This window comes from Streptomyces sp. NPDC005898 (assembly GCF_040629635.1).
Lineage (GTDB): Bacteria > Actinomycetota > Actinomycetes > Streptomycetales > Streptomycetaceae > Streptomyces.
Window position 1 is genome coordinate 55,337 of sequence record NZ_JBEXWC010000002.1, and the last position, 57,671, is coordinate 113,007.

The window sequence follows — 57,671 nt, forward strand, 5'->3', positions numbered from 1 at the left end:
CACGGTTCGGCGCCGAGGTCGCGCAGGAGCGAGGTGAGGGCCTGGCCGGGGGTGAGCGGGGTCATGCCCGGCGTCGCGCCGTGCAGATTGACGTGGAGCTGGCCGTCCGGGAACTGCTCGCGCAGGTCGTGCGCCACGTGCAGCGCGAGGGCGCTCTTGCCGACGCCGGCCATCCCGGAGACGACGGCGACGCGGGGTCCCGCGTGCAGGGCGTCCCGCAGGGCCCGCACGGTTGCCTCCCGGCCGGTGAAGTGGGCGGGGGCGGGGGGCAATTGGGCGGGCGGGACGCCTCGCGGTCCCTTCACGGGGGCATCGTGTCCCGCGTCGCCGCAGCCACGGTCGGGGTCGGCGCCGCGGTGGCGGTCCTGGGCGCCGGCTCCCTCGCTGCCGTCGCCGTCGCGGTGCCGGTCCTGGGCGCCGCTCCCCTCGCTGCCCTCGCCGTCACGGTGCCGATCCTGGGCGCCGGCCCCCTCGCTACCGACGCCCTCGCGGCGCCGACCCTGGCCGCCGGCCACCTCGCTGCCCTCGCCCTCGCCGTGCCGATCCCGGCCGCCGGCCACCTCGCTGCCGACGCCCTCGCCGGCGCCGTACCCGTTCCGGTCCACGTCCCCGTCCCGGGCGCCGGTCCCCTCGCTGACCGGGTGGCGCTCGCTGACCCGGCGTACGTCATCGCGCCCGGCGGCCCCCGTGCCGTGAGGCTTCCGTATGGCCCCGGGACGGGCCTTGGGGCGGGCCTCGGCCTCCGGAGCCCGGAGTACTTCCTGGTGCGCATGCCGGATGGCCGTCCCCGGTTCCACGCCCAGTTCCTCGACCAGCCTGCGCCGCAGTTCCCGGTGGAGGGCGAGGGCCTCCGCCTGACGGCCCGTGCGGTGGAGCACGAGCATCAGCTGCCGGTGGAACGCCTCGCGCAGCGGATGCTCGGCGACCAGCGCCGCCAGTTCGGGGGCGAGCGCGGCGAGATCGGTGCCGAGTTCCAGTTCGGCGTCGTACCGCCACTCCAGGGCGAGCAGCCGGGCCTCTTCCAGGCGCGGTACGAGGAAATGGTCCGCCAGCGGCTCCGGAAGGCCGCTCAACGGCCTCCCGCGCCACAGCGCGAGCGCCTGCGAGGCGCAGTGGACGACCCGCGGCCAGTCCCGCTCGGCGTGCGCCGCCCGCGCCCGCGCCACCCGGCGTTCGAAGACACGGACGTCCACCTCGTCCTCGCGGGCCCGCAGCCGGTACCCCGGCGGCACCGCCCGCAGCCGCTCGGGGTCGTCGAGCAGCCGGCGCAACCGGGTCACATGGTTCTGGAGGGACGCCCGCGCCGACGGGGGCGCGGTGTCACCCCACAGCGCGTCCTGGAGGGCGTCGAGCGAGACGACCCCGTCCGGTTCCAGGAGGAGCGCGGCCAGCAGCGCACGCCCCTTGGCGCCGCGCACGGGACGCGGCTCGCCCGTGGCGTCGTACAGCGCGGGCGCCCCCAACAGCCCGAACCGCAGGCCGCCGCACGCCTCGGACCGCGGCCCCGTTCGCCGCTCGTCCCGCTCACTCAACGCCGTCTCCCCGTGCCGACCGTCGCTTATCAGCCGACCGTTGGCCATATGTTAGCGATCTGTTGGCAACGCCTGATGTGATCACTACATCGGACCTGACCCGCCGGTACTCGCGCACAGCGCGTAGCTCGGGGGAGTGTCGCCGCCGCGGTCGGGTCCGGGGGCAAAGAGAGAGCCCCGGTCGGCCGAGGTGACCGACCGGGGCTTTTGTCCTGCCCGCGCCCCTCAGACCGCGGGCAGGCCCTGCCACGGCGCCAGCTTCTCGGGGTTCCGTACCGCCCAGAGGCGAGTGATCCGGCCGCCGACGACGTGGAACGCCAGCACCGTCCGGATGACACCGCCCTGCCGCACCACCAGCCCCGGCCGGCCGTTGACCGTACGCTCCAGGATCGTCATGCCGGCCACCCTGCTCGCGACGGCGACCAGGTGGCGCGCGATCTCCTCGCTCCCGCCGGTCGGCGGACCGGCGTTGACCAGGCCGCCGCCGTCGGCGAGCCCCCTGGCGTCCGGGTCGAGGATGCCCACCAGGGCGTCGATGTCCATGGCCTCCCACGCCTGCTTGAAGTCCCGGACGGCCTCGGCCCGTTGAGCGGCGGCCGATCCGTCCGTCGTACGCGTGTCCGCGCTCGTCCCCCGTCCCGCCCCCGGCCCGGGAACGTGCGACGCCCGGACCCGACGGCGGCCCGAGGAGGCGAGCTGGCGGCACGCCCCCTGGCTGCGGCCGACGACCTCGGCCACTTCCGCGAAGGAGTACCGGAAGACGTCGTGCAGGATGAACGCGACGCGCTCGGCCGGGGTCATCGACTCCAGGACGACGAGGAAGGCCATGTCGACCGACTCGTCCAGCGTGATCTGGTCGGCCGGGTCGGCCGTCTCGCCGCCCGTCCGCCCGCTCACCCATTCCGTGCGGTCGGGCAGCGGCTCCGGGAGCCACTGACCCACGTAACTCTCCCTGCGGGCCCGCGCCGAGCGGAGCAGGTCGAGGCAGATGCGGCCGGCGACGGTCGTCAGCCAGGCGCCGGGTGACGCGACGGCCCGCCGCCGCTGCGGGGACATGGCGTACCAGCGCGTGTACGTCTCCTGCACGACGTCCTCGGCGTCGGTGAGGGAGCCCATGAGCCGGTAGGCGACATTGATCAGTTGCCGCCGCTCACGCGTGATCGCACCCGGGTCCGACCCGGCGTCCAGCCCGGCGTCCGGCCCCCGCCCCCGCCCCGACTCCGGCTCCGGTTCCGGTCGCCCGTCCTCCTCCGCCGCCGCCGCGCAGTGGGTGTTCATGGATTCGCTGCTCCCCCTTGGCCGTCGGCCGTCGGCCGTGTCCGACGTCACCCGTACGACGAGACGGGCCGGCCGGGATGTGACATGAGCGGCGCCACCCCTCCGGTACCGGGCCTTGTCCGGGCCCTCCCCCGGTCCCTTCGCCGCCCGGAGTCCGGCCGCCGCCTGACATTCCGGCGGCCCGTCTCGTCGTACAGCTGGGAGGGACGCACTCGCTCTCCCACTCGAACACCGTCTGACCCAACGCTCGGACATCCGCTGATCCAACGAAGGGGACCGCCATGGAAACCCGTCTCGACTTCCACACCAACCCCGTCACCGCGAAGGTCGTGAAGGTCCTCGCCTCGGCGGCGAAGCCGATCGTGGAGTCGTCCCTCCCGGCGAAGACACGGGAGTTGGTGCTGCTCCGCTCGAGCCAGATCAACGGCTGCGGCTACTGCGTCGACATGCACACCAAGGAGGCCGTCCACGCGGGCGAGGACCAGGTCCGCCTCAACCTGGTGGCGGCCTGGCGCGAGGCCACCGTGTACACCGACGCCGAGCGGGCCGCCCTGGAGCTGGCGGAGCAGGGCGCCCGCATCGCCGACGCGGCCGGCGGCGTTCCCGACGACGTCTGGGCCAACGCGGCCAAGCACTTCGACGAGGACCAACTCGGCGCCCTGGTGGCCCTCATCGCCCTGATCAATGCCATGAACCGGCTGAACGTCATCACCCAGCGCCCGGCCGGCGACTACCAGCCCGGCCAGTTCGGGTGACGGCACCCGCCTCCTGCCAAGGACATCGCCACGGGAGCGCGCCGCGCCAGGTGCCTGCCCTGAGTGACCCGTCCCGGTGACCTCCTCCGGAGGGGCCGCCACGGGTCAGGCGCCCCGAAGCGGCCCCTCCGCAGCGATCGCGGCGAGCGTGTCCAGCGCCGCCGCGAGGACGTCCGGCGGCGGGGACGCGAGGCCGATCCGCACCGCGTCGGCCGCGCGGTACCCGCCGACGGCGAAGGCCGGGCCCGGCGTCACGGCGATGCCCCGAGCGGCGGCCGCCGCGACGAAGGTCTCGGCGCGCCAGGGCGGCGGCAGCTCCCACCAGCAGTAATAGGACCGGGGGTCGGTACGGATGCGCCCCTTGACCCCCGCCGAGGCGAGGCGCTCCCGCAGGGCCCGTACGAGCGCGTGCCGCGCGGTCGCGTCGGCCCGTTTGGCGGCGACCAGCGTCTCCACGGTCCCGTCGCCCGCCCACCGCACGGCCGCCTCCAGGCCGAAGGCCCCCGCCGCCCAGCCCCCCGACCGCAGGGCGCGCGCGAGGGCGTTCCGGTGCGCGGGCGGCACGGCGAGCATGCCGAGGGTCAGCCCCGGCGCGAGACGCTTGGAGAGGCTGTCGAGGAAGACGACGCGCTCGGGCAGCAGGGCGGCGAGCGGCGCGGGGGCGCAGTCGGCGAGAAACCCCCAGATGCCGTCCTCCACGGCCCAGCACCCCACTTCCCTGACGGCGTGCGCGAGTTGGGCCAGCCGCTCCGGGCCGGCCGTGACGGAGAGCGGGTTCTGCAGGGTCGGCTGTACGTAGACGGCGGCGAGGGAGGCGCGGCGGTGGGCGTCCGCCAGCGCGCCGGGCAGCATGCCCTCCTCGTCCATGGCGATCGGCACGAGCCGGATGCCGAGCTGCTCGGCGATGGCTCCCACCAGGGGGTACGTGACTTCCTCGACGCCGACGCGGCCGCCCGGGCGCACCAGCGAGGAGAGCGCGGCGGCGATGGCCTGCCGGCCGTTCCCGGCGAAGAGCAACCGGTCCGGGTCCGGGCGCCAGCCGCCGCGGGCGACGACCGAGGCGGCGGCTTCCCGCGCCGCGGCGGTACCGTCCGGTGCGGCCGCCCGGGTGGCTTCCAGCAACACGTCGGCCCGCGACAACGGCCCGAGCGCCCGCGCCATCAGCTCTGCCTGGCCGTCCACCACGGGGTAGTTGAGCTCAAGGTTGACGGCGGGCGACCGGGGGAGGTCGTGCCCCTCCTGCCCTCCCGCCTCTCGCCGCTCCGTCAGCGCCGCGCCGCCGGCGTGCGGCGGGGCCGCCCTGACGAAGGTGCCGCGCCCGACCTCGCCGACGACCAGACCCCGTCGCGCCAGCTCCCCGTACACACGGATGGCCGTGGAGTTGGCGATGCCCCGGCGCCGGGCGAAGGCACGCTGGGTGGGCAGCCGTTCGCCGCCCCGCAGGGTCCCCGCCTCGATCTCCCGGGCCACCGCGTCGGCCACCCGCCGATAGTCGGTCCGTTCCACCACGCCCCACCACCCCCGCCGCCCATTCCTCGGCATTGCACCGAGAGCAAAGATCTTATTGCACCGGGGAGTTGGCCCGGCCTAGCCTCCCCTCATGGCAACCGCACAGCTCAACGGCGTCACCATCGGCTACGACGACACGGGCGCGGCCGACGCCTCGTCCGCGCCCCGCCCCGTCCTCGTCCTGCTCCACGGCCACCCCTTCGACCGTTCCATGTGGGCCCCGCAGCGGGAGGCGTTCGCCGCGACGCACCGCGTCGTCACGCCCGACCTGCGCGGGTACGGCGCTTCGAGCGTCGTGCCCGGGACCACGGACTTCGCCACGTTCGCCGAGGATCTGGCAGCGCTCATGGGCCACTTGGGCGTGGAGCGCTTCGCGCTGGGCGGCCTCTCCATGGGCGGGCAGATCGTGATGGAGTGCTACCGCCTCTTCCCCGAACGCCTCACGGGACTCCTCCTCGCGGACACCTTCCCCGCGGCCGAGACCCCCGAGGGCAAGGCAGGGCGCAACGCCCTCGCGGACCGGCTCCTGGCCGAGGGCATGCGGGGGTACGCGGACGAGGTACAGGACAAGATGGTCGCCCCGTACAACAAGGAGGCGTCCGCCCAGGTGCACCGGATGATGCTCGCCGCCCCGCCCGAGGGCGCCGCGGCGGCACTGCGGGGGCGGGCCGAACGGCCCGACTACCGGGCCCTGTTGACCCGGGTCTCCGTGCCGGCCCTCGTCGTCGTGGGCCGCGACGACACGTACACGCCGGTCGCCGACGCGCAGGCCATGCACGCCGCGCTCCCCGACTCCACGCTGAGCGTCATCGAATCGGCGGCGCACCTGCCGAACGTGGAACGCCCGGCCGAGTTCAACGCGGCGCTGCGGAACTGGCTGACCCGGGTGGGCGCGGGACGGGCGTGAACGGCGCGCCGGCGCTTCTGCGCCCGGGGAAGGCAGTTCGGGCCCCGCCGGCGCCGGCACTCCTGCGCCCGGGGAAGGCAGTTCGGGCCCCGCCAGCGCTGGCGCTTCTGCGCCCGGGGAAGCCGTGCGGGCCACGCCCGCGCCGGCGCCGGCACTCCTGCGCCCGGGGGAGGCAGTTCGGGCCACGCCCCCGCCGACCCTGGCGCTTCTACGCCCGGGGAAGCCGTGCGAGCCGCGCCCCCGCCCCTCGGGGCCAACCGGCCACGCCCCCGCCGGCGCTACCGCTTCTGCGCCCGGGGAAGGCAGTTCGGACCACGCCCCCGCCGGCGCCGGCACTCCTGCGCCCGGGGAAGCCGTGCGAGCCACGCCCCCGCCCCTTGGGGCCAACCGGCCACGCCCCCGGCCCAGGCGGCTACCCCTGCCCCTGCCCCTGCCCCCGCCCCTACCAAGCCGGCCCCGCTCCTACCCCGCCGTCCACCACCAGATCGGTGCCGGTGATCCAGGACGCCGCGTCGGAGGCGAGGAACACGCAGGCGTCGCCGATGTCCTCGGGCCGGCCGAGCCGGCCGAGCGGCGCCGCGCCCTGCCACCGCGCCACGCCCTCGGGCCACTCCTCGGCCAACCCCGGCCGGTCGACGAGGCCGGGCGAGACGCTGTTGACGCGGATGCCGCGCGGCCCGTACTCCAGGGCGGCCGAGCGGGCGAACATGATCAGGGCGGCCTTGGACGCGCTGTAGTGGGCGTGACCGGCGGCGGGACGCGAGCCCTCGATGGACGCGATCTGCGTGATCGTGCCACCGCCCTCCTGCCGCGCCATGAGCGTCGCGGCGGCCTGCGTACAGCTGAACGCGCTCGTGACGTTCGCTTCGGAGAGCCGCCGCCAGTCGGCGGCCGTCATCTCCGCGAGGTCCTGCACCGGCTGGATCCCGGCGCTGTTGACGAGCGCGTCCAGGCGCCCCTTCCAGTCGTACGCGGCTTCGACCAGCCGATGGCACTGCTCCTCCCGGGACAGGTCCGCCGACAGGGCGACGGCCTCGCCGCCCGCCTCCTCGATCCCCGCGACCAGCTCCCGGGCCCGCGCCTCGCCCCGCCGGAAGTGCACGACGACCGCCGCACCGGCCCGCGCGAACCGCCGCACGACCCCGGCCCCGATCCCCCCGCTCCCCCCGACCACCAGCGCCACCCGCCCCCGCAGGGACAACACGTCCGCCCTCTCCCCGTCACACACTTCCGTCCCTCACTCCCGTCCCTCACTCCCATCCCTCACTCCCGTCGCCCTCGGCCGGCATCCGCACCGGCTCGCCCGGCCTGCACAGCCGGCGGATGAGCCGCGCTCGTGCCGGGTGGCGCGCGGCCAGTGCGTCCGGGTCGGCGCCCTCGTAGTCCTCGGGCAGGAAGCCCGGCGCCATCGTCGTGCCGAACAGCGACCACCCGTACCGGCCGCCGCTCGCGACCCGCGCGCCCATCCACGTCCCGGCGGGCACGACGAATTGGACGCACCCGGCCCGCCCGAGCGCGACCAGGCGGTCCGTGCCGTCGGGGGCGAGGAGGAGCAGGTCCAGGGCGTCACCCTCGTAGAAATGCCAGACCTCGTCCGTGGGCAGCCGGTGCAGGGCGGAGAAGTCCCCCGGGGCATCCGTGAGCAGCACGATGATCGCCGATCCGGCGGGGCGGCCGTCCGCGCCCGGCGGCCCCACCCACGTCCGCCGGAACAGTCCGCCCTCCACCGGCAGCGGCCGCAGCCCGTACCGCGCGGCCACGTCCTGCGCTGTCCCGCCCGTCTCGACCATGGTTCCAACGCTCCCCGGCAAAGCCGCGTCGTAACCGCGCCGCCCGCCATGCCACCCCCGTCAGGGCGTGAGCGACCGCCAGATCCGCTCCGGCAGCACGCGTGCCGCCCGGTCGAGGTCGACGTCGTCGATGCCGGACAGGCGGCGGCGCGCGGTCGCGACGATCGGCCCCATGACCAGCGCCTCGACCAGGGGCGCGTCCAGATCGGCGATCTCCCCGGACGCCACGTGCAGCCGCACCCAGGCGGTCAGCGGCGACAGCCTGGCCTCCTGCGTGTCACGCAGCTGCCTGCCGCGCGCCATGCCGAGGCGGTCGGCGTAGGAGGAGTGCAGGAGCCGGGAGGCGTCCGGGTGCTCCTGGATGAACGTGAGATACGTCCGTACGAGCGCGCGGACCCCGCCGCGCGCGGTGCGGGAACGCTCCACGGCGGCGGCCAGCTCACCCAGGAGGCGGTCGAGCCAGCGCAGCAGCAGCGCGCCCATGAGGCCGTCGACGCTGCCGAAGTGGTGGTAGAGACTGCCGAGGCTGACGCCGCTGCTCCGGGTGAGGGCGCTGACGGTGACGCCCTGCTCGCCGGACTCGGCGTACACCTGGAGGGCGGCGTCAAGAAGGCGCTCGACGGTTTCCGCGCCGCGTTGTTGCTTGGGGCTCATGGTGCCCACCAGCGTAAACCCACATCCGGAACCCGGGATTTCTGAAGAATGGAACGCTTTTCTAGAAAGATCTTCCAACCGGAAGGACCGATGGTCCACACTGGTCACCGGCCCGGCCGGGGCCGGTGACCGTCCGCGCGGACGGGGGTGCGCACGGAGCGGCACAGGTCCGGCCGGGAGGCCGGTGAACGGGGAGACGGTGAACGGGGCAGGCGGGCAGGGCGCGTTCGACCTCACGGGCAGCGGCGCCGAGCCGCTGCGCGAGCGGGACCCGCGGTGGATCGGGACGATCCCGCTGGTGGGCCGGCTCGGGGCGGGCGGCATGGGACGGGTGTACCTCGGCGTCGTCGAGGGGCGGTACGCCGCCGTCAAGCAGATGCTGGCGTCCGTCGTCGCCGAGGACGAGGGGTTCCTGCGCCGCTTCGGCCAGGAGATGGACAACCTCGCGCGGCTGCCGGCCGCGGCCACCGCACCGCTGCTCGCCAGCGACCGGGACGCCGAACCACCGTGGTTCGCCACGGCGTACGTCCCCGGCATCACGCTCGCCGAGGCCGTCGAGCCGCACGGCGGCCCGTTGCCCGCCGACGCCCTCTGGCGGCTCCTGCGGGGAGTTGCGGGCGGGCTCGTCCCGGTCCACGCCCTCGGCATGGTGCACCGGGACCTCAAACCGTCGAACGTCATGCTGACCCTCGACGGCGTCACCCTCATCGACTTCGGCATCGCGCGCGCCGCCGAGCAGAGCCATCTGACCCAGACCGGCCTGATCGTCGGCACGCCCGCGTACATGTCGCCCGAACAGGCCTCGGGCAAGCGGCGGTTGGGCAGCGCCTCCGACGTGTTCACGCTGGGGCTGCTGGTCGCCTACGGGGCGAGCGGCCGCTGGCCGTTCAAGGACGGCGCGGAGGGCAGCCCGCTCTACCGCATCGTCCACGACTTCCCCGACCTCGGCCCGCTGCGGGCCCTGGACCCGCGCCTCGCCGAGACCGTCACCGCCTGCCTGGACAAGGACCCCGAGGGCCGCCCGACGGCCGCGGAACTCTTCGACGCGGCGGCGGAGCACGCCCCCGCGCCTCCGACCGGCCGGCAGAGCGCGGGCTGGCCGCCCCACATCACGGACCGCCTGGCGGGCCGCGCGGCCTTCGCGGCGAAGACGCCCCCGACGTTCACCCCACCCGCACCGAACCAGGCGCCGACCGCGCCCGCCCCCGCGCCGGCGCCCGTACCGGCCACCCCCGAGACCAGCCCCGACGCGACGTCGCGCCACCCGGAGCGCCACCGCCGCACGCGCGTCCTGATGGCGGTGGTCCCGGTCGTCGTCATCGCCGCCGGAACGACGCTGGCCCTGCAGAACCTCCCGTACATCACCGACGCGGACCGCGCGACGGACACGCCCCCCTCCGTCTCGGCCCCGCTGGACCCCGCCGCGTCACCGGACGCGAAGGGCACGGCGGAGGCATCGGACAAAGCGAAGAAGAAGCGGAAGAAGCAGAACGACAAAGACGACGCGAAGCCGAACAAGGACCACGCCGCCGGGGACGACGCCAAGGACGGCTCCGGAACCAACGACGGCACAGTGGACGGGAATTCATCCGGTTCCGACACCGACACCGAGGCCGATTCCGGCAAAGGCACCGGCACGGGTACGGGTACGGGCTCCGGCTCGTCCGGCGACAAGGACGACGCCGGCCACGGCAACGGAGGCGGCGGAAGCGACGACAACACCGGCGACGACGACTCCCCGACGACCCCCACCACCGGCCCGTTCCGCCTGAAGAACGCCGACAACGGCTCCTGCCTGATCCAGGTCTACGGCTCCGCGGACGACGGCTCGTGCGGCGACCCCAGCGCCTCCTGGAAGACGGTGAGCGCCGAGAACAACAGCTTCAAGGTCGTCAACAAGCAGTCCGGCTCCTGCCTGGTCGCCAACATGCTCGGCCAGGCGGTCTTCGTGGGCGACTGCACCCAGGGCGCCGCCCGCCTCTGGCGCTGGGGCCCGAACGCCACCCTGAAGAGCACGTCGAACGGCGGCTGCCTGGACCTGGCCTACGGCGGAGGAGTGGCCGCCGCCACCTGCCAGCCCGGCAAGGCCTCCCAGAAGTGGACCCGATGAAAGGCTCGCCGCCTCACCCCGTGACGTCGCCCAGCAATGCGGCGATGTCTCGCGCCGACCAGTGGCCATCGGCCCCCGGACACGCGGCGACGTAGGACGAGACCGCTTCGGCATCCCACACCCCGGCGGAAAGCAGCCCGTTGGCCAGAAAGCGTACGTAGGCCGGGGACGGCGGAACCCAACGCACCTCGTGCATTCCCCAAGGGGCCGTGAAGGTGAGTACGGGCAAACCTTCGACGCGGCCGGCACAGATCAACGTCTCGTAGCGCCCTCTCCCCAGCACGGCCCGCCCGTGCGTGAGCACCTCGCTGAGGTCGAGGTCAGCGCCCGGCTCCTTGTACATCTCCTGAGCCGCGATGTCCGCGAACTGCTGCGCGGTCACCAGATGCGCCCTGGCCACGACGCGCCCCGGCGCCAGCGGATCGTAGAAGGCCCGGCCTCCTCCCCACACCGGCGACTCGGTCGCGAAGTACATCGCCCCCGCGAGCTCCACCGGAATGGACCGAGCCGGCATAGCGGTATCGCGACACCCCGGATACACCCTCGCCGCACCGGACGGACGCCCACCCCGGACATACGCGGCGAGCCGCTCCACATGCATGTTCGACCCGTACGACGTGTACCAAACCCGCTCGGGACGCATCTCATCCGGCAGAGACATGACGATCTCCCGGCACCAACACCATCCGGCAAAAGCAAAAGCCCCAGGTCACGGCGAGTGAGTCCTGAGGCTTCGGCAGAGCCGCCTTCGGGATTCAAACCCGAAACCTACCCATCACGAGTTGTTCGATCTTGGTCTGCGAGCGTCCACGGGCGTCCGCGGTGAGGCTCGCGTTCCTGGTCAGTAGGGTTGCCAGAGGTCGCCGGACCACCCCGTAATGAGCGGTGATTGAGACCGCGACTGAGACCACGACCGCTTGTACCAGGCGTCCACGTCTCTGATTCTACCGATCACCGTCTCAGTGCCGGTGCATATCGCAAGCCAGCCTGTCCCGTTGAAGTAGCGCATTCGGGCTTCGTCCATGACGGAGGTCGGCTGTCCCAGTCCACCCGTAGCTCTGGTGGGACTTCAACCTGGGAAGCTTGGGGCTTCGACAGGCGCTTGCTCAGCTGACCTGCGGGTGGGCGGCTACGACAGCTGCCTGACCGACGACCTGGTCCCCACCATTCCCCCGAGGCTCCCCACACGACCTGGCACGCTCCTGGCACGGCGATCATCTGAAATTGCTCTTCCTGAGGCCGCCGTGTCGTAGCCTCACCTCGTCGACTCATCGTGCGAGGGGGACACATGCCTGACCCGATCACAAGTGGTGTCGCGTCTTCTGCTGGGTCAGCAGCTGGACGCGTTGTCGCCCCTGCGCTCCTGCGAGGCGCTCGTGCCCAGTTGGAACGACGGGCAGTAAAAAAGCGTGCCGCCAACATTGACTTCGACGGAGCAGGCGAGATCCGAGCTGCTCTGGCAGATATCTCTGCAGCTGACCGAGCCAAGATCCTCGAATTCACGAAGTCGTCGGAATTCGAGAACATTTGCTACGAAGTAGCCGTCGTAGGATGTATGCCAAAGAAGCCCGCCGATCATCTCGCCGTACTGAAGGAGACGTTCGAGGTATCTCTTCGTCGGTATTCCCGCGTAGAGGATGCCAAAATTCGGACAGTAGCCAACGCTCTTTTCAATGAAGTTGTTGCTGTCTCATGGAAGGAAGTCGCACGTCACCAGGGAGACAGCAGTATTGCCAAGCGTGCACTAACTCCTGAACTCATTTCTTCACACATCTCTGCAGCTGCTCGTAACGCCGAAATCCATCAGAGGCTCTCAGATCTCTCTGTCATCGATCAGTATGCCAGTCGACTTGCTCAGCAGTGTGCAAGGATTCATGGGCGCTTGAGGCCAGCGCAAACCGAGTCGGGCACGCGAGTCCGATTCGAGAGTCTTTACGTTGAGCCCAGTCTGACTTTTGGCGATACGGAAATCGACGATACATCGGACGACGTCGAAGATTTCTCAGATGCGCGCACCCTGCTTAAGCAGGCGGGAAGGCTTGTCGTCCTTGGTGACCCAGGAGGCGGCAAGACAACGCTGGCTCTGAAACTTACCCTCGACGTCGCGCGAGGTCGTGGAATAGGCCCCGCCTCCCAGACACCTCTCCGTGTCGTGCTGCGAGATTACGCTAATCACTACAAGCACGCCCAAGAGTCAATTATTGAGTTTTTGGAAAAGAAATCAAAGGCTGACTATTCCACCCCGGCTCCTGAGGGGGCCATTGACTACTTGCTTTTGAATGGTCGAGCCGTCGTCATATTCGATGGCTTAGACGAGTTGACTGACACAAGTCTTCGCATGAGCATCGTTGATGCTGTCGAAGCTTTTGCACACGCCTACCCATCGGCGCCTATTCTTGTAACGTCGCGCAAAGTGGGCTACGAGATGGCGCCGCTTGATGACGGCCTTTTCGTGACCTCATATCTCGCACCGTTCACCCCAACGCAACAACAAAACTATGTTAATAAGTGGTTTTCTCAAGTGCGCGGTTCGATTGAAGAGCGCAAGATGGCGGATCGATTTCTTGTCGAATCTAGGCACGCTGCGGATCTTACTTCCAATCCCTTGATGCTTGGGCTCATGTGTGCACTGTACAGGGGAGAGGGATACATTCCTCGTAATCGACCTGACCTGTACCGTCGATGCTCTGAATTTCTTTTCGAGCGGTGGGATGCATCCCGAGGCATCTCGGTCCCTCAGCCCTTTGAAAGGGGGATTCAGTTTGCGATGTTCAGCCTTGCTCTGAGCATGCTGCGAAACTCGCATAAAGGCGGAATGACCGAACGCGAGCTTATTCGGTACACATCGAATTACCTCCTGGGTCAACAGTATGAAGACCATGACAGTGCAGATGCAGCTGCTGAAGCCTTCGTAAAGTACTGTCGCGGGCGGGCTTGGGTTCTGACTGATGTGGGCACGAACCCTGACGGAGAGCGCATTTATTCCTTCACGCACCGCACCTTCCTAGAGTACTTTTCCGCCCGGCAACTGGTACGCGACAGCGGAAATGCCGAAGGGCTATATCGCGAACTCCGAACTCAATTGATGGACGAATCGTGGGACGTTACTGCTCAACTGGCAGTACAGTTCCTTGACGAACGCCTGGTTGATGCTGCAAATGATTTCGTGAGATTGGCTCTATCAGAAGCCCGAGGAACTGCTGCCGCGATACAGCAAGCTGCACTCGTCTCCTTCTGCGCGCGGCTTCTGGAATACTTAGTGCTTCGCCCTGCCGTAGTGCGTGAAATCGTAGATGCGCTCTGTACGTTGACAGACACCCTGTCTACAAATGAGGGTAAACCTCAGATCAGCAACCCTCTATCGGGTGCGTGGTCGGGCGTGTGCATGTGCACCTCTGAAATTAGGTCCATTGTAAACGACGTTGCACTAAATTACGCGCGCAAAGCACCACTCAGCTTCGATAGGGTGAAATTCGCTGTTGGAATGAGTGAGCTTGTTCCACGCCACGCGAGCCCAGAGGTTCGGACTTATTGGTCAGAGCAAGATCGAGAAAATGCAAAAGCGCTCCCACTTTTGCAGTTTTCTCGCACTGACCCGAGAGCGGCAGTGTCAGCAGTTCTCTTCGGGATCCTCGGTATTTCCGACGCCCTGGATTGGCACGGGACGGAACTAGTGGCGGTGCAAGAGATTGTGCCAGATTTCGCATCCAGAGGACCGAGAAACCTAATTTACGAACTTGGCTATCCGAGGCTGCGCTGGAAGAGTGAGAATAGCGATCGAATCGCTTGTGAAGTTGTTGACGCTCTCATCGCTATGCGTACTCCCTGGATAAAAGGGAGACAGAACTTCATTACGTACTCAAATCTCCTGCCTGACAGCGGTAGTGTTGCTGCCTGTCGGCTGTTGAGTTGGATGCTGGGCGTGGAGATGGAAACGCCCTCTGATCCTGATGAGGATGATCCCGACGATGGGTTCGGGACACATGAATTGTTTGCTTGCGTGGCTGCGATGCGCCGCAATGGGGTCAAAGATGCCCGCTTCGTAAAGTATCGAAAAATGTTCAGCCGAGAATTTTACGATTTCGTTCTGAGGTGGTCCATGAGGGACATCTCCCTCTCGACAGGAGAGGGGTGGGAATAGGGCATAGCCCTCACCGTGCCGGAGGAAGTGTCCGAAGGTCGGTGGCGCTGCTTTGGCGCGAGTGATCATGGCCCCGTAAGCTTTCGGCGCTTCGGGCAGTCTATGGACCTGCCCGGTAAAGCGCGACGTTGGGGCCATGTTATTCGAGCCTCGCACCAAAGTGGCTCCGTAAAGCCGCGGAGCCGACCGCCCCAGCCACGGCATACCCCTTCTCTGGCGTCGGGGGGGGGGCTGATTGCGGCACGGACGCTGGCCGGGCTGGAACGGGGCGGAAGGTCCGCCACCTCAAGTGCGTCGTACAGGCTGGTGACGGCGTCTTGGTCGTCGAGCGGAGCGAGGACGTTGCCGCGCCAACGGGTGAGGTCTGCGCCGTTTTTGACGAAGATGCTCAACATATCCGGGTCGCGGTCCTCGGAGCCTGACGGAATGCTCGCCGTGGCTGCATCGAGAACGCGCCGGCAGCCATCCGGCATTCCGGCATGAGCGCACATCTCCGCTTCCGCCGCGAACAGCCATGCGCACAGACGGGGAGACCCTGCCTGCCCAAGGGTGCGTTCGCGTCGCGGACCAGGTCGACGCCGAGCGCCGGCCGACCTGCCTCGCAGAGGACGTACGCCTGTCTGCCATTGCATGCGCGAGGTACATCGGGGCTTCGGCGTCACGTGCCGCCCGCTTGGCGAGTTCGTAGTGTCGCCAAGCCCGTTCGACTGCTCCCGAGTCGATGGCCTGCCACGCCGCAAGGGTAGACGCTCCTGCGAGAGCAAGCGCTACGGGACGACGCGTGCCAGGGAGCACCGCGAAGTTCAGCGCGTCTTCGAGGGCACCGAGGTGCCCGGTCATCTGGTCTACGAGCCCGGACGCGCCCATCTGGCGGTCCATGGTGCGCAGTAGCTCAGTCTGATCATTGAACGTCTTCACCATGGATTCGCCGACGCTGCTGGCCGAGTCGATTCTGCTCAGCAGGTCGTCGTATCCATCGGCCATCGACGGGCTGGCCGCAGGTGAACGACCGCGCAGCTCTCCGTCCGTGACCCCGAGAAGTTGGCGCAGCATCGCTGCATAACGGTCCGAGATGGTGCGCTTGCCGTTCTCCCACTCGGACACGTACACCCGCAAGCTCGGCGACGTGCTCGGCGAGCTGGCGCCAAGGTGAAGGAGCTGGAACGGCAGCGCGACGAAGGCCGCGCCACCAAGGCCGGCCGGGCCCCGACCGTCGCCAAGTGGATGGAGACCTACCTCACCGACATCGCCAGCCTGAAGCTGAAGCCGCGCTCCCTCGATGACTACTGGTCCAGACCCGCAACGACATCATCCCGGGCGTCGACCAGCACCGGATCGACAAGCTGCAGCCCGAGCACCTGGAGCGCATGTACCGGGCCATGCTCGACGCCGGCCATGCCCCCTCGCACGTCGTGAAGGTGCACCGCATCCTCTCGCGCGCCCTGAAGATCGCCCACCGCCGCCGGATGATCAGCGAGAACGTCGCCACCCTCGTGGACCCGCCCAGCGTTGACGAAACCGAGGCGAACCCCTTCACCCAGGAGGAGTGCAAGGCGTTCCTCGAAGCCGCCGCAAAACGGCCCAACTACATGCGGTGGATCGTCGGCGTCGGCATGGGCTTCCGCCAAGGCGAAACACTCGGCCTGCGATGGTCATACGTCGACCTGGAAGCGGAGCTGTTCCACCCCAAGTGGCAGCTTCAGCGCCTCACATGGCGCCACGGCTGCACCGACCCGCACGTCTGCGGAGCACGCCTCCACCGCCTCACCCCGTGCCCGCCGAACTGCACGGCGCACAAGGGCTACAAGCGGGGGTGCCCGAAGCCCTGCACGAAGACGTGCACGAAGCACGCGAGTGCATGCCCCGAGCGCAAAGGGGGCGGCCTTGTCTTCACCCGACCCAAGACCAAGAAGAGCCAGAATCCCGTCCCGATCCCGGCCGCCTTCGTCCCGTTCCTGCACGACCACAAGGCCCGACAGGAGGAGACACGAGCAGCAGCCGGTGAGCTGTGGCAGGACCACGACGTGGTGTTCGCGCGGCCGGACGGGCGCCCGCTCGACCCCCGACAGGACTACGAGGAGTTCAAGGAACTCCTTGCCGAGGCCGGGATCGATGACCGCCGCCTCTACGACGGAAGCCGCCACACCGCCGGCACCATCCTGAACGAGCTGGGCGTCGACATGCCCACCATCATGGAGATCCTGCGGCACACCCAGATCAGCCAGACCCGCCGCTACGTGAAGGGCCGCTCCCACCTCTCCAAGGACGCCATGCGCCGCATGGGAGAGACCTTCATGCCGCCCATGTCCGTGATCTTGCCCCGCATGGGAGGAAACCCCGCGGAATCCGGCCCCACTGGGACCACAACTGAGACCACCGACACCCGCGCGGCCCGCTCCCGCCGCCGACGCCGTATCCGGTAAAAGCAAAAGCCCCAGGTCACGGCGAGTGAGTCCTGAGGCTTCGGCAGAGCCGCCTTCGGGATTCGAACCCGAGACCTACGCATTACGAGTGCGTTGCTCTGGCCATCTGAGCTAAGGCGGCGCGCTGTCCGCACCATCGTGCGATCAGCAACGCGGCCAAGTCTACACAGGTTCCGGGGGTGCTCCGCACACCCCTCCGGAGGCGGGGGTTCAGCCCTGCGAGCAGCGCTTTCCGTTCGGTGGGGCCTTGCCCTCCAGGAGGTAGGCGTTGATCGTCGCGTCGACGCAGCCGCTGCCCCTGCCGTACGCCGTGTGCCCGTCGCCCTCGTAGGTGAGGAGGCGGCCGGAGGTGAGCTGGGAGGCCAGGGCCCGCGCCCAGCGGTAGGGGGTGGCCGGGTCGCGGGTCGTGCCCACGACCACGATGGGCGCCGCGCCCCTCGCCTCGATGCGGTGCGGCCTCCCTGTGGCCTTCACCGGCCAGTACGCGCAGTTCAGCGAGGACCAGGCGAGGCCCTCGCCGAAGACGGGGGACGCCTTCTCGAAGTCCGGGACGGCCTTCTCGACCTCCGCCGGGGACGTGAAGGCGGGCGGCAGGTCCAGGCAGTTCACGGCGGTGTTGGCGAACATGAGGTTCGCGTACGAGCCGTCGGAGTCCCGCTCGTAGTAACTGTCGGAGAGCGCGAGCAGCGCCGAGCCGTCCTTGTTCCTCATCGCCGAGGTCAGCGCGTCCCGCAGCTGGGCCCAGGCCCCCTCGTCGTACATCGCGGCGATCACGCCGGTCGTCGCGAGGGCCTCGCCGAGTCTGCGGCCGGAGGTGTCGCCGGCCGGCAGCGGCGCGCGGTCCAGCTCCTCGAAGAACGCCTTCAGGCGCCTGCCCGCCGCGGCGGGGGTCCCGGAGCCGAGCGGGCACTCCGCCCCGAGCGCCACGCAGTCCTTCGCGAACGACTGGAACGCCGTCTCGAAGCCCGCCGTCTGGTCGCGGTTCATGCGGCGCGCCGGCAAGGAGGGGTCCATCGCGCCGTCCAGCACCAGGCGCCCCACGCGCTTCGGGTAGAGGTCGGCGTACGTCGCGCCGAGGAACGTCCCGTACGACGCGCCCACGTACGACAGCTTGTCGTCGCCCAGCGCGGCCCGCACGACGTCCATGTCGCGCGCCGCCTCCACGGTCGAGACATGCGGCAGGACGGCCGCCGACCGCTTCTCGCAGCCGGCCGCGAACTCCTGGAAGGAGGTGCGCAGCTCCTCGGTCTCCCGCCTGTCGTCGGGGGTGACGTCGGTCTGCGTGTACGCGTCCATGCTCTTGCCGTCGAGGCAGGTGACGGGCTCGCTGCGGGCCACGCCGCGCGGGTCGACGGCGACCATGTCGTAGTGGGCGCGGACCTCCTCGGGGTAGCCGAGCGCCGCGTACGACTGGAGATAGCCGATCGCCGAGCCGCCGGGCCCGCCCGGGTTCACCAGGAGGGAGCCGAGCCGTCCGCTCCTCTTGGTCGCCTTCTTGCGGGCCACCGCCAGCTTGATGTCACCCGCCGCGGGCTTGTCGTAGTCGAGCGGGACCTTCAGCGAGGCGCACTCGAAGCCGGCGACGCCGCACTCGCGCCAGCCGAGCTTCTGGTCGTAGTAGGGAGCCAGGCCCGCGGGCGTCGAACTGGCCAGCGCGGCCATGGAGGTGTCCGCCGTCGAACTTCCCGACGAGCACCCGGAGACGAGCAGCCCGGTGATCACGAGCAGCGTGCCGCACGTACGGAAGGGGAGCGGGCGGCCGCGGCTGGGTCCGGGACGGCCGTGACGGCTGAGGTCCATCACGCGAGCCTAACTCTCCGAGAGCGGACGATCACATGCCGTACTCGGCCCTTACTCGTACGGGTGACGCCGTCCCTCGGCCGGCAGCTCGCTGGGCTCCCGTCGCCGTCAGCCCGCCCGGAGCGCCACCGTCATCGCCTCGACCGCGAGCAGCGGCGCCACATTGCGGTCGAGGGCCGTGCGGCAGGCGCCGATCGCCTCGATGCGGCGCAGCGTGGACTCGGGCGAGGACGCCAGGGCCAGGCGCTCCAGCATGTCCTGCACCTCGGTGTTGGCGATGGCCACGCGGGAGCCCAGCTGCAGGGCGAGGACATCGCGGTAGACCCCTATGAGGTCGATGAGCGCGAGGTCCAGGCTGTCGCGCTGCGTACGCGTCTTGCGGCGCTTCTGCCGGTCCTCCAGCTCCTTCATCACGCCCGCGGTGCCGCGCGGCATCCGGCCGCCCTGCGACGCGCCGAGCGCGTTCTTCAGGTCCTCGGTCTCCTTGGTGTCGACGTCCTCCGCGACCTGCTTCGCGTCGTCGGACGCGGTGTCGATCAACTCCTGCGCCGCCTTGAGGCAGCCGCCGATGTCCTGCACCCGCAGCGGCAGCTTCAGGACCGCGGCCCTGCGCTCACGCGCGCGTGGATCGGTGGCGAGCCGCCGGGCGCGGCCGATGTGCCCCTGCGTGGCGCGCGCGACCGCCGCCGCGACGTCCGGCGCGATGCCGTCCCGTCGTACGAGCACGTCGGCGACGGCCTCCACCGGCGGTGTACGCAGGGTCAGGTGCCGGCAGCGGGAACGGATCGTCGGCAGCACGTCCTCCAGGGAGGGCGCGCAGAGCAACCACACGGTACGGGGGGCGGGCTCCTCCACGGCCTTCAGCAGGACGTTGCCCGCGCCTTCGGTGAGGCGGTCGGCGTCCTCCAGGACGATCACCTGCCAGCGGCCCACGGCGGGCGACAGCTGCGCCCGGCGCACCAGCTCGCGGGTCTCCTTCACGCCGATGGACAGCAGGTCCGTACGGACCACTTCCACGTCCGCGTGCGTGCCGATGAGGCTGGTGTGGCAGCCGTCGCAGAACCCGCACCCGGGGACCCCGCCGAGGGCGCGGTCCGGACTGGTGCACTGCAGGGCGGCGGCGAAGGCCCGCGCCGCGGTGGACCGCCCGGAGCCCGGCGGGCCCGTGAACAGCCAGGCATGCGTCATCTTCGACGAGTCCGGCACGGGGGTGTGGTCGGCGACCGCGGTCACCTGCGCGTCGGCGTCCCGGGCGGCGGCGCTCAGCTGCTCGCCCACCTTCTCCTGGCCCACCAGGTCGTCCCAGACGCTCACGAGGCCACCACCGAGTCGTCCCACACGCTCATGGGGTCCACCGCCTTACGCCGCGCGCTGCTCCGCGCCGCTCTGTTCCGCTCTGCCTGCTCTTGCCGGATCGTCTGTTCCCCGGATTGCCCATTGTGGGACACGCCACTGACAATCCGGGCCGGCCGGCTTCCGGACCGCCCGCTTCCGGGCGGCCCTCCTCGTGCTCCTCGCGGCTGCCTGCGCGATCAACGCCGACGGCCGCCGCGACGCCCGCGCCCGCCTTCGCCACCGGCGCCACCGGCGTCTCCCGGCTGGCCCTCGGCGTCCTCGGCGTCCTCGGCGTCCTCATGCGAGCCGAGCAGTTCGTCGGCCAGGGTCGGCAGGTCGTCCGGCGTCTCCTCGGCCCAGTGGGACCCCGAGCGCCGCGGCGTGCCCCGCTCGTCGATCTGGGGCAGCTCACGGGTGCGTTCGTTGTCCCCCTCGGGAGCGGGGGCCGGGGCGGGGGCCGCCGGACGCTCGTCCCTGAAGTAGCCCGGCGGCACCTTGTCCTCGGTGATGGCGGGCAGCACGGCCGTCTCGTCGGCGGCACCCGGGACCGGCGGCTGCGGCAGCACCGCGGTGTCCTCCGGGCCCGGCCCGTCGGGCCGCACCTGCGGCAGTACGGCGGTCTCGTCGGCCGCCCCTGGAGGCGTCACGACGGGAGTCGGCACGGTCGTCTCGTTGTCCGGCACGGACGGGGTGGACGGGGCGGACGGGGCGGACGGGGCGGAACGCTTCGCCGACCCGGCACCCCCAGAAGGCCCGGCACCCCCAGAAGACCCGGCACCCCCAGAAGGCCTGGCCGCCCCGGAGGACTTGGCCGCCCCGGACGACTTGGCCCCCGCGGACTTCGCAGGCGCGGAGGGCCGCACCGGCGCCCCCGGCACCGCGGCGGAACCGGACGCGGAAGCCGACGTAGCGGACGGCGCAGACGTAGCAGCCGGCGTAGCGGCCGACGTGGACGCCGCCTCCGCCGCGGCGGCCGCCGCGGAAGCCGCCGACGCCGCCGCGAGCCGCCGCGCCTCCTCGGCCCGCAGCAACGCCTCCTCGGCCTTGCGCTGCTTCTCCCGCCGCCGCTCCTCCGCCTCGGCGCGCAGCCGGGCCTCTTCCTCGGCCTCCCGGCGGCGCCGGGCCTCCTCGGCGGCCCTGAGCTGCTCCTCGGCGAGCAGCCTGGCCTTCTCCTCCTCGGCCTTGCGGCGCGCCTCCTCGGCGCGCTTGCGGGCCTCCTCGGCCTGCCGCTCGGCCTCGCGGCGCTGGGCCTCCTCCAGCTCGCGCCGCTTGCGCTCCTCCTCCTCGGCCCGGAGCTTGGCGAGCTGCGCCTGGCGCTCGCGCTCCAGGCGCTCCTCCTCGGCCTTGCGCGCGGCCTCTTCCTCGGCCTTGCGCCGCGCCTCCTCCTCGGCGGCCTTGCGGGCCTCCTCCTGCGCCTTCACCTCGGCCTCGGAGAGCGGCAGGACCACGTCGAGCCGGTGCCGGATCACGGTCGTGACGGCCTCGGGCTCCTGGGAGGCGTCGACGACGAGGTAGCGGCCGGGGTCGGCCGCGGCGAGCGTGAGGAAACCGGACCGCACGCGCGCGTGGAACTCGGCGGGCTCCGACTCGAGCCGGTCGGGCGCCTCCGTGAACCGCTCGCGGGCGGCCTCGGGCGCCAGGTCGAGCAGGCACGTCAGGTTCGGTACGAGGCCACCGGTGGCCCAGCGGTTGATGCGGGCGACCTCGGTCGGCGACAGGTCGCGGCCCGCGCCCTGGTAGGCGACGGACGAGTCGATGTACCGGTCGGAGATGACGACGGCGCCGCGCTCCAGGGCGGGCCGTACGACGGTGTCGACGTGCTCCGCGCGGTCGGCGGCGTACAGCAGGGCCTCGGCGCGGTGCGAGAGACCGGCCGACGACACGTCGAGCAGGATCGACCGCAGCCGCTTGCCGACGGGCGTCGCGCCCGGCTCGCGGGTGACGACGACCTCGTGCCCCTTGGCGCGGATCCACTCGGCGAGCGCCTCGGCCTGGGTGGACTTGCCGGCGCCGTCGCCGCCCTCCAGGGCGATGAAGAAGCCGGTGGCGCAGGGCGCCTGCGCGGGGTCGTCGCCGCCGCGCAGGGCGTCCCGCAGGTCGTGCCGCAGGGGGACGCCCTGCCGGTCGTCGGCCTTGGCGAGGACCAGCGCGGCCACGGGCAGGAGCAGCGCGCCGACGAGCATCAGGGTGAAGGCGGCGCCTCCGTGGTCGAAGACGAACTTGCCGTTGACCATGCGGTGCGGGCCGATGACGGCGGCGAGCGCGGGGGCCGCCAGCGCGCCCAGCGCGACGCTCAGCCTGGCGACGGCCTGGAGGTGCTCCGCGGTGCGCGTCCTGCGGTAGTCCTCGACCTCCTGGTCGAGCAGGGCGTGCCCGATGTTCGCGGCGACGCCCGCGCCGACCCCGGCGAGGGCCAGGAGCAGCAGCACGGTCGTCACGTCCGGCACGAGGCCCGCGGCGAGCAGCGCGACGCCGGTGAGGGCGATCGCCAGGGCGAGCAGCCGGCGGCGCGAGAGCGACGTCAGCAGGGAGGGCGCGGTACGGATGCCGGCCACGGAGCCGCCGGTCAGGGCGAGGACGATCAGGCCGTACGTGGCGGGCCCGCCGCCCAGGTCCTTGGCGTGCAGCAGGGCGACGGCGACGGCCGCGGCGATGGCGGCCGCGACGGCGGCGCAGGCGGCGACGAACAGCGGGATCGCGCCCGTGCGGCCCTTGTCGGCGCCGCTGCCGGTGCGCGGCCTGCGCAGCCCTTCGAGCGGGCTCCGCGCGCGGGGCGTCTGCGCGGCGGGCAGTTCGAGGAGGTAGACGATGGAGAGCGACGCGGCGAACAGCCCGGCCGCGAGGAACGAGGCGAGCCCCGCCTGGTGGAACTGGAACCAGTCGAGGCCGGCGCCCAGCAGGTTGCTGACGAGCGTGATGCCGACGAGCGCGGCGGCCGCGAGGGGCAGCGCCACGAATCCCGTACGGAGCGAAAGGCGCCGCAGCGCGTCCATGTGGTCCGGCAGCGGCCGTACGGTCGCCCCCTCCAGGGGCGGCGCGGGCAGCAGCGCGGGCGCCGCGCTCTCCCGGGCGACCGTCCAGAACCGCTCGGCGACGCCGACCACGAAGGACGTCACCAGGATCACCGCGAGGGCGTTGTCCGGGGTCCAGTCGATCCACAGCGGGGCGACGATCAGCAGCGCGGCGCGCACGCCGTCGGCGCCGATCATGGTCCAGCGCCGGTCGAGCGGTCCGTCCGGTGAGGTGAGGGAGGTGAGGGGGCCCAGGAGCACCGCTCCGAAGAGCAACGTCGCGAGGACGCGTGCTCCGAAGACCGCGGTGATGGCGAAGGCCACGCCGCGGTAGCCGCCTCCGAAGGCGCCTTCCGCGATGGCCGACTGGAGCGCGAGAATCACCAGCACGAGAAGGGCGAGCGCGTCGCCGACACTGCCGACGAGTTGCGCGCTCCACAACCGCTTCAGCTGCGGTACGCGCAGCAGAGCGCGGACCGCACGCTCTCGGGAATCTGCGACCAGGGCGTCGTCGGGGGCCGGAATTCCGGCCGTTGGCTGCTCGGCACGCGTCATCCGTCCAGCCTATCTGGACGCGCCGCTTCCCCGTATGCCCACCCGAACATGCGCGCGGCCCGCCCCTGCCCGAGCCCAAAAGCCTGCTCAGGACGTGCCGGTGCCGGGTGCCTCGTCATGGGGCACCCGGCGAGGGCGGGAGGTCACTCCTCCGAGGAAGCCGCCTTGCTGGAAGCCGCCGTCTTCTTGGCGGCGGTCTTCGCAGCAGTGGTCTTCGTGGCGGCCGTCTTCTTGGCCGTGGTCTTCTTGGCCGTCGTTTTCTTAACGGTCGTCTTCTTGGCGGCGGTCTTCTTCGCGGGCGCCTTCTTGGCGGGGGCCTTCTTCGCCGTCTTCTTGGCCGGCCCCTTCGCCCGCTTCTCCGCGAGCAGCTCGTAGCCCCGCTCGGGGGTGATGTCCTCGACGGAGTCGGCCGCCCGCAGCGTCGCGTTGGTCTCGCCGTCGGTCACGTACGCCCCGAAGCGGCCGTCCTTGACGACGACCGGCTTTCCGCTGACCGGGTCCTCGCCCAGCTCCTTGAGCGGCGGCTTCGCGGCCGCACGGCCCCGCTGCTTGGGCTGGGAGTAGATCGCCAGGGCCTCTTCGAGCGTGATCGTGAAGAGCTGCTCCTCGCTCTCGATGGAGCGCGAGTCGGTGCCCTTCTTCAGATACGGGCCGTACCGGCCGTTCTGCGCGGTGATCTCGACGCCCTCGGCGTCCGTGCCGACCACGCGCGGCAGCGACATCAGCTTCAGCGCGTCCTGGAGGGTGACCGTGTCCAGCGACATGGACTTGAAGAGCGAGGCGGTGCGCGGCTTGACCGCGTTCTTGCCGGTCTTCGGGGTGCCCTCGGGCAGGACCTCGGTGACGTACGGGCCGTAGCGCCCGTCCTTGGCGATGATCTGGCGGCCGGTCTCCGGGTCCGCGCCCAGCTCGAAGTCGCCGCTCGGCTTGGCGAGCAGTTCCTCCGCGTACTCGACGGTCAGCTCGTCGGGCGCCAGGTCGTCGGGGACGTCCGCGCGCTGGTGGTTCTCGGAGTCGCGCTCGCCGCGCTCGATGTAGGGGCCGTAGCGCCCCACGCGCAGCATGATGCCGTCGCCGACCGGGAAGGACGACACCTCGCGGGCGTCGATCGCGCCGAGGTCGGTGACGAGTTCCTTGAGGCCGCCGAGGTGGTCGCCGTCGCCGTTGCCCGCGTCGGCCGCGCCGCCGGCGGCCTCGCCCCCGCCCTCGCCGAAGTAGAAGCGCCGCAGCCACGGCACGGCCTGCGCCTCACCGCGCGCGATGCGGTCGAGGTCGTCCTCCATCCTGGCGGTGAAGTCGTAGTCGACGAGTCGCCCGAAGTGCTTCTCCAGGAGATTGACGACGGCGAACGACAGGAAGGAGGGGACGAGCGCCGTCCCCTTCTTGAAGACGTATCCGCGGTCGAGGATCGTGCCGAGGATCGACGCGTACGTCGACGGGCGGCCGATCTCGCGCTCTTCGAGCTCCTTGACCAGCGAGGCCTCGGTGTAGCGGGCCGGGGGCTTGGTGGCGTGGCCGTCGACCGACAGCTCGTCGGCGGTCAGCGCGTCGCCCTCGGCGACCTGCGGGAGCCTGCGCTCGCGGTCGTCCAGCTCGGCGTTGGGGTCGTCGGCGCCTTCGACGTACGCCTTGAGGAAGCCGTGGAAGGTGATGGTCTTGCCGGACGCGCTGAACTCGGCGTCGCGGCCGTCGGCGGCACGGCCACCGATCTTGACCGTGACGGAGTTGCCGGTCGCGTCCTTCATCTGGGAGGCGACGGTCCGCTTCCAGATCAGCTCGTAGAGCCGGAACTGATCACCGGTCAGGCCGGTCTCGGCGGGCGTGCGGAAACGATCACCCGAGGGACGGATCGCCTCGTGCGCCTCCTGCGCGTTCTTGACCTTCCCGGCGTACGTACGCGGCTTGTCCGGCAGGTAGTCGCCGCCGTAGAGCTGGGTGACCTGGGCACGGGCGGCGGTGACCGCCGTGTCGGACAGGGTCGTGGAGTCCGTACGCATGTAGGTGATGAAGCCGTTCTCGTACAGCTTCTGGGCCACCTGCATGGTCGCCTTCGCGCCGAAGCCGAGCTTGCGCGAGGCCTCCTGCTGCAGCGTCGTCGTACGGAACGGGGCGTAGGGCGAGCGGCGGTAGGGCTTGGACTCGACCGACCGTACGGAGAAGGCCGTCTCCTGGAGGGCGGCGGCCAGCGCGCGGGCGCCCGCCTCGTCCAGGTGCAGGGTGTCGGACTTGAGCCGGCCGACGGAGTTGAAGTCACGGCCCTGCGCGACGCGCTTGCCGTCGACCGCGGCGAGCCGGGCGACCAGCTGCGAGGGGTCGGAGGCGTCACCGGCGCGGCCGGTGCCGAACGTGCCGGTCAGGTCCCAGTACTCGGCGGAGCGGAAGGCGATGCGCTCGCGCTCCCGCTCGACGACGAGGCGGGTGGCCACCGACTGGACGCGGCCGGCCGACAGGCGCGGCATGACCTTCTTCCACAGGACCGGCGAGACCTCGTAGCCGTAGAGGCGGTCGAGGATGCGGCGGGTCTCCTGGGCGTCGACCATGCGCTTGTTGAGCTCGCGCGGGTTGGCGACGGCGCTGCGGATCGCGTCCTTGGTGATCTCGTGGAAGACCATCCGGTGGACGGGGACCTTCGGCTTGAGGACTTCGAGGAGGTGCCACGCGATGGCTTCGCCCTCGCGGTCCTCATCGGTGGCGAGGAAGAGTTCGTCGGAGTCCTTCAGCAGGTCCTTGAGCTTCTTGACCTGGGCCTTCTTGTCGGCGTTGACGACATAGATGGGCGCGAAGTCATGCTCGACGTCCACGCCGAGGCGGCGCACCTCGCCGGTGTACTGGTCGGGTACCTCCGCGGCACCGTTGGGGAGGTCGCGGATGTGCCCGACGCTGGCCTCGACTACGTAGCCGGGGCCGAGGTAGCTCTTGATCGTCTTCGCCTTGGCAGGCGACTCGACGATGACGAGTCGGCGGCCGCCCTGTGCGGTCTCGCTGGTCGGGGACAACTTCGCTCTTCTCTCCGGTCGACGCTCGGTGGCAGTGCGCGGTGGCACCGCTCGGTCGCGGTGCTCGTGACGGTGCGGTGGCAGTGCCCGCATGGCTTGCGTTGCGCTGTCGCTGCGGAGTGTGACGGTACATCCCGCCCCCGTGTCAAACGGGAAAAGCCCGCAACGGCCACTCGAACGGTAACCCGACTACCGCCATTCCTGCCGCCCGGAGTGGCGACCCGCTGTTTCGGCGCCCGGCGCGGCCGTGGCGCGGGACGCGGCCCGGCGCCGTCCCCGCGATCACCGGAGCGATCCCCTCCGGTCCACCGGATCACGACCGTCCGGCCGCCCCGGCGCGGCGCCCCGGCCCTGCTGGAACCCGAGGTTCCGGCCCACCGGAAGGAAGGGGTCCGCGGCTGCGGTCCGGCGGTTTCACCGCCGCGTGAAGCACCACACGCCGAGCAGCAGGGCGACGAGGCCCACGAGCGCGGCGAGCGTCGCCGATGCGACGGGGCTCACACCCTGGGCGACCGGCGCGCGGTGCGCGACCCGCGCCCCGGTCCACAGCAGCAGTCCGGTGCCGAACAGCGCGAACACCGTCCCCGCGAAGATCGCTGGTGCGCTCTCCATGGTCTTTGCCTCCCCGTACAGCCTCGCCCGGCGCTTGTGGTGCGGCCGTGCGCGTGCTGGTGCGCGGCCGTGGCCTGGAGGCTGGCACGCGCGGGAATCGGGAGCGCGAAATCGGGGTGAACGGCGGAGGGCCGCCGCGCGCCCCTACCCCTGGACCGGCAGCAGGAAGCCCTGCTCCACCAGGAGCCTGATCTGCGCGGGCGTGCGGTCGCGCAGCAACACCGGGTCCTCGCCGACCAGTTGGGCGATGGCGTCCAGGATCCGGCCGGCGCTCAGCGATCCGTCGCACACGCCGGCGAACCCGGCGCCGACCGTGTCCACCTTGGTGGCCCGGCGCATGCCCCGGTGCTGGCGCAGCACGACGTGCTCGGGGTCCTCGGCGCCCGGCAGCCCGACCTGCTCCTGCACGACCTCGTCGGCGAGCTTGAAGTGCGCGGCGAGCAGGGCGGCGTCGTCGTGGGCGCGCAGGTAGTCCTGGCGGTCGAAGAACTCGCGCACCGTCTCGCCGAGCGGCTGCTCGACGGGGTGCGGCCACTCCTCGATGGTCACGCTCGGCTCGGCCGCCCCGGTCTTGCGCAGCGTGATCCAGCCGAATCCGACGGCCCGCGTCCGGCGCGCCTCGAACTCGTCCAGCCACGCCTCGTACCGCCGCGCGTACGACGTGGGGTCCTGGCGGTGGTCCCCCGCGTCCCGCAGCCACAGCTCGGCGTACTGCGTGATGTCCTGCACCTCGCGCTGCACGATCCAGGCGTCGCAGTCGCGCGGCACCCAGGAGCGCAGCCGGTCCTGCCACTCCTCGCCGTCCACGTGCTGCCAGTTGGCCAGGAAGTGCGCGTACCCCCCTTCGTTCAACCGCTCCCCCGCCTCCTGAACGAGCGACCGGCACAGATCGTCCCCGCCCATCCCGCCGTCCCGGTAGGTGAGCCGGGCGCCGGGCGAGATCACGAAGGGCGGGTTCGACACGATCAGGTCGTACGTCTCCTCGCCCACCGGCTCGAAGAGCGAGCCCTCCCGCAGATCTGCCTCCGGGGCGGCGGAGAGCGCCAGCGTGAGCCGGGTGAACCGCAGTGCCCGGGGATTGAGGTCGGTCGCCGTCACGCGCGTGGCGTGCTGCGCGGCGTGCAGCGCCTGGATGCCGGAGCCGGTGCCGAGGTCGAGCGCGCTGTCGACCGGTGTCCGCACGGTGATCCCGGCGAGCGTGGTGGAGGCACCGCCGACGCCGAGGACGACGCCCTCGTCGTGGTTGCCGATGCCGCCGGCGCCGCCGACCGCGCAGCCCAGGTCGGAGACGATGAACCAGTCCTCGCCGCCGGGCCCGCCATAGGGCCGTACGTCCACCGTCGCCCGCAGCCCCGCGTCCTGCCCGGCCAGCCAACCGCTGTCCAGGAGGACGTCGACGGGCAGAACGTCGGCCATGCGCGCGTGCGGGACGGTTTCCTGGAGCAGGAACAGGCGTACGAGAGCGGCGAGGGCGCCGTCCGCGCGCGTGGCCCGCAGCGCGGGCACGGTCTCGCCGCGGGCCAGCGCGGTGTAGGCGGGTGCGCCGAGCAGTTCGAGCAGCCCGTCGGCGGTGAAGTCGGCGGCGAGCAGGGCCTTCCGCAGGGAGGCGGCTGCGTCGGCGCGGTCGGGCGAGGGCAGGGGGAGGCTGGCGTTACTCACTCCCCCATTGTGGCCCGCGGGGGGACACCGGAGCCCTCGGCGCCGCCATGGACACCGAGGGCGTGGCGAAGAACGTACGGCCGGCAGGGTCAGTTCTTGGCCGACGGCGTGGCGGACGCGCTCTTGCAGCTGTCCTGCTTGCCCATCGCCTCGCCGACCTCCCCCTCCTGGAGCTTCTCCAGTGCCTCGTTGCCGCTCTTGCTGAGCTTGTCCAGCTCGCCCGCGACGTCCTTGAGGCCGTCGGCGAAGTCCGCCTGGTTCTTGGTGTCCAGGCCGTCGACCTGCTTCTTCAGGCCGTCGTACGACTTGGAGATGGCGTTGAGCTCCTTGACGGCGTCGTCCGTCTTCTTCTTGCCGTCGTCGACCGGCGGGGCGCCCGCGCCCTTCACGGAGTCGCCCATCGCCTTGTAGGCGTCGGACATGTCCTGGAACGCCTTGGAGTCGGTCTTCTGGACGGCGGACGGGGAGCTGTTGTCGGAGGTCTCCTTCTGGATCGCGGCGTTGGCGGCCGCGATCTTCTTCGACTGCGGCTGGACGCCGTCACAGACCTTCTTGGCCCAGCCGTCCAGTTCCTCGTTGCCGTCGTCGCTGCTGCTGCACCCTGAGATCGCGAGTACCAGTACCGCACCGCCGGACAGTGCGGCTGCAAGCTTCTTGTTCACCGGATTGGTCCCTTCCGTGGCTCTCGGCCCCGGAACTTACACGCCAAACGAGCGACAAACGCATGTCCGGGGTCCGACGCATCCCCTATTGCAGCCATTTGCACCAAGGAGAGCGCGGGAACCGGGAGAGAAGGCTCACGGACCGTCCGGATCCGCTGACCGGCGGCGGGGGCCCGCACGTCGACGGGCGGACGACGCATCAGAATGCGCCGCCCGCCCGCGTGTTGGACGCGTCCTTCCCGCGTTACGAACCCGCGTTACGAACCCGCGTTACGAAACGACCGCCGGATCGGCCGACTTGGCCGCCCGTCCGGCGTTGCCCTCGTCCCCGACGGCGATGCCCCGCCGCTTGGAGACGTAGACCGCGCCGATGATGACCGCGATGGAGAGCACCGCGATCAGTACCCGCATGCCGACGCTGGCGTCGTCCCCGTAGCTGAACTTGATGACGGCGGGCGCGATGAGCAGCGCCACCAGGTTCATCACCTTCAGCAGCGGGTTGATCGCCGGGCCCGCGGTGTCCTTGAACGGGTCGCCCACGGTGTCGCCGATGACGACCGCGGCGTGGGCCTCGCTGCCCTTGCCGCCGTGGTGGCCGTCCTCGACGAGCTTCTTCGCGTTGTCCCAGGCGCCGCCGGAGTTGGCGAGGAAGACCGCCATCAGCGTGCCCGTGCCGATCGCGCCGGCGAGGAACGAGCCGAGCGCGCCGACACCGAGCGAGAAGCCGACCGCGATGGGTGTGAGCACGGCGAGCAGACCCGGTGTGGCCAGCTCGCGCAGCGCGTCCTTGGTGCAGATGTCGACGACGCGCCCGTACTCCGGCTGCTCGGTGTAGTCCATGATCCCGGGGTGCTCGCGGAACTGCCGCCGCACCTCGTAGACCACGGCCCCGGCCGACCGCGACACCGCGTTGATCGCCAACCCCGAGAAGAGGAAGACGACCGCGGCGCCGAGGACCAGGCCCACCAGGTTGTTGGGCTGTGAGATGTCCATCACCAGGTTCATCGGGGCGCCGTCGCCGAGCTTCTCGCCGACGTCCTTGGCCGCGGTCGCGATGGCGTCGCGATACGACCCGAAGAGCGCCGACGCCGCGAGGACCGCGGTGGCGATGGCGATGCCCTTGGTGATGGCCTTGGTGGTGTTGCCGACGGCGTCCAGGTCGGTGAGCACCTGCGCGCCCGCGCCCTCGACGTCACCGGACATCTCGGCGATGCCCTGCGCGTTGTCGGAGACGGGGCCGAAGGTGTCCATGGCGACGATGACGCCGACCGTGGTCAGCAGGCCCGTTCCGGCCAGGGCGACCGCGAAGAGGGCGAGCATGATCGACGTACCGCCGAGCAGGAACGCCCCGTACACGCCGAGCCCGATCAGCAGCGCGGTGTAGACGGCCGATTCCAGGCCGAGCGAGATGCCGGCCAGGACGACGGTCGCCGGGCCCGTCAGCGAGGTCTTGCCGATGTCCCTGACGGGGCGCCGGTTGGTCTCGGTGAAGTAGCCGGTGAGCTGCTGGATGAGGGCGGCCAGGACGATGCCGATGGCCACGGCGACAAGGGCGAGGACCCGTGGGTCACCGCCGTGGCCGGCGATCGCCGTGTCCGTGACGCCTTCCAGCTCCGCGTACGAGGACGGGAGGTAGACGTACACGGCCGCGGCGACGAGCAGCAGCGAGATCACCGCGGAGATGAAGAAGCCGCGGTTGATGGCGCTCATGCCGCTGCGGTCGGCGCGCCGCGGTGCCACCGCGAAGATGCCGATCATCGCCGTCACGACGCCGATGGCCGGAACGATCAGCGGGAAGGCGAGCCCGGAGTCGCCGAACGCCACCTTGCCGAGGATCAGCGCGGCGACGAGCGTGACGGCGTACGACTCGAAGAGGTCGGCGGCCATGCCGGCGCAGTCGCCGACGTTGTCGCCCACGTTGTCGGCGATGGTCGCGGCATTGCGCGGATCGTCCTCCGGAATGCCCTGCTCGACCTTGCCGACCAGGTCGGCGCCGACGTCGGCGGCCTTGGTGAAGATGCCGCCGCCGACACGCATGAACATCGCGATCAGCGCGGCACCGAGTCCGAATCCTTCGAGCACCTTCGGCGCGTCGGCCGCGTAGACGAGCACCACACAGGAGGCGCCCAGCAGACCGAGCCCCACCGTGAACATGCCGACGACGCCGCCCGTGCGGAAAGCGATCTTCATGGCTTTGTGCGAGACGGCGGTGAGATCTTTTTCCGGCTCGCCTTCTGCCGGGGTGGCCTCTCGGGCCGCGGCCGCCACGCGCACATTGCTGCGCACCGCGAGCCACATACCGATATAGCCGGTGGTCGCCGAGAACGCCGCTCCGATCAAGAAGAAGATCGATCGTCCGGCGCGCTGGTTCCAGTCGTCCGCGGGCAACAGCATGAGCAGGAAGAACACGACGACGGCGAATACGCCGAGCGTGCGCAGCTGGCGACCCAGATAGGCATTCGCGCCTTCCTGGATCGCCCGGGCGATCTTCTTCATGCTGTCGGTGCCCTCGCCGGCCGCGAGCACCTGGCGCACCAGGACCCCGGCGACGACGAGCGCCGCGAGCGCGACGGCCGCGATGACCATCACGATAAGACGATTGTCGTCCGTCAGGACTGCGGCTGCGAAGGTTGAGGGGTGGTCAAACTGATGAGGGGTAGAAAGCCCCGCCATTCGTCCTCCTTGACGCTTGGGCTGAGCTCAAGATGTGGACGGATTGTAGGGAGCGGAACCTGATCAAAACAGAGGACCACTAACGCAATTGGCCTGAGATTGCTTCTCAGCAAATGATCGCGGCCAAAGTTTGGCCCCAAAAGCGGTAATGCCTCAAAACCGTTGACGGCGGATCATTGATCTAGAACGATAAATGATCAGAATAAGAAAAGGCCCTGTTCACCGTGGTGGTGACAGGGCCTGTCGGGGTCTGCCGGAGCCTGCCGGGGCGGCCCGCGCGGCGCGGGAGCGGTACGGGGGCGCTCCGGGCGCGGCCGAGAGGCGGGCGGAATCACGCCGCGAGCGGCGACGACACGATCAGGTCACGGGCGGCGCCGGCGACATGGGCGGAATCACGTCATGCGGGGCGCGGGCGGCGCGGGGGCAGGCTCGGGGCGTGAGCGGCGCCGGCGGGGCCGAGGCACGAACGGCGGCAACGGGATCAGGGAACGAGTGGCGCGGGGGTCGTGGGCCAGCTCATGCGGATCAGGCCGCCGGATTCGCCCGCGGTGACCTCGACGTCGTCCACGAGGCCGCTGATGACGGCGAGGCCCATCTCGTCCTCGCCCTCGGCCTCCAGCTCGTCGCCCCGGCCGGGCCGCCCGCCGGACGCCCGGTCACCGGGTGCCGAACGGGGCGCCTCGTCACCGACCTCGATGGAGAACTGCTTCTCGTCCTCGGTCAGCGCGACCCGCACCGGCGCCGTGACGCCATTGCTCTGGTGCAGCCCGACCGCGCGCGTGCAGGCCTCGCCGACGGCGAGCCGGACCTCGTCGAGAACGGCCTCGTCCACTCCGGCCCTGCGCGCGACCGCGGCCGCCACCAGGCGGGCCGTCCTGACGTGCTCGGGCAGCGCGCTGAAACGAAGCTCAACGGTGGCCATGCATCCCCCTCGGACGTACGCGCGTGCTGTCAGGGGACCGGGCCGCAGGCCCGATCCCCTGCTGTACTGCCACCTGAGGCGTCAGTCGGTGGCGGTGACTGCTTCCTCGACCGAGGTGTGAATGGGGAACACCTTGGTCAGGCCGGTGATGCGGAAGATCTTGAGAATGCGCTCCTGGTTGCAGACCAGGCGCAGCGAGCCCTCATGGGCACGCACGCGCTTCAGGCCGCCGACCAGCACGCCGAGCCCGGTGGAGTCGAGGAAGTCCACGCCCTCCATGTCGACGACAAGGTGGAAGCTGCCGTCGTTCACCAACTCGACCAACTGCTCGCGCAACTTGGGCGCGGTATATACATCGATTTCGCCACCGACCTCGACGACCGTACGATCGCCGACGGTACGGGTCGACAGGGACAGGTCCACGGATCCTCCAGCACCTTGCTATCGAGCGGTCATCCCTCGGGACACCTCGGCAGAGCCCCCAGGTCGGATCGCCAGCCGCGATGGCATTCAATCACTTACCGGCAGGCGTGCACGACGCCTTCGGACCATTGTCCATCCCGCCAGTGACACACTCGATGCCGATGGCCGAAATTTCTTCCTCCGGAGGGCCCTCCGCGGGCGCCCCGGCACAGACGTCCCCGCAGGTGGTCCTCGACCGGCTCACCGCGGGGCCGAGCCGTGCGTCGCGCGTCACTCATACGGAGCACTTGCCCCCACGTGCGGCTCGGTATGCAGTGTGGCCCGACCGCATCCGTCCGGAGGTCATATCCGCCGTTCGGGCGGCGGGCATCGAGCGGCCCTGGGCCCATCAGGCGCTGGCGGCGGAGCACGCGCTGGACGGCGAGTCCGTGGTCGTCGCCACCGGAACCGCGTCCGGCAAGTCCCTGGCCTACCTCGCGCCCGTACTCTCCGCGCTCGTCGACGGCTCCGAGGCGCCGAACGGGCGGGGCGCCACCGCCCTCTACCTGGCCCCCACCAAGGCCCTGGCGGCCGACCAGCGCCGCGCCGTGCGGGAACTCGCCGCCCCTCTCGGCAACGCCGTGCGCCCCGCCGTGTACGACGGCGACACCCCCTTCGAAGAGCGCGAATGGGTGCGTCAGTACGCCAACTACGTCCTGACCAACCCCGACATGCTGCACCGCGGGATCCTCCCCTCCCATCCCCGCTGGTCCTCCTTCCTGCGCGCCCTGCGCTACGTCGTCATCGACGAGTGCCACACCTACCGCGGCGTCTTCGGCTCGCACGTCGCCCAGGTGCTGCGCCGGCTGCGCCGCCTCTGTGCCCGCTACGGCTCCGAGCCCGTCTTCCTGCTGGCCTCCGCCACATCCGCCGAACCCGCCGTCTCCGCGGAGCGCCTCATCGGGCTGCCCGTGAAGGAGGTCGCCGACGACGCCTCACCGCGCGGCGACCTCGTCTTCGCCCTGTGGGAGCCGCCGCTCACCGACCTGCACGGCGAGAAGGGCGCCCCCGTGCGCCGCACCGCCACGGCCGAGACCGCGGACCTGCTCACCGACCTGACCGTCCAGGGCGTCCGCTCGGTCGCCTTCGTGCGCTCCCGGCGCGGCGCCGAGCTGATCGCGGTGATCGCGCAGGAACGTCTCGCCGAGGTCGACCGCTCCCTGGTCCGCCGTGTCGCGGCCTATCGCGGCGGCTACCTGCCCGAGGAGCGCCGCGCCCTGGAGCGCGCCCTGCACTCCGGCGAACTCCTCGGCCTCGCCGCCACCACCGCCCTGGAACTCGGCGTGGACGTGTCGGGTCTGGACGCCGTCGTCATCGCGGGCTATCCCGGGACCCGGGCCTCCCTGTGGCAGCAGGCGGGGCGCGCGGGGCGCTCCGGGCAGGGCGCCCTGGCCGTGCTGGTGGCCCGGGACGACCCGCTGGACACGTATCTCGTCCACCACCCCGAGGCGCTGTTCCAGCAGCCCGTCGAGTCCACCGTCCTCGACCCCGACAATCCGTACGTCCTCGCCCCCCACCTGTGCGCCGCCGCCTCGGAACTGCCGCTCGTCGACGACGACTTGGCTCTCTTCGGTCCGGCCGCCGAGGAGCTGCTTCCACAGCTGGAGGCCGCGAAGCTGCTGCGCCGCCGGGCGCGGGCCTGGCACTGGACCCGCCGGGAGCGGGCCGCCGACCTGACCGACATCCGCGGCGAGGGCGGCAGGCCCGTCCAGATCGTCGAGGAGGGCACGGGACGGCTCCTGGGCACCGTCGACGCGGCCGCCGCGCACACCACCGTGCACGAGGGCGCCGTCCACCTCCATCAGGGCCTCACGTATCTCGTGCGCCACCTCGACCTGGAGGACTCCGTCGCCCTGGTCGAGGAGGCCGCGCCGCCGTACTCCACGACCGCGCGCGACACCACGGCGATCTCCATCCTGGAGACGGATGTGGAGGTCCCCTGGGGCGAGGGCCGCCTGTGCTACGGCTCCGTCGAGGTGACCAATCAGGTCGTCTCCTTCCTGCGCAGGAAGCTCATCACGGGCGAGGTCCTCGGCGAGACCAAGCTGGAACTCCCTCCTCGTACGCTGCGCACGCGCGCCGTCTGGTGGACGGTCACCGAGGACCAGCTGGACGCCGCCCGCGTCCATCCCGAGATCCTCGGCGGCGCCCTGCACGCCGCCGAGCACGCCTCCATCGGCATGCTGCCGCTGTTCGCCACGTGCGACCGCTGGGACATCGGCGGCGTCTCCGTGCCGCTGCATCCGGACACTCTCCTTCCCACGGTGTTCGTGTACGACGGTCATCCGGGCGGGGCGGGGTTCGCCGAGCGGGCCTTCCACACGGCGCGGGAGTGGCTGACGGCGACGCGGCAGGCGATCGCGTCCTGCGAGTGCGAGGCCGGATGCCCCTCGTGCATCCAGTCACCCAAGTGCGGCAACGGCAACGAGCCGTTGCACAAGCGGGGGGCTGTTCGGCTGCTTTCCGTGTTGCTGCGCGATGCGGGGGCGGGCCCCGGGGCCTAGGGCGGGCCTTCGGTCCCGGAGCGGGGGTCGGGGTGGGCTCGGGGGCTGGGGACTGGTCGTTCCCGGGGGTGTCGTTGGGGGCGTCATCGGGGTGTGGCTGCTCACCGCAGTGGACCCGCTGGGCCCGCGCGGGAGCGGGCGTGGGTCGAGAAGGGGCCGACGGAGGCGCCCGCCGTGACGTGGGAGACAGCGCCCCGCACAGCGCAGTGCAGGAGGCGCGCACCCTGCGCCGCGGCCACCCGGTCGGCCGCCGCGCAGGCTACCGAGGGGCCCGCCGCCCAGTGGTCGGCTGCCGCCAGCGCCGCGAGGTCCGCCGCGCCGCCCGCCCGGTGCCGGGCCACGACCGCCTGACCCATCGCGAACACGCCGCCGCAGAGCACACAGAGCGCCGCCAGCACCACCGTCACCCACACCGTTGCTGCCCCACGGTCGTGCGCCGCGCCCCGCCAGGGCCCGCCTCCGAGGTGCCGCCGTCCCCACGGGAACCTCCGCCCGGGGCGCCTGCCCCGCGTAAGTCCACCCCTCGGGTGTCCGTCCCACGAGGGGCCACCCCACATGTGCCCGTCCTCCAACGAGGAACCACCCCACATGCGCCCATCCCGCATGCGCCCGTCCCGCATAGGGCCACCCCGCGTAGGGCCACCCCACATGCGCCCACCCCACAAGCGCCCGCCCCGCCTAGGGCCACCCCACATGCGCCCGTCCCGCATGGGGCCACCCCGCATGGGGCCGTCCTCCAACGAGGAGCCACCCCACATGCACCCGCCCCGCATAGGGCCACCCCGCGCGAACCCGCCCCACACGCACCCGCCCCTCATACGCCCACCCCCACCGTCTCCTCCGCCAACGCCACCGCCTCGGCCCGCAGGCGCAGACCGAGGTCCAGCGCCTCGGGCCCCGGCGCGGCGGCGACCACCTCGACCCGCACCAGGTCACCGTCGCGCCGCACGGTCACCCGCGCTCCGCGCGGCGCCGCCTGCCGGGCCGCCGCCACGGCCACTGCCTCGGGGTCCTGCCGCGCCGCGGCGCGAGCCCCGGCCCGCGCCGCGTCCACGCACTGGATCTGCGCGCACACCGCCAGCAGCGTCCACACCAGCGCCATGGTGAACAGCACCAGCGTCGGCAGCACCACCGCCGCCTCCGCCGTCACGAACCCCTGGTCCCTCGCGCGCGGTTCCCGCCTCCGATCAGAACGGCGCATCGAGTGCCTTCCCCACCAGCGCCTGCAAGGCCGCCCTGACCTGGTCGCTCGTCACCACCTTGTAGAGCAGCCCGGCGAATCCCACCGCCGCGATCAGCCCCATCGCGTACTCGGACGTCACCATGCCCGCGTCCTTGCCGGCCGCCCGGGCCCGCCGCAGCAGCGCCCGCGCGTAGTCGTGTCCACGCATCTCAACCCCCGTGAGTGTTCCGTTCGGCGCCTCGGCCCTGTTGTGGCCGGGGCAGTCGTCGTCGTGTCCGTCCTATCCAGTGCGCCGCTCCTTCCCGGCGCTCGCTCCGGTGTCTTCCCGGCGCTGGTTCAGTTCGCTTTCAGCAGTCCCTCCGCGAGGCCGATCACCACCGGCAGCACCCCGACCGCGATGAACGCCGGGAGGAAGCACAGGCCCACGGGCATCGTCATCAGGACCGCCGCCCTGCGCGCCGTCGACAGGGCTGCCCGGCCCCGCGCGGCCCGGGCCTCCGCCGCGAGGCGGGCCACCGGCTCGGCGGCCGGTGCTCCCGACTCGTCGGCGCGCTCCAGCAGCCGGGCCAGGGGAGCAGCGCCCGGTATCGCCGCCAAGTGGCTCCAGGCGCCGGCCGGTTCGCCGCCCAGGCGCACCTCGGCCGCTCCCCGTGCGAGCCGCTCGCCCACCGGACCTCGCAGCGAGTCCCCGACGGCTCCGGCGGCCGCGACAGGGCTCGCACCCGCGGCGACGCAGGCCGCCAAGAGATCGGCGGCCAGCGGGAGTTGGCGTACGCCCTCAGCGGTGTCGTCGGCGTCTTCCTGGTCCGGGGGCGGGGCGTGGGACCGCAGACGACGCCATGTGCCGTAGCCGACGGCCACTCCCGCCAGGAGGCCGAGCGCGCCGCCAAGCAGCGCGTAGGCCGCGCTCGCCACCCCGGCCACGGTGCCCCAACGACGTACTCGCGGCCGAAGGCCCGGCCACCACCCCTGAAGCCGCGCAGCCGGCGTCTCGGCGCCCAGCGCGGCCCTGGCCCGCCGCCGCACCGTCCTTTCCCGCCGTGCGGCCAGCACCGTCAGCGCCAGCCACAGCACCGCCGCGCCTGCCCATACCGCCGTCCCCAGCCTGTGGACAGAACTCATCACCCCTCCGCCCTTCGTACGATCCGCAGCGCCCACCACGCCCCGACGCCCTCGAGCACCCCGCCCACCGCCAGGCAGCCGAGCCCCGCCCCGGTGTGCAGCAGCACCCGCAGCGGCTCGGCTCCCAGCGCGCCGCCCATCAGCAGCCCCAGGACCGGCAGACCCGCCAGCATCACGGCGGTCGACCGTGCGCCGGCCAGCTGTGCCCGCAGGTCCGCCCGTTGGTCGCGCTCGGCACGCAACGCGCCCTCCAGGCGCTCCAGCCCCGTCGCGAGCCCCGCACCCCGGTCCACGGCGACCCGCCAGCACGCCGCGAGGCCCAGCAAGCCCTCCGCGCCCGGCTCCCGCGCCGCCTCGCCCAGCGCTCCCGGCACGTCCCCGCCGAACCGCGCCGCCGCCAAGACCGCGCTCCGACCCGCCCCGGCCCCATCGGCCGACCCGCCACAAGCACCGGCAGCCCTCTCGCGGGAGCCGGCCACGCCGAGTGCCAATCGCAACGCCTCCCCCGGCTGGCGCCCCGCCCGCACCTCGCCGGCGAGCGCCCCGCACAGCGCGATCACCGCGGCACCGCGCCGCTCCCTCTCCCGGCGCGCATCCCGGGCCCGCCTCGCCCGCCCCGCCAGCGGCACCCCCGCCGCGCCCGCGACCAGCGGCAGCAAGGAGGCCCCCAGGAGCCCGACCACCGCCCCGGCCGCCAGGCACCACCACTCATGCCGCACCCGCCCCCGCCCTGCGGCGACAGCCCGCCGCCAGGACCAACCGCCTGCCCCCTCGGGCGCATCGGGGGCGAGCACCGCCCGGACCCGCTGAGCCGTGCGGTCCTTGCCGCCCAGCAGGCAGGCCGCGCCGCCCGCGCACACGGCCGCCGTCCACATCGACGTACTCACACCGGATCACCCCGCTCGTCGCCGGCCAGCAGGGCGTGCAGCCGCTCCCAGCCGGGCCCTTCGGTGAACGCCTCTTCGCCCCATCGCAGCGCGGGCACCGTCACGACCAGGCCGGACGCGGCCCGCTCCATGACGTGCACCTCGGCGACGCGGCGGCGGCCGGTCCGGTCGCGGACGAGATGGATCACCACCGACAGGGCGGCCGCCAACTGGCTGTGCAGGGCGGCCCGGTCGAGCCCCGCGGCCGTCCCCAGGGCCTCCAGGCGGGCGGGCACGTCCGCGGCGGCGTTGGCATGGACCGTGCCGCAGCCTCCCTCGTGCCCCGTGTTCAGCGCGGCCAGCAGGTGAAGCACCTCGGCGCCCCGCACCTCGCCGACGACCAGCCGGTCCGGCCGCATCCGCAGCGCCTGGCGAACCAGGTCGTCCAGACCGACGAGGCCGGCCCCCTCCTGGTTCGCGGGCCGGGACTCCAGGCGCACCACATGAGGGTGTTCGGGCCGCAACTCCGCCGAGTCCTCGGCCAGCACGATCCGTTCCCTGGGCCCGACCAGGCCCAGCAGCGCGCTCAGCAACGTCGTCTTGCCGCTGCCCGTGCCCCCGCTGATCAGAAAGGAAAGGCGGGCGTCGAGAAGGGCCCGCAGTACCCGGTCGCCGCCGGGCGGCACCGTCTCCGCCGTGACCAGTTCCGCCAGAGTGAAGGCGCGGGGCCGCACGACCCGCAGCGAGAGGCAGGTGGAGCCCACGGCGACCGGGGGCAGCACGGCGTGCAGCCGGGTGCCGTCCGGGAGGCGGGCGTCCACCCAAGGCCTGGCGTCGTCCAGACGCCGCCCCGCCACGGCCGCGAGGCGCTGTGCGAGGCGCCGCAGCGCCGCCGCGTCCCGGAAGGTGACCCCGGTGAGCTCCAGACCGCCGCCCCGGTCCACCCACACCCGGTCGGGCGCGCAGACCAGCACATCGGTCACCGAGGGGTCCGCGAGCAACGGCTCCAAGGGGCCCGCGCCGACCAGTTCCGACCGCAACTGCGCGGCGGCGCCGAGCACTTCGGTGTCCCCGAGGACCCGCCCCTGGGCCCGCAGCGCCTCGGCGACGCGGGCCGGCGTCGGTTCCGTGCCGCTCTCCGCGAGCCACTGACGCACCCCGTCCAGCATGCGGGCCCCGACGACCGCGCTCATACGCCCCCTCCCGGGGCATCGGCGGGCACCCGGTCCCAGAAGGCGGCGCAGAACCTCGCCAACGGGCCGCGCGCGGCGCCGCCAGGCGGCACCCCGGCCGCCTGGGCCGCCGACAGCCCCGGTTCCCAGGGCAGCACGCCGGCGAGCGGCAGCCCGAGCAGCCCGGCGACCTCCTCGGGGTCGAGTACTCCTGCGCCGGGCGGTGCCGCGCCGGTGGGAACCACCACCCGAAGGTCGCGCTGCACCATCCCCGCCGCCGACGCCACCCGGCGCGCTCCCGCCACCGCGCGCAGCTCGGGCGGCACGACCAGCAGCCCGAGATCCACCTGCGCCAGTGCCTCGGCGACCGTCTCGTCCACCCGGCGGGGCAGATCCACGACGACCACGCCACCGCGCCTGCGGGCCGCGGAGACGACCGCCCGCACCGCCTCCGGAGCCACCGCCACCGCCTCACCCCGGTCCCAGCTCAGGACCCGCAGCGCGTGCAGCTCGGGAAGCGACTCCTCCAGCGCCTCCCCGCCGACCCTGCCCCGCGAGTCCGCGAAGGCCGGCCAGCGCAGCCCCTCGGCCGTCTCGCCCCCGAGGAGGACGTCAAGGCCGCCGCCCAGCGGGTCGGCGTCGACGAGCATGGTGCGCCGCCCTTCGCGGGCCGCGGTGACCGCGAGGGCGCAGGCCAGCGTGGAGGCCCCCGCACCACCGCGCCCGCCGATCACCCCGACGGTGAGCGCCGACCGCCCCACGCCCTCGGCGACGTCCGCGATCCTGTCCACCAGCCACTGCTCGCCGTCCGGCAGGAGCAGCACATGCTCGGCACCGATCTCCACGGCCCGCCGCCAGACCCCGGAATCGTCCTGATCCCGCCCGACCAGCACCACTCCGCGCCTATGGGTGGCGCCACGGACCCGGTCCGCCGCGTCGTCCCCGACCAGGACGAGCGGGGCCGAGTCCCAGCCCTGCTCGCGCTCGGGCCCGCCGTGGTGCACCTCGGGCCTGGCCCCGGCCGCGGCGCACAGCCTCAGCAGGTCGTCGAGGAGCTCCACGTCCTCCGTGAGGATCAGCGGGCCGCCCCGGCCGCCCTCGGGCGGCGCGGTCCCACCCCATGAAATGACTGCACCCACGATCTCCGTCCCCCTCTCGCACATCCCTCTGTGAATGCCGCGCTCCACTCGGGCGAAGAACCGGGCAGAGCAATCCGGCCATGAACTTCGCGAGCGGAACGAACGGAATCAGCGTGCAGCGATCCGAGAAATCGTGTGGATCTTGGTCAATAACTGTGGACAAGGCGATACCTGTGAATATTCGCGTCACCCGAACCGGTGACATCGCCCTCGACCTCACGTCGGCTTCACGCCATGTTCCGGCCCCTTCTGGGGCTCTTCTGGTCCGCTTCTGAGCCGCTTCCGGGCTTCTTCCGGGCTTCTCCCCATCGACTTCCCGGCCGCTTCCCGGCGCGTTCTCGGGGCCTTCCACAGAGCAGCACGACGACTACACACAGTGACGAATTCTGGGCAGGCCTCAAGAACGTCGAAGGGACGCAGAGGGGGCCCAGAGGGTCGGAAGATGAGCGACGGCGGGCCCAAAAACCCATCCGGACATGCGACGACCCCCGCCGGGGGGGAGAGCGGGGGTCGTCCCCACGGTCCGACTCGGGGGGGGAGGAGCCAGACCGGGTTAGCACGGTCGCGAACGATCCGTGACTTCCATGGTGTACCCGAGAGCCTTCTCAGGCAAACCCACGCGCCTCAGCTTACGCCGAATGGTGGGCGCCTATGCTCGGGCTCGTGGAAAACCACTCCCTGCCCCGCGCGGCCGCCTTCTTTGACCTGGACAAGACGGTCATTGCGAAGTCGAGCACGCTCACGTTCAGCAAGTCGTTCTACCAGGGCGGCCTGATCAACCGCAGGGCGGTCCTGCGCACCGCGTACGCACAGTTCGTCTTCCTCGCGGGTGGCGCCGACCATGACCAGATGGAGCGGATGCGCGAGTACCTGTCCGCCCTGTGCCGCGGCTGGAACGTGCGACAGGTCAAGGAAATCGTCGCCGAGACCCTGCACGACCTGATCGACCCGATCATCTACGACGAGGCGGCCTCCCTCATCGAGGAGCACCACACGGCGGGCCGCGACGTCGTCATCGTCTCCACCTCGGGCGCCGAGGTCGTCGAGCCGATCGGTGAACTGCTGGGCGCGGACCGGGTGGTGGCCACCCGCATGGTGGTCGGTGAGGACGGCTGCTTCACGGGCGAGGTGGAGTACTACGCGTACGGCCCCACCAAAGCGGAGGCGATCAAGGAGCTGGCCCGGTCCGAGGGGTACGACCTCGACCGCTGCTACGCCTACAGCGACTCGGCGACCGACCTGCCCATGCTCGGGTCGGTCGGGCACCCCTGCGCCGTCAACCCCGATCGCGCCCTGCGCCGCGAGGCCCTCGCGCGCGGGTGGCCGATCCTCGACTTCCACCGGCCGGTGCGCCTCAAGCAGCGCCTGCCCGCCCCACCGAGGCCCGCGCTCGTGGCGGCGGCCGCCATGGGCGCGGCGGCGGCCACCGCGGGGCTCGTCTGGTTCGCCAGCCGCCGCCGTACGACCGTCGGCTGACCGGTTCGGGCGGCGGCGGAACCGCAGAAGAACCACGGCGGGACCGCATCGGAAATGCACGCCCGATTCACACCTGTTTGAACCTAAAAGTAAAGAAGTGCGGCCAGGACTACCGCTCACCACAGGACTGGAGTACAAAGGAGTCAACGGCCCGCGAGACCAAGGACATCCGAGAGGATCACCTTAAAACGCATTCACGGCCCCACGGACCGAAGCATGAACACCGGGCACCCACGCGACGTCGACCCGTCGATTACGGGCCAGCCGCACCAGGTGACGGGCGAAGTCCCCGACCTGATGGGCAACCTTCGAGGACGCTTGGTAACCCGGTGGACATGCCAGCGGCGGTACGGATTCCCGTACCGCCGCAACCCTGTTGTCATCACGCTCCTGTGCGGTCCCCCTGGGGCGGCCCGCCCTACGCCGCTCCGCGCTGAAGCGCCTCGCAGACGGCGGTCGACTCCCTGACGCCGAGTTCAACGGCCTTGGCGCAGTGGGCGATCCAGGCCGCCATCCCGTCCGGCGTCCCGGACGCGTAACCGTCCAGCGCCGCCACGTAGGCCGCCCGGCCCAGTTCCGCGTGGCCCGCCTCCGCGGGGCAGATCGACTTCGGGTCGAGGCCACTGCCCACCAGGACGATGCGCTCGGCGGCCCGCGCGACCAGGCCGTTGCACGAGCCGAACGGCCGCAGGCTGAGCAGCTCACCGTGGACCACGGCGGCCATCACGAGGGCCGGCGCCGAGCTGCCCGCGATGATCAGCTGCGACAGCCCCTCCAGGCGCCCCGCCACCTCGTCGGCGTCGGGCACGGGAAGCTCGACGAGCGGCTCGTCGACCGCCTCGCCCGCCAGCCGGGGCCGCCCCGCCCCCTCCGCCGAGTCAGCGGCGGCGACCAGGTGCAGCCGCGCGAGGACACGCAGCGGCGACTGGCGCCAGATGGACAGGAGCTGGCCCGCCTCGGCGGTGAGCCGCAGGGCCCCACCGACCGTGCGCGCCTGCGCGTCGCCGCTGAAGTCGCTGCGCCGGCGCACCTCCTCAAGGGCCCATTCGGCCCCGGAGAGCGCGGCGGAACCCCGGGCTCCACGCAAGGCGGCCTCGGAGGTGATCTCGTTGCTGCGGCGCCGCATGATCCGGTGCCCGTAGACCCGGTCCACGGCCTTGCGCACGGAATCCACGGAGTCGGCCACGCCGGGAAGTGCCCCCAGGGCGGCGATCGGATCGGGTGTCGTACTCATGAGTACGACCCTACGTACTCCAGGCGCCCGCTCCACGAAGGAGTGGTCTTCTTCACCCACGTCCCGCACCTTCCGTGAGCGACCCACTACGCTTGGTGGTCATGAAAATCGCTTTCGTGGGGAAGGGCGGCAGTGGCAAGACCACGCTGTCCTCGCTCTTCATCCGCCACCTCGCCGCCGGCGGCGCGCCCGTCATCGCGATGGACGCCGACATCAACCAGCACCTGGGCCCGGCCCTCGGCCTCGACGAGGCGGATGCCGCCCGGCTGCCCGCCCTGGGGGCGCACCTGCCCCTGATCAAGGACTATCTGCGCGGCTCCAACCCGCGGATCGCCTCCGCCGACACGATGATCAAGACGACGCCGCCGGGTGAGGGCTCACGGCTGCTGCGGGTGCGCGAGGACAACCCCGTGTACGACGCGTGCGCCCGCCCCGTGGAACTCGACGACGCCACCGTGCGTTTGATGGTCACCGGGCCGTTCACCGAAGCCGACCTCGGTGTCGCCTGCTACCACTCCAAGACCGGAGCGGTGGAGCTGTGCCTGAACCACCTGGTCGACGGCCGCGACGAGTACGCGGTCGTGGACATGACCGCGGGCTCGGACTCCTTCGCCTCCGGCATGTTCACCCGCTTCGACATGACGTTCCTGGTGGCCGAGCCGACGAGGAAGGGGGTCTCCGTCTATCGCCAGTACAAGGAGTACGCACGCGACTTCGGCGTCGACCTCAAGGTCGTCGGCAACAAGGTGCAGGGCCAGGACGACATCGACTTCCTGCGCGAGCAGGTCGGCGAGGACCTCCTGGTGACCGTCGGGCACTCGGACTGGGTGCGTGCCATGGAGAAGGGCCGCCCGCCCCGCTTCGAGCACCTGGAAGAGGCCAACCGCCGTTCCCTGGAGACGCTTCGGGCCACCGTCGACGCCTCGTACGAGCGACGGGACTGGGAGCGCTACACCCGCCAGATGGTGCACTTCCACCTGAAGAACGCACGGAGTTGGGGCAACGAGCGGACGGGGGTCGACCTGGCCGCCCAGGTCGACCCCGGTTTCGTCCTGCGCGAGCAGGCCGTCACCGCAGCCTGACCGACCGCGCTTGCCGGGAGCTACGGCTTGACGGCCGGGGCTCCCGGCACGCCCTTCGGGGCGGGCGCGGGCGAGGCGGACAGGAACGCGTCCCAGCCCTCCTTCGGCGCCTTGCCGACCCGCAGCTTCGTCAGCCGCGCCAGCGCCTTCGGGTCCTGCGCGTCGAGCCAGTCGGCGAGCTGCCGGAAGGACACGCAGCGCACCTCCGGCTTGGTGCAGACCGCCTCGATCGTCTCCTCGATGGCGCGCATGTACGTGCCGCCGTTCCACGACTCGAAGTGGTTGCCGATGATCAGCGGCGCGCGGTTGCCCTTGTACGCGCGCCGGAAGCCCTGGAGCAGCCCGTCCCGCATCTGGTCGCCCCAGTACTCGTGCTTGGCGGGGTCGCCGTTCGACGTGGAGCCGGACTGGTTGACCATGAAGTTGTAGTCCATGGTGAGCGTCTCGAAGCCACGGCCAGGGACCGGGACGAGCTGCATGGACAGGTCCCAGAGGCCTTCCTTCTTCTTGGGCCAGACCTGGTCGTTGACGCCGCTGGTGTCATAGCGGAAGCCCAGCTGCCGCGCCGCCCGCATGAAGTTCTTCTGGCCCTCCAGGCAGGGGGTGCGGGCGCCGATCAGTTCCTTGTCGTAGTCGAAGGGCAGGGGCTGCGCCTTCTTCATGCCGGTGTTGGTCTTCCAGGCCTTCACGAAGGACTTGGCCTGGCGGATCTCGCTCTTCCAGTCCGCGACGGACCACTCACCGACCCCGCGGCCCGCGCCGCAGAAGTGGCCGTTGAAGTGGGTGCCGATCTCGTTGCCCTCCAGCCAGGCGCCGCGGAGCTGCTCCACGGTGTTCTTGATGCCCTTGCGGTCGTTGAAGCCGATGTCCGAGCTGCCGGCCAGGTGCTGCGGCGGCTTGTAGAGGCCGCGCTTGCCCTCGGGGAGCATGTACACGCCGCTGAGGAAGTACGTCATCGTGGCGTCGTTGCGCTTGGCCACCTTGCGGAAGTGGGAGAACAGCTTCTGACTGTCCTCGCCGGCGCCGTCCCAGGAGAAGACCACGAACTGCGGCGGCTTCTGGCCCGGCTTCAGGCGGGCCGGTCTCGGCAGGTTCGGCTGCTTGCCCGTGAACGCCGTCGAGCCGTCCCCGATCAGCCGGACGGGGCTCTTGGGAGCCGGGGCCCCGGGCGCTTTCTTCGCGCCGGGGGCGCCTTCCTTCGTACCGGAGTCCGCGCCGTTGTCGCCGCCCGCGCAGCCGGCCAGCGCCGCAGCGCAGGCCGCGAAGGCGGTGAGGCTCGCGGTGATCCTCCGGGTGGCGGTGATCCTCGGGGTGGCGGCCATCTTCCGCCCACCTCTTTCCGTGCAAGTCGGGACATGTCGGTCAGCAACTTCGCACAGGTGTCGGAATGGTCCGGTATGACAAGCCGACAAATATTTTTATTCATTCGTCCGGGTGATTGATTGCCCCATTTGCCCGAAACGTCCATCAAAAGTCTTTACTCTGCATTACTGTTCGTTTACCGAGAGTTGAGATCTCCCGCCGCTGCACGCCGTGACCCACGGCCGCGACCCGCTTTCCGAAGGCTTTTCGGAGGCCCCCATGTCCCGCGACCGCGCTGCCCCGGAGGAGACGGGAAAAATGTCTGCCCGCGTCCCCACTCGCCCCACCGACTCGGCCCCCACGCCCGAAGCCCACAAGCCGCCCGCCCCGCCGCCCCACAAGGGGTTCCGTATCGCGGGCGCCGACGTCTCGGCGTCGGTGGCCGTGTTCCTGATCGCGCTGCCGCTGTCCCTCGGCATCGCCCTGGCCACCGGGGCACCGCTCCAGGCGGGCCTCGTCGCGGCGGCCGTCGGCGGCATCGTCGTCGGCCGGCTCGGCGGATCACCGCTTCAGGTCAGCGGCCCCGCCGCCGGGCTCACCGTCGTCACCGCCGACCTCATCCACCGGTACGGCTGGCGCACCACCTGCGCCATCACCGTCCTGGCCGGCGTCGCCCAACTGGGTCTGGGCTGCCTGCGCGTGGCCCGCAGCGCGCTCGCCGTCAGCCCCGCCGTGGTGCACGGCATGCTGGCCGGCATCGGCGTGACCATCGCCGTCGCCCAGCTGCACATCGTGCTCGGCGGCACACCGCAGAGCGCCGTGCTCGCCAATCTCCGCGCGCTGCCCGCCCAGTTGGCCGACCTGCATCCGGCCGCCCTGTCGATCAGCCTGCTCACCCTGGCCGTCCTGCTGCTCTGGCCGCGCATGCCGGGCCGGGCCGGGCGCATGGCCCGCACCGTGCCCGCGGCCCTGGTCTCGGTGGCCCTCGCGACGGGCGTGGCGGCGGCGGCACATCTGCGGCTCGACAAGGTCGAACTGCCCTCGTGGCGCAGCCATGCGCTGGCCGGCCTGCCGGAGGGGCCGGCGCTCGGGCTGGTCGCCGCCGTCCTCACCATCACGCTGGTGTGCAGCGTGCAGTCACTGCTGGGCGCGGTGGCCGTCGACAAGCTCGTCGCCAAGCAGCGCGACCTGCATACGGGCGTGCGCCGCTCCGACCTCAACCGCGAGCTGCTCGGCCAGGGCAGCGCCAACATCGTCTCGGGCGCGCTCGGTGGCCTGCCCGTCGCCGGGGTCGCCGTGCGCACGGTGGCCAATGTGCGCGCGGGCGCCGTCAGCGGGAACTCCACGACGCTGCACGGCGTTTGGGTGGTAGTGGCCGCGCTGCTCCTGGTCCCCGTCCTGGAGCTGATCCCCCTCGCGGCTCTCGCCGCCCTCGTCATGGCCGTCGGCATCCAGATGGTCAGCCTGAACCACATCCGTACGATCACCCGCCACCGCGAGATCGTCGTCTACGCCGTGACGACCGTCGGCGTGGTCTTCCTCAACGTCCTCCAGGGCGTCGTGCTCGGCATCGCCGTGGCCGTGGCCGTGTCACTGCACCGCCTGGCCCGCACCCGGATCACGCACGAGGTGCGGGACGGCGTGCACCATGTCCGCGCACGCGGGCAGTTGACGTTCCTCGCGGTGCCGAGGCTCAGCAGGACGCTGCACCTCGTGCCCCACGGCGAGGACGTCGTCGTGGAGCTGGACGGCTCCTTCATGGATCACGCGGCGTACGAATCACTGCAGTGCTGGCAGGACGAGCACACCGCGCACGGCGCCCGCGTCGAGATCACCGGGCGCGCCGGGACCCGCATCGCCGAGCCCTCGAGCGCCTCGCACTCCTGTTGCCGGCCGTGGACGCCGTGGCGCAATCACCACTGCGACCGGCCGCAGGAGGAGCAGGGGGCCGGGAGGCCCCGGGTCCACCAACTGGCCAGTGGCATCAGCGCGTTCCAGCGGAACACCGCGCCGCATGTGCGGGAGGAGCTGGCCCGGCTCGCCCGCGAGGGACAGCGGCCCTCGCAGCTGTTCCTGACGTGTGCGGACTCCCGCGTCGTCACGTCGATGATCACCTCCAGTGGACCCGGTGACCTGTTCGTCGTACGCAATGTCGGCAATCTGGTGCCGTTGCCGGGCGCCGAGAGCGGCGACGACTCGGTGGCAGCCGCGATCGAGTACGCGGTCGAGGTGCTCAAGGTGCGGTCGATCACCGTGTGCGGGCACTCCGGGTGCGGTGCGATGCAGGCACTGCTCAACACCCCGCCGGGAGGCGCCCAGACGCCGCTGCGGCGCTGGCTGCGGCACGGTCTGCCGAGCCTTGAGCGGTTGGGCGCGCAGGACAGGGCGTGGGCGCGGCTCTCCGGGGGAGCGCCGGCCGACGCGGTCGAGCAGCTCTGTCTCACCAACGTGGTCCAGCAGTTGGAGCACCTGAAGGCCCACGAGGTGGTGGCCTGCCGCCTCGCCGAGGGTGAGCTCGAACTGCACGGCATGTACTTCCATGTCGGCGAGGCGCAGGCCTATCTCCTGACGGAGGGCAGCGGTGCCGAGCACCTTCCCGACGAGGTCTTCGACCAGGTGGTGCCCACCGCGCTGGTCAAGGTGGAAGGGGCCGGGACGCGAGGGGCAAGCGCGTGATCCCGTGTTCCTCACGGCGCCGACACGCCCCGGCACTACTGTGAAACGGTGACTTCTCCGCCGGAAGACCCGCTGTCACCGACCCGGCAAGAGACGCCCTCGCCGCCCCGAGACGTGCGCGCACCTTTCCCAGGTGCGCGCACGTCCTCCCCAGGCGCGCACCCCTCGCCCCGAGCCATGGACCCGCCGATCCCGGACGCGGACCCGCCGATCCCCGACGCGGACCCGCCGATCCCGGACGCGGACCGGTCGGTCCAAGACGCGGACCCGCCCGTCCGGGAAGGCGAGCGGGACACGGCCTTGCAGCAGTTGCAGGACGCGTACGCCGAAGGCCACCTCTCGCACGAGGAGATGGACGCCCGCCTCGACCGGGTGCTCACGGCCGACACGCGCAGCCGGCTCGTGTCGGCCCTGGCCTCGCTCCCGGCGATGAGCGCGGGGACCACGTCCACCATCACCGCCGCCAGTGGGCGGATCCGGCGGCGCGGGGCGTGGCGGGTGCCCCGCAGCCTCAAGGTCGAGTCCGCCTTCGCCGCCGTGCGCCTCGACCTCTCGCGGGCGGTGATCGAGCACGCGGTGACGGACATCGAGCTGCGACTGGGCACCGGCACGGCGAAGATCATCGTGCCGCGTGACGCGCTGGTGGACATCGACGGGCTGCACACCGGGTGGAAGGACTCGCCCTACAACGCCCCGAGAAGGACCCGCCCCGGTGGCCCCCGGATCCGTATCTCCGGAAGCATGGGTTTCGGCCGGTTGAAGATCCGCCACGCGCGGCGCTGACGTCCGGCCGCCGGCGGTCCGCGACGCACCGCGGCGGACGCCCCTGTATTTGGCGACCGCCGAGTGCCAGGATCAGAGGGGGGTTGACCTACTCCCGCAGGGCTTGAAGAATCCGACCGATCACGTTATTGGTCTAAACCACGCCGGGCCGGTGTGTCGTCCGCATGTTGGGAGCTTGCACATGAGCGAACGTCCGTCCATCGCCAACATGTTGAAGGAGGAGCGTCGCTTCGCGCCGCCGGCGGAGCTGGCGTCCCACGCCAACGTCACCGCCGAGGCGTACGAGCGGGCCGAGGCCGACCGGCTCGGCTTCTGGGCCGAGCAGGCCCGCCGGCTGACCTGGGCCACGGAGCCGACCGAGACGCTCGACTGGTCCAACCCGCCCTTCGCCAAGTGGTTCGCCGACGGCAAGCTCAACGTCGCGTACAACTGCGTCGACCGCCACGTCGAGGCCGGCCACGGCGAGCGCGTCGCGATCCACTTCGAGGGAGAGCCCGGCGACAGCAGGGCCCTCACCTACGCCGAGCTGAAGGACGAGGTCAGCCGGGCGGCGAACGCCCTCATCGAGCTGGGCGTGCACAAGGGCGACCGGGTCGCCGTCTACCTGCCGATGATTCCCGAGGCCGTCATCGCCATGCTGGCGTGCGCCCGCATCGGCGCCACGCACTCCGTGGTCTTCGGCGGCTTCTCCGCCGACGCCATCGCCACCCGTATCCAGGACGCCGACGCCAAGGTCGTCATCACCGCCGACGGCGGCTACCGCCGGGGCAAGCCGTCCGCGCTCAAGCCCGCCGTGGACGAGGCCGTCGGCCGCGTCGAGGGCGTGCGCAGCGTCCTGGTGGTGCGCCGCACCGGGCAGGACGTGGCGTGGATCGAGGGCCGTGACGTGTGGTGGCACGAGATCACGGGGAGGCAGTCGGCCGAGCACACCCCCGAGGCCTTCGACGCCGAGCACCCGCTGTTCATCCTCTACACCTCGGGCACCACGGGTAAGCCCAAGGGCATCCTGCACACCTCCGGCGGCTACCTCACGCAGACGGCCTACACCCACCACGCCGTCTTCGACCTCAAGCCGGAAAGCGACGTCTACTGGTGCACGGCCGACATCGGCTGGGTCACCGGCCACTCGTACATCACCTACGGGCCGCTGGCGAACGGCGCGACGCAGGTGATGTACGAAGGCACCCCCGACACCCCCCACCAGGGCCGCTTCTGGGAGATCGTGCAGAAGTACGGGGTCACGATCCTCTACACCGCGCCGACGGCGATCCGCACGTTCATGAAGTGGGGCGACGACATCCCCGCGAAGTTCGACCTGAGCAGCCTGCGGGTCCTGGGTTCGGTCGGTGAGCCGATCAACCCCGAGGCGTGGATGTGGTACCGCAAGAACATCGGCGCCGACCAGTGCCCCATCGTGGACACCTGGTGGCAGACCGAGACCGGCGCCATGATGATCTCACCGCTGCCGGGAGTGACCGAGACCAAGCCCGGCAGCGCCCAGCGCGCCCTGCCCGGCATCTCCGCGACCGTCGTCGACGACGAGGCGAACGAAGTGCCGGACGGCGGCGGTGGCTACCTCGTCCTGACCGAGCCCTGGCCGGCGATGCTGCGCACGATCTGGGGCGACGACCAGCGGTTCCTCGACACGTACTGGTCGCGTTTCCAGGACCGGTACTTCGCCGGCGACGGCGCCAAGAAGGACGAGGACGGCGACATCTGGCTGCTGGGCCGCGTGGACGACGTGATGCTCGTGTCCGGGCACAACATCTCCACCACCGAAGTCGAATCCGCGCTCGTCTCACACCCCTCCGTCGCCGAAGCGGCGGTCGTGGGCGCCGCCGACGAGACGACCGGACAGGCCATCGTCGCCTTCGTCATCCTGCGCGGCACGGCGAACGCCGAGGACGAGAACCTCGTGGCCGACCTGCGCAACCACGTCGGCGCCACCCTCGGCCCCATCGCCAAACCCAAGCGCATCCTGCCCGTGGCCGAACTCCCGAAGACACGCTCCGGCAAGATCATGCGCCGCCTCCTGCGCGACGTCGCCGAGAACCGCGAACTGGGCGACGTCACCACACTCACGGACTCCTCCGTGATGGACCTCATCCAGTCGCGGCTCCCGGCCACGCCGAGCGAGGACTGACAGCCACCCCCACAGGGGCGCGTACAGAAGTACGTACAAAAGTACAGGGAGGGCACCCGGCGACACGCCGGGTGCCCTCCCCGTATGCCGGGTGCCCTCCCGCGTCCGTATCCGGAGCACAGACCTCCGGATGCGCCCCCGCGTACGTTGGGTACGCTGAAAACGCGTCAACATCGCGACAAGAAGTACGCCGCGACGCCGCGACGAGATGTACCAAGGTGCGCCGGGAAGTCTGGTCGGCAAGTGCTCAGCCCTGCCCACCAACCGGAGGTCGACTCACGTGACCGCGCCCGCCCCCGAGCCCCGCCGCAAAGTCCTCGGCCGCCTCTCCCTGCCCGAGCGGAACTTCGTCGCCGAGGCACTGCGCGCCGAGACGGTCGGCGGAGTGCTGCTGCTCGTCGCCGCCGTCACCGCGCTGATCTGGGCGAACACCGCCGGCGGCGCGTACGAGTCCCTGCGCGGCTTCCACCTCGGCCCGGCCTCGCTGGGGCTCGACCTGTCCATCCAGCACTGGGCGGCCGACGGACTGCTCGCCGTCTTCTTCTTCGTGGCCGGCATCGAACTCAAGCGCGAACTGGTCGCGGGCGACCTGCGCGACCCCAAGGCCGCCGCGCTGCCCGTCGTCGCGGCGCTCTGCGGCATGGCCGCGCCCGCGCTCGTCTACGTCCTGTCCAACACCCTCGGCGGCGGCTCGCTGGACGGCTGGGCCGTGCCGACCGCCACCGACATCGCCTTCGCGCTCGCGGTCCTCGCGGTCATCGGCACCTCGCTGCCGTCCGCGCTGCGCGCCTTCCTGCTCACCCTCGCGGTCGTCGACGACCTCTTCGCGATCCTGATCATCGCGGTCTTCTTCACCAGCGACCTGAACTTCGCCGCGCTCGGCGGCGCGGTGCTCGGCCTCGCCGTCTTCTGGCTGCTGCTGAGGAAGCGGGTGCGCGGCTGGTACCTCTACGTCCCGCTGGCGCTCGTCATCTGGGGCCTGATGTACAACAGCGGCGTCCACGCCACCATCGCCGGTGTCGCCATGGGCCTGATGCTGCGCTGCCACAAGGAGGACGACAGCGAGCGGCACTCCCCCGGCGAGCACATCGAACACCTCGTGCGCCCGCTCTCGGCGGGCCTGGCCGTGCCGCTGTTCGCCCTCTTCAGCGCCGGTGTCTCCGTCTCGGGCGGCGTGCTCGGCGACGTCTTCACCACGCCGGAGACGCTCGGTGTGGTGCTCGGCCTCGTGATCGGCAAGGCGGTCGGCATCTTCGGCGGCACCTGGCTCGCGGCCCGCTTCACCAAGGCGGAGCTCAACGACGACCTGGCCTGGCCCGACGTGTTCGCGGTGGCCTCGCTGGCCGGCATCGGCTTCACCGTCTCCCTGCTGATCGGCGAACTCGCCTTCACCGAGGACCCGCTGCTCACCGACGAGGTCAAGGCCGCCGTCCTGACGGGCTCGCTCATCGCGGCCGTGCTCTCCGGAATCCTGCTGAAGATACGGAACGCCAAGTACCGCAGGCTGTGGGAGGAGGAGGAACGCGACGACGACCTCAGCGGCGTACCCGACATCTACGAGATGGACGACCCGGAGTACCACCTCCGGATGGCCGCCATCTACGAGAAGAAGGCGGCCGAGCACCGCAGGCTTGCCGAAGTGTCGGGTGGGGAACGCGAGGATGGCAACGGTCCGGCATGATCTGAGCAGACATGATCTGAGCAGACCCATCTCAGAAGAGATCAGATCCACCAAGAGATCAGAAGAGAAAAAGGGGAGAACGCGATGAGCTCACCCGACGGCCCCGTCGGTGCCGAACGCAGCCTCGGCCAGCTGGTCGCCTCGGCGACCGGTGAGATGTCCGCGCTGGTGCACGACGAGATCGCACTGGCCAAGGCCCAGCTGCGCCAGGACGTCAAGCGCGGCGCGATCGGCGGTGGCGCGTTCGCCGCGGCCGGAGCGGTCCTCATCTTCTCGCTGCCGATGCTGAGCTTCGCGCTCGCCTACGGCATCCGCACCTGGAGCGGCTGGAACCTCGCCGTCTGCTTCCTGCTGTCCTTCGCCGCCAATGTCCTGGTGGCCGGAGCGCTCGCGCTGATCGGCGTCGTCTTCGCCAAGAAGGCGAAGAAGGGCAAGGGCCCCCAGAAGGTCGCCGCCTCGGCCAAGCAGACGGCCGCCGTACTGGGGAACGTCAAGCCGCACCCCCGCGCGGTGCAGCCCGCCGACACCGTTGACGTCCGAATCGGTGAGACGGGGGCCACTGTGGCACGCTCGTCCTCATGACGGACCCCGACCATCAGGACCACGCCCTCACCGGCACCACGCCCCACGGCCCCACGCTCGGTGCCACCGCCCATTCGGCGCAACCGGCCTCGGCCGTACGCGTCGAGGGGCCGTGGACCCACCGGGACGTGGCCGCCAACGGCGCGCGCTTCCACATCGCCGAGATGGGCGATGGGCCGCTGGTCCTGCTCCTGCACGGCTTCCCGCAGTTCTGGTGGACGTGGCGGCACCAGCTGGTGGCGCTCGCCGACGCCGGGTTCCGGGCCGTCGCGATGGACCTGCGGGGCGTGGGCGGCAGCGACCGCACACCGCGCGGCTACGACCCGGCGAACCTCGCGCTCGACATCACCGGTGTCGTGCGCTCGCTCGGCGAGCCCGACGCCGCGCTCGTCGGGCACGACCTGGGCGGATATCTCGCGTGGACGGCGGCCGTGATGCGGCCCAAGCTGGTGCGCCGGCTCGCGGTGTCCTCGATGCCCCATCCGCGGCGCTGGCGCTCGGCGATGCTGTCCGACAGGAAGCAGACCGCCGCGGGCTCCTACGTCTGGGGTTTCCAGCGGCCGTGGCTGCCGGAGCGTCAGCTGGTGGCCGACGACGGCGCCCTGGTCGGCCGGCTGGTCCGGGACTGGTCGGGGCCCCGGCTACCGGAGGACGAGGCGGTGGAGATGTATCAGCGGGCCATGTGCATCCCCTCGACGGCCCACTGCTCGATCGAGCCGTACCGCTGGATGGTCCGGTCGCTGGCACGCCCCGACGGCATCCAGTTCAACCGCCGGATGAAGCGGCCGGTGCGGGTGCCGACACTGCATCTGCACGGCTCCCTGGACCCCGTGATGCGCACCAGGAGCGCGGCCGGGTCCGGTGAGTACGTCGAAGCCCCCTACCGCTGGCGGCTGTTCGACGGCCTCGGGCACTTCCCGCACGAGGAGGACCCGGTGGCGTTCTCCACGGAGCTGGTGAACTGGCTGAAGGACCCCGAACCGGACCGCTGAACCGCGCCCGGTCACCACCGCCGGGGAACACCTGTCCTACGAACGCCAATTGCCCGGCGCATAGGCCAATTGGGGCCCTTGGGCGCGATTACCGACCATGAGGCCCGGGCAAACGTCGGGGTATGGGCTGGACGCACGACTACAGTGACGTAGCACGCAATCGCCGCTCGGCCGCAGCGCTGAACAGCCATGAGAGGGGCGGGGCACAGAAGTCGGGCCGACACGGCCCCCCTCAGGGCATGGGCATCCCCCGCATCCTCCGCCGCAGGGCCCGCTGGGTCTCCGCGCGACTGCGGCACACCCGCCACTGACCCGGCTCCCCCTCGGCCTCCCGACCCGCGAGACGCCCACCGGGCCCCGCGAGAGCCCCGTAAGGCCCCCGCGAGGCCCCGTCGGCCTGCCCGCCGCCCCGCTCGGAGCCTTCGGAGCGCCTTCGGATCGGCTTCGGATCGGCTTCGGATCGGCTTCGGATCGGCTAGAGCGCGCAGCCCTGGCTGTCGACCTCCTGGTTGGCGGTGCGGCCCCGCTCGATGTCCTCGCGCACCTCGTCCACCGTCAGGGCGTATCCCGTCTCCGGGTTGTCCAGGGACTTGGCGAAGACCACGCCGTAGACCTCGCCGCCAGGAGTCAGCAGCGGGCCGCCGGAGTTGCCCTGGCGGACGGTCGCGAAGAGCGAGTAGACGTCACGGCGCACGGTGCCGCGGTGGTAGATGTCCGGCCCCTTGGCCGTGATGCGGCCGCGCACGCGCGCGGGGCGGACGTCGTAGGGCCCGTCCTCGGGGAAACCGGCGACGATGGCGCCCTCACCGCTGGTCGCGTCCTTGGACGTGAACTTCAACGGCGGTGCCTTCAGCGTGGGCACGTCCAGGACGGCGATGTCCCGCTCCCAGTCGTAGAGGACGACCTTCGCGTCGTACGTCTGGTTCTGACCGCCTATCTGGACGGTCGGGTCGTCCACGCCGCCGACCACGTGCGCGTTGGTCATCACCCGGCGGTCGGCGAAGACGAAGCCGGTGCCTTCGAGGACCTTGCCGCAGCCGCGGGCCTCGCCGCGCACCTTCACGATGGAGCGCTTGGCGGTCGTGGCGACCTTGCTCCTGGCGAGCTTGGGGTCGGGCGGCCGGACCTCCGTGATCGGCTCGTTCGCGAACGGGCTGAAGACCTGCGGGAAGCCGTTCTGCGCGAGGACCGAGGAGAAGTCGTCGAACCACGTGTCGGCCTGGCCCGGCAGCGCCCGTGACACACCGAGGAGCACCTTGGAGTTGCGCACCTCCTTGCCGACCGTGGGCAGCGTCGTGCCCGCGAGGAGGGAGCCGATCATCCACGCGACGAGGAGCATCGCCACCACGTTCACCAGCGCGCCGCCCGTCGCGTCCAGGGCGCGGGCGGGCTGCCAGGTGATGTATCTGCGCAGCTTGTTGCCCAGGTGGGTGGTGAAGGCCTGGCCGATCGAGGCGCAGACGATCACGATGACGACGGCGACCACCGCGGCGGTCGTACTCACCGTGGCCGCGTCGTCCTTCGTCACGGCGTTCCAGATCACCGGCAGCAGATAGACGGCGACGAGACCGCCGCCGAGGAACCCGATCACCGAGAGGATGCCGACCACGAAGCCCTGGCGGTAGCCCACCACCGCGAACCACACGGCGGCGAGCAGCAGCAGGACGTCCAGCACGTTCACCGATTCAATCCTCGCCTCGCATCGCGGCCGCCACGTCCCCGCAACCTTGTCATGCGCGCCAATCGAGCGGGACCTGCCTCTCGCGGTCCCAGGGGCGCTCCCAGCCCGCGAAGTGCAGCACTCTATCGATGACTCCGGCGGTAAAACCCCAGACCAGAGCGGATTCCACGAGGAAGGCGGGGCCGCGGTGGCCGCTCGGGTGGACCGCCGTCGCCCGATTCGCCGGGTCCGTGAGATCGGCCACGGGGACCGTGAAGACCCGGGCCG

Annotated in this window: 42 protein-coding genes, 1 tRNA gene and 2 pseudogenes (2 of these 45 running past the window's edge); 15 read left to right on the forward strand and 30 right to left on the reverse strand. The window is 71.3% G+C overall.

Annotated features, from left to right (window positions below; genetic code table 11):
- Positions 1-1,532, reverse strand: the 5' portion of a protein-coding gene (locus ABZ385_RS02985) for a BTAD domain-containing putative transcriptional regulator (RefSeq protein WP_358909369.1). The gene continues 1,918 nt to the left of window position 1, outside the view; 1,532 of the gene's 3,450 nt are visible here — the first part of the coding sequence; it begins with the start codon at positions 1,530-1,532; the stop codon falls past the left edge of the window.
- A 225-nt stretch (positions 1,533-1,757) separates the two neighbouring features.
- Entirely contained in the window at positions 1,758-2,810 is a 1,053-nt protein-coding gene (locus ABZ385_RS02990) for a sigma-70 family RNA polymerase sigma factor (protein WP_358909371.1), read from the reverse strand.
- 281 nt (positions 2,811-3,091) lie between these two features.
- Between ABZ385_RS02990 and ABZ385_RS02995 the strand changes: the two genes are divergently transcribed.
- The gene (locus tag ABZ385_RS02995) at positions 3,092-3,565 is read left to right on the forward strand and encodes a carboxymuconolactone decarboxylase family protein (RefSeq protein WP_358589581.1); all 474 of its coding nucleotides are present in this window, start codon (positions 3,092-3,094) and stop codon (positions 3,563-3,565) included.
- A 105-nt stretch (positions 3,566-3,670) separates the two neighbouring features.
- Here the strand turns inward: ABZ385_RS02995 and ABZ385_RS03000 are convergent, their stop codons facing one another.
- Positions 3,671-5,074, reverse strand: coding sequence for a PLP-dependent aminotransferase family protein (locus tag ABZ385_RS03000; RefSeq protein WP_358909373.1), 1,404 nt, complete (start codon positions 5,072-5,074; stop codon positions 3,671-3,673).
- A gap of 91 nt (positions 5,075-5,165) precedes the next feature.
- On the opposite strand from ABZ385_RS03000, the gene ABZ385_RS03005 reads away from it, so the two are divergent.
- The gene (locus ABZ385_RS03005) at positions 5,166-5,981 is read left to right on the forward strand and encodes an alpha/beta hydrolase (protein WP_358909375.1); all 816 of its coding nucleotides are present in this window, start codon (positions 5,166-5,168) and stop codon (positions 5,979-5,981) included.
- Between the two features lie 442 nt (positions 5,982-6,423).
- Here ABZ385_RS03005 and ABZ385_RS03010 read toward each other — a convergent pair whose 3' ends face one another.
- The 3 genes from ABZ385_RS03010 to ABZ385_RS03020 are packed head-to-tail and all read right to left on the reverse strand — an operon-like array spanning position 6,424 to position 8,425.
- On the reverse strand, positions 6,424-7,185 hold the full coding sequence (locus ABZ385_RS03010; protein ID WP_358909377.1) for a glucose 1-dehydrogenase: 762 nt from the start codon (positions 7,183-7,185) through the stop codon (positions 6,424-6,426).
- A gap of 46 nt (positions 7,186-7,231) precedes the next feature.
- A complete protein-coding gene (locus tag ABZ385_RS03015) occupies positions 7,232-7,771 on the reverse strand; it encodes a cupin domain-containing protein (RefSeq protein ID WP_358909379.1) in 540 nt (179 codons plus the stop codon).
- A gap of 60 nt (positions 7,772-7,831) precedes the next feature.
- Positions 7,832-8,425 carry a TetR/AcrR family transcriptional regulator gene (locus ABZ385_RS03020; RefSeq protein WP_358586127.1) on the reverse strand — a complete coding sequence of 198 codons (594 nt, stop codon included), beginning with the start codon at positions 8,423-8,425 and terminating at the stop codon, positions 7,832-7,834.
- A gap of 199 nt (positions 8,426-8,624) precedes the next feature.
- On the opposite strand from ABZ385_RS03020, the gene ABZ385_RS03025 reads away from it, so the two are divergent.
- Entirely contained in the window at positions 8,625-10,535 is a 1,911-nt protein-coding gene (locus ABZ385_RS03025) for a protein kinase (RefSeq protein ID WP_358909381.1), read from the forward strand.
- Positions 10,536-10,548: 13 nt separating this feature from the next.
- Here the strand turns inward: ABZ385_RS03025 and ABZ385_RS03030 are convergent, their stop codons facing one another.
- Entirely contained in the window at positions 10,549-11,196 is a 648-nt protein-coding gene (locus tag ABZ385_RS03030; protein ID WP_358909383.1) for a histone deacetylase, read from the reverse strand.
- A gap of 627 nt (positions 11,197-11,823) precedes the next feature.
- Here ABZ385_RS03030 and ABZ385_RS03035 point away from each other — a divergent pair.
- Entirely contained in the window at positions 11,824-14,676 is a 2,853-nt protein-coding gene (locus ABZ385_RS03035) for an NACHT domain-containing protein (RefSeq protein WP_358909385.1), read from the forward strand.
- 275 nt (positions 14,677-14,951) lie between these two features.
- Here the strand turns inward: ABZ385_RS03035 and ABZ385_RS03040 are convergent.
- Positions 14,952-15,786: pseudogene (locus ABZ385_RS03040) on the reverse strand (XRE family transcriptional regulator); the annotation flags it as partial.
- 36 nt (positions 15,787-15,822) lie between these two features.
- Between ABZ385_RS03040 and ABZ385_RS03045 the strand changes: the two are divergent.
- Positions 15,823-17,099: pseudogene (locus tag ABZ385_RS03045) on the forward strand (site-specific integrase); the annotation flags it as partial.
- Between the two features lie 47 nt (positions 17,100-17,146).
- Here the strand turns inward: ABZ385_RS03045 and ABZ385_RS03050 are convergent.
- The 11 genes from ABZ385_RS03050 to bldG all read right to left on the reverse strand — a co-directional run bounded on the left by ABZ385_RS03050 (position 17,147) and on the right by bldG (position 33,747).
- Positions 17,147-17,220, reverse strand: a tRNA-Thr gene (locus tag ABZ385_RS03050).
- An 89-nt stretch (positions 17,221-17,309) separates the two neighbouring features.
- Positions 17,310-18,899, reverse strand: a complete 1,590-nt coding sequence (locus ABZ385_RS03055) for an alpha/beta hydrolase (RefSeq protein ID WP_358909387.1) — start codon at positions 18,897-18,899, stop codon at positions 17,310-17,312.
- Between the two features lie 108 nt (positions 18,900-19,007).
- Entirely contained in the window at positions 19,008-20,213 is a 1,206-nt protein-coding gene (locus tag ABZ385_RS03060) for a DNA polymerase III subunit delta' (RefSeq protein WP_358586135.1), read from the reverse strand.
- 218 nt (positions 20,214-20,431) lie between these two features.
- On the reverse strand, positions 20,432-23,800 hold the full coding sequence (gene tmk, locus ABZ385_RS03065) for a dTMP kinase (protein WP_358909389.1): 3,369 nt from the start codon (positions 23,798-23,800) through the stop codon (positions 20,432-20,434).
- Between the two features lie 143 nt (positions 23,801-23,943).
- A complete protein-coding gene (gene topA, locus ABZ385_RS03070; RefSeq protein ID WP_358586139.1) occupies positions 23,944-26,796 on the reverse strand; it encodes a type I DNA topoisomerase in 2,853 nt (950 codons plus the stop codon).
- 414 nt (positions 26,797-27,210) lie between these two features.
- Entirely contained in the window at positions 27,211-27,408 is a 198-nt protein-coding gene (locus ABZ385_RS03075) for a hypothetical protein (RefSeq protein WP_358909391.1), read from the reverse strand.
- Positions 27,409-27,552: 144 nt separating this feature from the next.
- A complete protein-coding gene (locus ABZ385_RS03080) occupies positions 27,553-29,067 on the reverse strand; it encodes a class I SAM-dependent methyltransferase (RefSeq protein ID WP_358909393.1) in 1,515 nt (504 codons plus the stop codon).
- A gap of 89 nt (positions 29,068-29,156) precedes the next feature.
- Positions 29,157-29,729 carry a small secreted protein gene (locus ABZ385_RS03085; protein WP_358586145.1) on the reverse strand — a complete coding sequence of 191 codons (573 nt, stop codon included), beginning with the start codon at positions 29,727-29,729 and terminating at the stop codon, positions 29,157-29,159.
- A 270-nt stretch (positions 29,730-29,999) separates the two neighbouring features.
- Positions 30,000-32,402 carry a sodium-translocating pyrophosphatase gene (locus ABZ385_RS03090; RefSeq protein WP_358586147.1) on the reverse strand — a complete coding sequence of 801 codons (2,403 nt, stop codon included), beginning with the start codon at positions 32,400-32,402 and terminating at the stop codon, positions 30,000-30,002.
- A 481-nt stretch (positions 32,403-32,883) separates the two neighbouring features.
- A complete protein-coding gene (locus tag ABZ385_RS03095; protein ID WP_358586149.1) occupies positions 32,884-33,324 on the reverse strand; it encodes an ATP-binding protein in 441 nt (146 codons plus the stop codon).
- Positions 33,325-33,405: 81 nt separating this feature from the next.
- Positions 33,406-33,747, reverse strand: coding sequence for an anti-sigma factor antagonist BldG (gene bldG, locus ABZ385_RS03100; protein ID WP_358586151.1), 342 nt, complete (start codon positions 33,745-33,747; stop codon positions 33,406-33,408).
- 80 nt (positions 33,748-33,827) lie between these two features.
- Here bldG and ABZ385_RS03105 point away from each other — a divergent pair, with 80 nt between their 5' ends.
- Positions 33,828-36,290 (forward strand): DEAD/DEAH box helicase, encoded by a 2,463-nt coding sequence (locus ABZ385_RS03105; protein ID WP_358696834.1) that lies wholly within the window; start codon positions 33,828-33,830, stop codon positions 36,288-36,290.
- Between the two features lie 101 nt (positions 36,291-36,391).
- Here ABZ385_RS03105 and ABZ385_RS03110 read toward each other — a convergent pair whose 3' ends face one another.
- The 7 genes from ABZ385_RS03110 to ssd all read right to left on the reverse strand — a co-directional run bounded on the left by ABZ385_RS03110 (position 36,392) and on the right by ssd (position 41,796).
- On the reverse strand, positions 36,392-36,697 hold the full coding sequence (locus tag ABZ385_RS03110) for an Rv3654c family TadE-like protein (protein WP_358696836.1): 306 nt from the start codon (positions 36,695-36,697) through the stop codon (positions 36,392-36,394).
- 407 nt (positions 36,698-37,104) lie between these two features.
- On the reverse strand, positions 37,105-37,491 hold the full coding sequence (locus tag ABZ385_RS03115; protein ID WP_358696838.1) for a TadE family type IV pilus minor pilin: 387 nt from the start codon (positions 37,489-37,491) through the stop codon (positions 37,105-37,107).
- Entirely contained in the window at positions 37,478-37,681 is a 204-nt protein-coding gene (locus ABZ385_RS03120) for a DUF4244 domain-containing protein (RefSeq protein ID WP_358696840.1), read from the reverse strand. The genes ABZ385_RS03115 and ABZ385_RS03120 overlap by 14 nt, the downstream gene beginning before the upstream one ends.
- A 128-nt stretch (positions 37,682-37,809) precedes the next feature.
- A complete protein-coding gene (locus ABZ385_RS03125) occupies positions 37,810-38,595 on the reverse strand; it encodes a type II secretion system F family protein (protein ID WP_358581355.1) in 786 nt (261 codons plus the stop codon).
- The gene (locus tag ABZ385_RS03130) at positions 38,595-39,470 is read right to left on the reverse strand and encodes a type II secretion system F family protein (RefSeq protein WP_358909756.1); all 876 of its coding nucleotides are present in this window, start codon (positions 39,468-39,470) and stop codon (positions 38,595-38,597) included. Before ABZ385_RS03130 ends, ABZ385_RS03125 begins: the two co-directional genes overlap by 1 nt.
- A gap of 8 nt (positions 39,471-39,478) precedes the next feature.
- Positions 39,479-40,654: a TadA family conjugal transfer-associated ATPase gene (locus tag ABZ385_RS03135; RefSeq protein WP_358909395.1), complete on the reverse strand. Its 1,176-nt coding sequence runs from the start codon at positions 40,652-40,654 to the stop codon at positions 39,479-39,481.
- Positions 40,651-41,796, reverse strand: coding sequence for a septum site-determining protein Ssd (ssd, locus tag ABZ385_RS03140; protein ID WP_358909397.1), 1,146 nt, complete (start codon positions 41,794-41,796; stop codon positions 40,651-40,653). The genes ABZ385_RS03135 and ssd overlap by 4 nt, the downstream gene beginning before the upstream one ends.
- A 627-nt stretch (positions 41,797-42,423) precedes the next feature.
- Between ssd and ABZ385_RS03145 the strand changes: the two genes are divergently transcribed.
- On the forward strand, positions 42,424-43,248 hold the full coding sequence (locus ABZ385_RS03145) for an HAD-IB family hydrolase (RefSeq protein ID WP_358909399.1): 825 nt from the start codon (positions 42,424-42,426) through the stop codon (positions 43,246-43,248).
- A gap of 418 nt (positions 43,249-43,666) precedes the next feature.
- Here ABZ385_RS03145 and ABZ385_RS03150 read toward each other — a convergent pair whose 3' ends face one another.
- Positions 43,667-44,482, reverse strand: coding sequence for an oxidoreductase (locus ABZ385_RS03150; RefSeq protein WP_358909401.1), 816 nt, complete (start codon positions 44,480-44,482; stop codon positions 43,667-43,669).
- Between the two features lie 101 nt (positions 44,483-44,583).
- Between ABZ385_RS03150 and ABZ385_RS03155 the strand changes: the two genes are divergently transcribed.
- Complete coding sequence (locus ABZ385_RS03155) at positions 44,584-45,564, forward strand: ATP-binding protein (RefSeq protein WP_358581346.1); 981 nt, start codon at positions 44,584-44,586, stop codon at positions 45,562-45,564.
- A 20-nt stretch (positions 45,565-45,584) separates the two neighbouring features.
- Here ABZ385_RS03155 and ABZ385_RS03160 read toward each other — a convergent pair whose 3' ends face one another.
- The gene (locus tag ABZ385_RS03160) at positions 45,585-46,886 is read right to left on the reverse strand and encodes a hypothetical protein (protein WP_358909403.1); all 1,302 of its coding nucleotides are present in this window, start codon (positions 46,884-46,886) and stop codon (positions 45,585-45,587) included.
- Between the two features lie 298 nt (positions 46,887-47,184).
- Here ABZ385_RS03160 and ABZ385_RS03165 point away from each other — a divergent pair, with 298 nt between their 5' ends.
- From ABZ385_RS03165 to ABZ385_RS03195, 7 genes are all read left to right on the forward strand, one after another.
- Entirely contained in the window at positions 47,185-49,542 is a 2,358-nt protein-coding gene (locus ABZ385_RS03165; RefSeq protein WP_358909405.1) for a SulP family inorganic anion transporter, read from the forward strand.
- Between the two features lie 177 nt (positions 49,543-49,719).
- The gene (locus tag ABZ385_RS03170; protein WP_358909407.1) at positions 49,720-50,325 is read left to right on the forward strand and encodes a DUF1707 domain-containing protein; all 606 of its coding nucleotides are present in this window, start codon (positions 49,720-49,722) and stop codon (positions 50,323-50,325) included.
- A 181-nt stretch (positions 50,326-50,506) separates the two neighbouring features.
- Positions 50,507-52,468 carry an acetate--CoA ligase gene (gene acs / locus ABZ385_RS03175; protein WP_358909409.1) on the forward strand — a complete coding sequence of 654 codons (1,962 nt, stop codon included), beginning with the start codon at positions 50,507-50,509 and terminating at the stop codon, positions 52,466-52,468.
- A gap of 280 nt (positions 52,469-52,748) precedes the next feature.
- Positions 52,749-54,149, forward strand: coding sequence for a Na+/H+ antiporter NhaA (nhaA, locus tag ABZ385_RS03180; RefSeq protein ID WP_358696799.1), 1,401 nt, complete (start codon positions 52,749-52,751; stop codon positions 54,147-54,149).
- Between the two features lie 84 nt (positions 54,150-54,233).
- A complete protein-coding gene (locus ABZ385_RS03185) occupies positions 54,234-54,731 on the forward strand; it encodes a phage holin family protein (RefSeq protein WP_358696798.1) in 498 nt (165 codons plus the stop codon).
- Positions 54,728-55,723, forward strand: a complete 996-nt coding sequence (locus ABZ385_RS03190) for an alpha/beta hydrolase (RefSeq protein WP_358909411.1) — start codon at positions 54,728-54,730, stop codon at positions 55,721-55,723. The genes ABZ385_RS03185 and ABZ385_RS03190 overlap by 4 nt, the downstream gene beginning before the upstream one ends.
- A gap of 122 nt (positions 55,724-55,845) precedes the next feature.
- Positions 55,846-56,034 carry a hypothetical protein gene (locus ABZ385_RS03195; RefSeq protein WP_358581329.1) on the forward strand — a complete coding sequence of 63 codons (189 nt, stop codon included), beginning with the start codon at positions 55,846-55,848 and terminating at the stop codon, positions 56,032-56,034.
- A gap of 164 nt (positions 56,035-56,198) precedes the next feature.
- Here the strand turns inward: ABZ385_RS03195 and ABZ385_RS03200 are convergent, their stop codons facing one another.
- Together ABZ385_RS03200 and ABZ385_RS03205 are read right to left on the reverse strand one after the other, a co-directional pair.
- Positions 56,199-57,404 carry a MarP family serine protease gene (locus ABZ385_RS03200; RefSeq protein ID WP_358581326.1) on the reverse strand — a complete coding sequence of 402 codons (1,206 nt, stop codon included), beginning with the start codon at positions 57,402-57,404 and terminating at the stop codon, positions 56,199-56,201.
- A gap of 49 nt (positions 57,405-57,453) precedes the next feature.
- Positions 57,454-57,671: the final stretch of a CoA pyrophosphatase gene (locus tag ABZ385_RS03205; protein ID WP_358581366.1), read on the reverse strand. Its footprint extends 442 nt past the window's final position; 218 of the gene's 660 nt are visible here — the last part of the coding sequence; its start codon lies off the right edge, out of view; it ends in the stop codon at positions 57,454-57,456.

Bases quoted from the DNA above. Each gene is read 5' to 3' on its own strand.
- ABZ385_RS02990 (WP_358909371.1), bottom strand. From the start codon at position 2,810: ATGAACACCCACTGCGCGGCGGCGGCGGAGGAGGACGGGCGACCGGAA.
- ABZ385_RS02995 (WP_358589581.1), top strand. From the start codon at position 3,092: ATGGAAACCCGTCTCGACTTCCACACCAACCCCGTCACCGCGAAGGTC.
- ABZ385_RS03005 (WP_358909375.1), top strand. From the start codon at position 5,166: ATGGCAACCGCACAGCTCAACGGCGTCACCATCGGCTACGACGACACG.
- ABZ385_RS03015 (WP_358909379.1), bottom strand. From the start codon at position 7,771: ATGGTCGAGACGGGCGGGACAGCGCAGGACGTGGCCGCGCGGTACGGG.
- ABZ385_RS03020 (WP_358586127.1), bottom strand. From the start codon at position 8,425: ATGAGCCCCAAGCAACAACGCGGCGCGGAAACCGTCGAGCGCCTTCTT.
- ABZ385_RS03030 (WP_358909383.1), bottom strand. From the start codon at position 11,196: ATGTCTCTGCCGGATGAGATGCGTCCCGAGCGGGTTTGGTACACGTCG.
- ABZ385_RS03035 (WP_358909385.1), top strand. From the start codon at position 11,824: ATGCCTGACCCGATCACAAGTGGTGTCGCGTCTTCTGCTGGGTCAGCA.
- ABZ385_RS03055 (WP_358909387.1), bottom strand. From the start codon at position 18,899: ATGGACCTCAGCCGTCACGGCCGTCCCGGACCCAGCCGCGGCCGCCCG.
- tmk (WP_358909389.1), bottom strand. From the start codon at position 23,800: ATGACGCGTGCCGAGCAGCCAACGGCCGGAATTCCGGCCCCCGACGAC.
- ABZ385_RS03075 (WP_358909391.1), bottom strand. From the start codon at position 27,408: ATGGAGAGCGCACCAGCGATCTTCGCGGGGACGGTGTTCGCGCTGTTC.
- ABZ385_RS03090 (WP_358586147.1), bottom strand. From the start codon at position 32,402: ATGGCGGGGCTTTCTACCCCTCATCAGTTTGACCACCCCTCAACCTTC.
- ABZ385_RS03095 (WP_358586149.1), bottom strand. From the start codon at position 33,324: ATGGCCACCGTTGAGCTTCGTTTCAGCGCGCTGCCCGAGCACGTCAGG.
- ABZ385_RS03105 (WP_358696834.1), top strand. From the start codon at position 33,828: ATGGCATTCAATCACTTACCGGCAGGCGTGCACGACGCCTTCGGACCA.
- ABZ385_RS03115 (WP_358696838.1), bottom strand. From the start codon at position 37,491: ATGCGCCGTTCTGATCGGAGGCGGGAACCGCGCGCGAGGGACCAGGGG.
- ABZ385_RS03120 (WP_358696840.1), bottom strand. From the start codon at position 37,681: ATGCGTGGACACGACTACGCGCGGGCGCTGCTGCGGCGGGCCCGGGCG.
- ABZ385_RS03125 (WP_358581355.1), bottom strand. From the start codon at position 38,595: ATGAGTTCTGTCCACAGGCTGGGGACGGCGGTATGGGCAGGCGCGGCG.
- ABZ385_RS03130 (WP_358909756.1), bottom strand. From the start codon at position 39,470: ATGTGGACGGCGGCCGTGTGCGCGGGCGGCGCGGCCTGCCTGCTGGGC.
- ABZ385_RS03135 (WP_358909395.1), bottom strand. From the start codon at position 40,654: ATGAGCGCGGTCGTCGGGGCCCGCATGCTGGACGGGGTGCGTCAGTGG.
- ssd (WP_358909397.1), bottom strand. From the start codon at position 41,796: ATGTGCGAGAGGGGGACGGAGATCGTGGGTGCAGTCATTTCATGGGGT.
- ABZ385_RS03145 (WP_358909399.1), top strand. From the start codon at position 42,424: ATGCTCGGGCTCGTGGAAAACCACTCCCTGCCCCGCGCGGCCGCCTTC.
- ABZ385_RS03150 (WP_358909401.1), bottom strand. From the start codon at position 44,482: ATGAGTACGACACCCGATCCGATCGCCGCCCTGGGGGCACTTCCCGGC.
- ABZ385_RS03155 (WP_358581346.1), top strand. From the start codon at position 44,584: ATGAAAATCGCTTTCGTGGGGAAGGGCGGCAGTGGCAAGACCACGCTG.
- ABZ385_RS03160 (WP_358909403.1), bottom strand. From the start codon at position 46,886: ATGGCCGCCACCCCGAGGATCACCGCCACCCGGAGGATCACCGCGAGC.
- ABZ385_RS03165 (WP_358909405.1), top strand. From the start codon at position 47,185: ATGTCTGCCCGCGTCCCCACTCGCCCCACCGACTCGGCCCCCACGCCC.
- ABZ385_RS03170 (WP_358909407.1), top strand. From the start codon at position 49,720: ATGGACCCGCCGATCCCGGACGCGGACCCGCCGATCCCCGACGCGGAC.
- acs (WP_358909409.1), top strand. From the start codon at position 50,507: ATGAGCGAACGTCCGTCCATCGCCAACATGTTGAAGGAGGAGCGTCGC.
- ABZ385_RS03185 (WP_358696798.1), top strand. From the start codon at position 54,234: ATGAGCTCACCCGACGGCCCCGTCGGTGCCGAACGCAGCCTCGGCCAG.
- ABZ385_RS03190 (WP_358909411.1), top strand. From the start codon at position 54,728: ATGACGGACCCCGACCATCAGGACCACGCCCTCACCGGCACCACGCCC.
- ABZ385_RS03195 (WP_358581329.1), top strand. From the start codon at position 55,846: ATGGGCTGGACGCACGACTACAGTGACGTAGCACGCAATCGCCGCTCG.